The sequence below is a fragment of the Pseudomonas sp. S3(2024) genome (genome assembly GCF_036861315.1).
Classification (GTDB): Bacteria; Pseudomonadota; Gammaproteobacteria; order Pseudomonadales; family Pseudomonadaceae; genus Aquipseudomonas; species Aquipseudomonas putida_A.
This window is the reverse complement of sequence record NZ_JAZAQQ010000001.1, coordinates 113,817-171,487: the sequence shown is the minus strand read 5'-3', so window position 1 is coordinate 171,487 and position 57,671 is coordinate 113,817. Positions and strand designations below refer to the sequence as shown.

Genomic DNA, 57,671 nt, shown 5'->3' with positions numbered 1-57,671 from the left:
TACAGCCATTTCGACAGCTTCAGGGTGTCGCGAAACCAGGCATGGACCCGCGGCACCAGCGGTGAACGCAAGTCTTCAAGTTCGTGGCGCGGACGGGCGAACAAGGCCTGGCCGCTGTAGTGTTCGGCGAGTTCTTCGCGCTCGACCCATTGCTCGCCACCATCGGCTTCGCTGGGCAGGATCAGCGCCTTGCCGTCGTCGGCGAAACGCCGCAGGACGGCGGTGCGCCCATCCTTGAGCAGCAACAGAATCGGCAGATTCAGCGCGGAAATATCCTTCAGTTCGCGGCGCAACAAGCGCGCCTGCAAACCGGCCCGGGCCGCTGCGCGGGGCAGCAGGTCCAGGCTCAGACGTTGCTTGTTCAGGGGCAGCCCGGCACTCAGGCTGGCACGACTGACCGTCGCGCCGTGGAGTTTGCAGAGGATCAGCAGACCGTCGAGTAACGGGTCATCGAAGCTCAGCCGCGGATCAATCCCGGAGTGTCCGCCTTCGGCCATGCTGGTCATATTGATCGCCCCTGTAATGACTGATCCAACCTGTGGCGAGGGGATTTATCCCCGATGGCTGCGCAGCAGCCCCATGGAACTCATTGCTGCTCAAATCTTTGGGGTCACTGCGCAACCCAGCGGGAGCAAGCTCCCTCGCCACAAAGGGTCGTGGGACTTACTTCAGCTCAGGCAGGCGTGCTTCGTTTTTGACTTCGGTCGCCGCAATGGCATCCGCCGGCAGCACCACCCGTTGCTTGCTCAGCAACTGGCCCATGTTCGCCAGCACGCGGTACATCGAATATTCCTCGGTGTAGCGAATTTCGGTGTAGCGACGGTTGGCGTTGTAGAGCTCGTTTTCACTGTCGAGCAAGTCGAGCAGGGTGCGTTGGCCGAGGCCGAACTGATCCTGATACGCCGCGCGCACACGCTTGGTGGTCTCGGCGTATTCGCGGGCGGTCGGGGTCTGTTTGTTCGCGTTGACCATGGCGTTCCAGGCCAGGTGAATGTTCTCGTTCAACTGACGCAAGGCGTTGTTGCGGATGTCCATCGCCTGATTGATCTGGTGCGCATCGGAGGCCAGACGAGCCTTGTCGCTGCCGCCACGGAACAGGTTGTAATTCATGATCACGCCGACGCGCCATTCGTTGTCGTGGCCTTCATCACCTTGCACGTTGTTGTTCGCACCCACTGCGGCCTCGGCATCGAAACGTGGGTAGAACGGCGACTTGGCAACTTCATACTGGCTCTCGGCCGACTGCACGTCCGCCTGCGCGGATTTCAGGTACGGGTTGTTCTCGACCATGCTCTGCTGGGCTTCCGGCAGGCTGGTGGGGATTTCGCCGCGGGTCGACGGTGGCGCTTCCAGTTCATCGGGCATGCGCCCGACCACGGCGTAGAAGTTCGATTCGGCGTCGGCCAGATCGACTTCGGCGGTGTCGAGGTTGTTCTGCGCCAGCGCCTTACGGGCCACCGATTGATCGGAGTCGGCGGTGCTGCCGATGCCGCGCTGGGTGCGCAGGCCGATCTGATCGTTGACGCGCAAGTGCGCTTGCAGGTTGTTCCGGGCCAGGGTCACCAGTTCACGGCGCTTGAGCACTTCGAGGTAGACCTCGATGGTACGCAGCGCCAGATCCTGAGCGGTGCCTTGCGCGTAATAGGCGCGCGAGTTGGAAACGCCCTTGGTGCGCTCGACCTCGTTGGCGGTGTTGAAGCCGTCGAAGATCATCTGCCGCAGGCGCAGTTCCGACTGGGTGTAATTGAGGATTTCGGTGTGGTGATTACCGAAAGCCCGGGTATTGGTGTTGTCGCTGTAGCCGCGCCCGTAGGCGGCATTCAAATCGACGGACGGATAGAAGCCACCCTTGGCCACTTTCACCTGTTCATCGGCGGACAGTTTGGCGTCCACGCGCGAGGCGAGATCCGGGTGAGTGGCGATGGTGCTTTGAATCGCTTCGGTCAGATTCATGGCCTGGGCTTGGGAAGTGCAAGCCATGGCCAGCAAAACCGCGCTGCAGAGGGGGGTTAAAACGCGCATGGGGTGCATCTCCCTGATCCTGATGGTGCGTTACTGTCGCCAAATATTTGACGATAATTTGAGGTGTAAGCGTTTCACTCTTGTAACAACAGAGCTAAGAACATCCTGAAGCGTAGCTAAGAAAAAATTTTCATAAGGCTTATGCCGAAAAAAACTTATGCGCTTGGCGAAAACCAGCACATTGTTCAGATCGAAAGCCTTTGTTTCATGCGCTTTAGGGAGCACAAAAAGGCTTGAGGAAAGTTCCATTCACTTTGCGACATACGGCGAAGTACTGCTGAAGGGGAGGGACGCGTAGCGGCAGATGAGCGACAGATTTTTGTCACTCGGGTGATTCATCACCGTTACGTAGCGTTAGTGGGTTCGCTGCATTGATCAGGATTCTGAAGTGCTTGAAAGCACTGAAGTTTCCTCGTTTGCGCAACCTGCGAAACGAACTGTCGAGGTGCGAGCGTCGCCCCGACAACCCGATTGAGCCATGGGCTGCTTCGCGAACCAGTGCCGACGGTGGTCGGCAGCGGAGGAATTTCACATGGCAACGCTCATCGGGACAGTCACTAAAGTCATTGGTCAGGTTTTTGCGCAGGGCACCGACGGCACGCGCCGCGCCCTGGTCGAGGGCGACCGCTTGTTTGCCGGCGATCAAGTGATCACCGGCGCAGAAGGTGCCGTCGCCATTCATCTGCAAAATGGCCACGAGTTGACCCTGGGCCGCGACAGCAGCATGACCATGTCCGGGCAGCTGCTGGCCAATCAGGCGGTGCACATTGATTCCCCTGAAGCGCTGACGCCGAGCGAAGCGCAACTGACCGATGTCGAGCAGATTCAGAAAGCCATCGCCGCCGGCGAAGACCCGACCAAAGCGGCAGAGGCCACCGCCGCCGGCCCGAATGCACCGGGCGGCGCGCCAGGTGAGTTGGGTGGCGGCCACAGTTTTGTGCTGCTGACGGAAGTCGGTGGGCGCGTGGATCCGGTGATCGGCTTCCCGACCGCCGGGTTCAACGGTATTCCCGAGTTTCCCGAAGAGCGGCATAACGCAGTCATCGACAATGGCGACAACACGCCGATCGTGCCGCCACCGGTCAACAACCTGGTGACCCTCAGTGGCCTCGCCGTGCCTGGCGGTGAGCTGACCCTCAACGAAGCCAACCTGCCTGCCGGCTCCTCGGCCAACCCCGGCGCGCTGACCCAGAGCGGCAGCTTTACGGTGTCGGCGCCGGACGGTCTGAGCAGCCTGAACATCGGCGGTATCAACGTGATCAGCGGTGGTGTGGCGGCCGGTTTCCCGCAGTCGATCACCACACAACTGGGCAACACCCTGACGATCACCGGGTATAACGCCAGCACCGGCGTAGTCAGCTACAGCTACACCCTCAACGGCAACGACGCCCATCCGGCCGGTGAAGGCGCCAACAGCCTCAGTGAACATTTCACCGTGACCGCAAGCGACAGCAATGGCGACAGCGCCACCGGCTCGCTTGACGTCAACATCATCGACGACGTGCCCAAAGCGGCGAATGACAGCAACGCCAACACCGCCTCGGAAACCCAGTTGACCTTGACCGGCAACGTCCTGACCAACGACGTGCAAGGCGCTGACCGCGTGCCCACCGGCCCGGTCACTGCCGGTACCTTTACCGGCACTTTCGGCACCCTCGTATTGAATGCCAATGGCACATACACCTACACCCTGAACACCAGCGACGCAGACTTCAAAGCGCTGCACGGTGGCGGCAATGGCACCGAGACTTTCACCTACACCCTCACCGATTCGGACGGCGATACCAGCACTGCGAATCTGGTTCTGCAGATTCACAACAACGACGATCCGGTGGTGATCAACGGGTTGAACGTTGAAGGTGGCGAGCTGACGGTTTATGAAAAAAACCTCAGCAGCGGTAGCGAGCCGGATGCCAATGCGCTGACCCAGAGTGGCACGTTTACTATCACTGCGCTGGATGGCGTTACCACGCTGACGGTGGGCGGCATCGCCGTTGTCACTAACGGCGTGGCCGCGGGCTTCCCGCAATCGATGACTACACCGCTGGGCAGCACGCTGACCATCACCGGTTTCAATGCCACCACCGGCGTGGTGAGTTACACCTACACCCTCGATCACAATGACGCGCATCCGACGGGCAACGGCGCCAATACCTTGCCTGAGCAATTTGCCGTAACGGTGGTGGACGACAACGGCACCACTGCCAATGCGACCCTCGACGTTAATGTGGTCGACGACCTGCCAAAAGCGGTGAATGATTCCAACGCCAACACCGCGTCGGAAACCAACCTGACCCTCACCGGCAACGTGCTGACCAACGACGTGCAAGGTGCCGACCGCGTGCCCACCGGGCCCGTCACTGCCGGCACTTTCACCGGTACCTACGGCACCCTCGAACTGCACACCGACGGCACTTACACCTACACGCTGAACACCAACGACGCCGACTTCAAAAACCTGCACGGCGGCGGCAACGGCACCGAGAATTTCACCTACACCATCACCGATTCTGACGGCGATACCAGCACCGCGAATCTCGTTTTGCAGATCCACAACAACGACGATCCGGTGGTCATCAGTGGCCTGGATGTGAATGGTGGCGAACTCACCGTTTACGAAAAAAACCTCAGCACCGGCAGCGCGCCTGATACCAACGCGCTAACTCAAAGCGGCACCTTCACCATCACCGCTCTGGACGGCGTCACCACGCTGACCGTCGGCGGCATCGCCGTGGTCACCAACGGCGTGGCCGCAGGCTTCCCGCAATCGGTGACTACACCGCTGGGCAGCACGCTGACCATCACCGGTTTCAATGCCACCACCGGTGTTGTGAGTTACAGCTACACGTTGATCGACAACGAGGCACACCCAACCGCCAACGGCGCAAACAACCTGCCCGATCAGTTCGCCGTAACGGTAGTGGATGACAATGGCACCACCGCCAACGCGACCCTCGATGTGAACATCATCGATGACTTGCCAAAAGCCGCGAACGACAGCAACGCCAATACCGCGTCAGAGACCAATCTGACCCTCACCGGCAATGTCCTGACCAACGACGTGCAAGGCGCCGACCGCGTACCGACCGGCCCAGTGACTGCCGGTACGTTCACCGGCACCTACGGCACCCTGGAACTGCACACCGACGGCACCTACACCTACACGCTGAATACCAGCGACGCCGACTTCAAAAACCTGCACGGTGGCGGCAATGGCACCGAAACCTTCACCTACACCATCACCGATTCCGACGGCGATACCAGCACCGCCAACCTCGTCCTGCAGATCCACAACAACGACGATCCGGTGATCATCAACGGGCTCGACGTCAATGGCGGTGAACTCACCGTCTACGAGAAAAATCTCACTGACGGCAGCGCACCGGATTCCACTGCGTTGACCCAAAGCGGCACGTTCACCATCACCGCTCTGGACGGCGTGACGACCCTGACCGTTGGTGGCATTGCCGTGGTCACCAATGGCGTAGCCGCAGGCTTCCCGCAATCGGTCACCACACCGCTGGGCAGCACGTTGACCATCACCGGATTCAACGCGACCACCGGTGTCGTCAGCTACAGCTACACCCTGGTCGACAACGAGGCACACCCAACCGCCAACGGCGCCAACAATCTGCCTGAACAGTTCGCCGTCACCGTAGTGGACGACAACGGCACCACCGCTAACGCAACCCTCGATGTGAACATCATCGATGACCTGCCAAAAGCCGTGAACGACAGCAACGCCAACACCGCGTCGGAAAGTCAGTTGATCCTGACTGGCAATGTGCTGACCAACGACGTGCAAGGCGCCGACCGCGTGCCCACCGGCCCGGTCACTGCCGGTACGTTCACCGGCACCTACGGCACGCTGGAACTGCACACCGACGGCACCTACACCTACACGCTGAACACCAACGACGCCGACTTCAAAAACCTGCACGGCGGCGGCAACGGCACCGAGAATTTCACTTACACCATCACCGATTCCGACGGCGATACCAGCACCGCCAACCTCGTTCTGCAGATCCACAACAACGACGATCCGGTGATCCTTAACGGTCTCGATGTGAATGGCGGCGAACTCACCGTCTACGAAAAAAACCTCAGCGACGGCACCAGCCCCAATGCGTCGGCGCTGACTCAAAGCGGCACCTTCACCGTGACCGCGCTCGACGGTCTGCAAACCCTGACCGTGGGCGGCATCAACGTCGTCACCGGTGGTGTGGCCGCAGGCTTGCCGCAATCAACCGTCACGCCGTTGGGCAGCACGCTGACCATCACCGGCTACAACCCGGCGACCGGCGTGGTCAGCTACAGCTACACCCTGGTCGATAACGAAACCCATCCGAACGGCAATGGCGCCAACAGCATCACCGAGAACTTCAACGTGATGGCGACTGACACTGACGGCAGCACCGCCAGCGGCCAGATCAACGTCAACATCATCGATGACCTGCCGAGCGCGCACGCCGATTCCGCCTCGGTGGCGGAGGGCGGCACCGTCAGCGGCAACGTGCTCGACAATGACATCGGCGGCGCCGACGGCCCGGCGGTGACCGGCGCGGTGGTCGGTGTGCGCGCCGGCTCCGACACCTCGACCTCGGCCATCGGCGGCCTCAACAGCAACATCAATGGCACCTACGGTTACCTGACCCTCGATGCCAACGGCAACGCGGTCTATCACAGCAACCCCAATACCGTGAGCGGCCCCGGTGCGGTGGATGTATTCACCTACACCGTGCGCGATTCCGATGGCGATGAAAGCACCACCACCATCACCATCGATGTCGCCAACAGCAAGCTGTATGCGACCAGCGATACCGACGTCACCGTCTACGAAAAAGCCCTCGACCTGACCAAGGACGGCGCCGATCTGGCCCCCGGTACGGTCACCGGCAGCGACCCGACCAATACGGGTGAAACCGCGTCCGGCACGCTGGTCGGTTCGGTCACCGGTGCGGTCGGCGCCATCAGCTATGCGCTGGTCGGCAGTGCCACCGGCAACTACGGGCAGATCGTGCTCAACCCCAACGGCACTTACACCTACACCCTGACCTCGCCCGCGACCACCACACCGCATGCCGACGACGGGGCCAATACCCTGACTGAAACCTTCACCTATCAGGCCACCGATTCGCTGGGCAATGTGGTCACCAGCACCATCGTTGTCAGCATTGTCGATGACGTGCCCAAAGCCCTCAACGACAGCAACGCCACCAGTGCCTCGGAAACCCAGCTGACCCTGACCGGCAACGTGCTGAGCAACGACGTGCAGGGCGCGGACGTGGTCGCCACCGGACCGAATGCCGGGCCGATCACCGCCGGTACGTTCACCGGGACTTACGGCACGCTGGTGCTCAATGCCAACGGCACTTACACCTACACGCTTAACCCGGCTGACGCCGATTTCAAGGCGCTGCACGGCGGTGGAAACGGCACCGAGACATTCACCTACACGCTCACCGATGCTGACGGCGATACCAGCACCGCGAACCTGGTGCTGAACATCCACAACAACGACGATCCGGTGGTGCTCAACGGCCTCGACGTCAATGGCGGCGAACTCACCGTCTACGAGAAAAACCTCAGTGACGGCACCAGCCCTGACACCCCGGCACTGACCCAGAGCGGTACCTTCACCGTCACGGCCCTGGATGGCCTGCAAACCCTCACCGTCGGTGGCATTGCCGTCGTGACCAACGGGGTCGCCGCAGGCTTCCCGCAATCGGTGGTGTCGCCGCTGGGCAGCACGTTCACTATCACCGGTTACAACCCGGCGACCGGCGTGGTCAGCTACAGCTACACCCTGGTGGATAACGAAAACCACCCGACTGGTAACGGCGCCAACAGCCTCACCGAAAACTTCAACGTGGTCGCGACCGACACCGATGGCAGCACCGCCAGTGGCCAGATCAACGTCAACATCATCGATGACCTGCCGACCGCCAAGGCCGACACCGGCTCGGTGGCGGAGGGCGGCACGGTCAATATCAGCGTGCTCGGCAACGACGTCACTGGCGCCGATGGCGCAGCGGCGGGCGGGGCAGTGGTCGGCGTGCGTGCCGGCAGCAATACCGCGACCTCGGCGATCGGCGGCCTCAACAGCAACATCAACGGCACCTACGGCTACCTGACCCTCGACGCGGCAGGCAACGCCATCTACCACAGCAACCCGAACTCCGTCAGCCCGCCGGGCGCCACCGACACGTTCACCTACACCATCCGCGACGGTGACGGCGACGAAAGCACCACCACCATCACCATCAATGTCGCCGACAGCAAACTGATTGCTTCGGTCGATCAGGACGTGACGGTCTACGAAAAAGCCCTCGACCTGACCAAGGACGGCCAGGACCTGGCCCCCGGCACGGTCACCGGCAGCGATCCGAGCAACACCGGCGAAACCGCCACCGGCACCCTGGTCGGCGCGGTCACTGGCGGCAGCGGGGCGCTCACCTACACCCTGGTCGGCAGCGCCACCGGCACTTACGGGCAGATCCAGCTCAACGCCGACGGCACTTACACTTACACCCTGACCTCGGCACCGAAAACCACGCCGAACGCCAACGACGGCGCCAACACCCTGAGCGAAAGTTTTACCTACAAAGCCACCGATGCGCTGGGCAACAGCACCACCAGCACGATTGTGGTCAACATCATCGACGACGTGCCCAAAGCCGTGGCGTCGGATCGCTCGGTGGCGGCGGTGGAGATCGATTCCAACCTGCTGATCGTCCTCGACATCTCCGGCAGTATGGCCGACGCCTCCGGTGTACCGGGGCTGTCACGGCTGGCGCTGGCCAAGCAGGCCATCAGTGCCTTGCTCGACAAGTACGATGATCTTGGCGATGTGAAGGTACAGCTCGTCACCTTCAGCAGTAATGCCACTGACCGGACTTCGGTGTGGGTCGATGTGGCGACGGCCAAGTCCATACTCGCCGGCCTCACCGCCGGTGGCGGTACCAACTATGACGCTGCCGTGGCGGTGATGCAGACCGCGTTCAACACCTCGGGCAAACTCACCGGGGCGCAGAACGTCGGCTACTTCTTCTCCGACGGCAAGCCCAACGAAGGCGACATCAACGCTGCCGACGAAGCCGCGCTGAAAAACTTCCTCGATGCCAACAACATCAAGAACTACGCGATCGGTCTGGGCAGCGGCGTGAGCAACGCCAACCTCGATCCGCTGGCCTATGACGGCATCAGCCACACCAACACCAATGCGGTGGTGGTCACCGATCTCAATCAGCTCAATTCGGTGCTGTCGGGCACTGTGGAAGGTGCGCCGGTCACCGGTTCGCTGCTGGGTGAGGGCGGTACGTTCGGCGCCGATGGCGGCTTCATCAAATCCATCGTGATCGACGGCACCACCTACACCTATGACCCGCGCGCCAACAGCGGCCAGGGTTCCTTGACCGCATCCGGCGGCACCAACCACGGTACGTTCAACACCGTGAACAACACGATCAGCATCGCCACCAACAACAGCGGCACGCTGGTGATCAACCTGGACACCGGTGACTACAGCTACACCTCGCAAAAAACCACGACCACGGTGATCACCGAGAACATCGGTTTCACCCTCAGCGACAACGACGGCGACCTCGCCAGCTCGACGCTGACCGTGAAAGTGATCCCCAACTCGCCGCCAGTGGCGGTGGACGACCATGTCATCACCAACGTGCTGTCGAGCAACATCACCGTGCCGGGCGAACTGTTGCTGGCCAACGACACCGACCCCGACGGCGACACGCTCAACGCCTCGCCGACCAGCTTCAACACCGGTTGGATAGCCAAGGGCGCGGACTTCACCGGTACCGGCGCAATCAACTTCGCCGGCACCGGCAACACTGCCGCCAACCAAAACCTGGCCGACGTACGCGCTGCATTCGCCGCCAACACCGCCGCGATGACCGCAGTGCTGGTGGTCAGCGGTTACCTCGGTGCGGTGACCAGCGCCAATGCCAACGATGAAGACCTGATCACCGTCAAACTGAAACAGGGCGAAACGCTGAACCTGGATCACAACCTCGCGGCCGGCCACGTCACCATGGAGTACTCGGTCAACGGCGGCGCGTTCGTCAGCATCGCCGATGGCGGTACCATCACCGCCAGCGCCGATGGCACCTACCAGATTCACGTGACCAACATCAGCAACACCAGTGGCAGCAATCCGACGGCAGCGGAAAACTATCAATTGACCATGACGGTCAACTACGCCGGCGCCCATGACGTGACGCCGGACTTCAACGGCACCTACACCGCCAATGACAACCATGGCGGCAGCGACACCGCCAACGTCAGCATCACCTATCAGGATGGCCACACCCTCACCGGCACTGCCGGGGATGACATTCTGGTGGCGGGCACCGGCAACAACATCCTCAATGGCGGCGACGGCAACGATGTACTGACTGCCGGTTCCGGCAACAACGAGATGCACGGCGGCGCGGGCAACGACTTGCTCTACAGCGGCCCGGGCAACGACATTCTCGACGGCGGCACCGGCATCGACACGGTCAGCTATGCCCACGCCACCGCCGGGGTCACGGTCAACCTCGGCCTGCTCGGCGCGCAGAACACCATCGGCGCCGGCACCGATACGATCAGCAATATCGAAAACCTGGTCGGCTCGAACTTCAACGACACCCTGACCGGCGACAACAATAACAACGTGATCAACGGCGGGCTGGGTAACGACATCCTCAACGGTGGCGGCGGTGATGACCTGCTGATCGGCGGCATGGGCAACAACACCCTGACGGGCGGGGCCGGCGCGGACACCTTCCAGTACCTCAAGGGCAACAGTGGCCACGACACCATCACCGATTTCACCCCCGGCACCGACAAGCTCGACCTGTCGCAACTGCTGCAAGGTGAAAACGGCACCACCGCGTCGCTGGACGACTATCTGCACTTCACCGTCACCGGCAGCGGCGCCTCGGTGCTCACCAGCATCGACGTCAGCGCGCTGGCCGGCGCCACGCCGAACCAGACCATCGACTTGGCCGGCGTCAACCTCGCCAGCCACTACGGTGTGACCCCGGGAGCGGGAGGGGTGGTGGCCGGCGGGCACGACACGGCGACGATCATCAGCGGCATGCTCAATGATCATTCGCTGAAAGTGGACACGGTGTGATCAAGGCCTGAAACGACAAAACCCGCCGCTCCGATCAGTCGGGACGGCGGGTTTTGTCTGTCTGGAGAACTGTGTTGCCAGTGAGTCAGCCTTCGCGAGCAAGCTCGCTCCCACATTGGATTTAGGGTGCTCACCATTGTGTGAACAACAAGGCTCCCCTGTGGGAGCGGGCTTGCTCGCGAAAGCGGCCTCACAGTCGACCAATCCCCAACTGAATACACTCGGTCAAATGGTGGGAGCTGGCTTGCCAGCGATGGCGGCCTACCCGCCGACCAACCTCCCACCTGAATGCACGCATTCCAACTGTGGGAGCGAGCTTGCTCGCGAAAGCGGCCTCACAGTCGACCAATCCCCAACTGAATACACTCGGTCAAATGGTGGGAGCTGGCTTGCCAGCGATGGCGGCCTACCCGCCGACCAACCTCCCACCTGAATGCACGCATTCCAACTGTGGGAGCGAGCTTGCTCGCGAAAGCGGCCTCACAGTCGACCAATCCCCAACTGAATACACTCGGTCAAATGGTGGGAGCTGGCTTGCCAGCGATGGCGGCCTACCCGCCGACCAACCTCCCACCTGAATGCACGCATTCCAACTGTGGGAGCGAGCTTGCTCGCGAAAGCGGCCTCACAGTCGACCAATCCCCAACTGAATACACTCGGTCAAATGGTGGGAGCTGGCTTGCCAGCGATGGCGGCCTACCCGCCGACCAACCTCCCACCTGAATGCACGCATTCCAACTGTGGGAGCGAGCTTGCTCGCGAAAGCGGCCTCACAGTCGACCAATCCCCAACTGAATACACTCGGTCAAATGGTGGGAGCTGGCTTGCCAGCGATGGCGGCCTACCCGCCGACCAACCTCCCACCTGAATGCACGCATTCCAACTGTGGGAGCGAGCTTGCTCGCGAAAGCGGCCTCACAGTCGACCAATCCCCAACTGAATACACTCGGTCAAATGGTGGGAGCTGGCTTGCCAGCGATGGCGGCCTCCCAGCCGACCAACCTCCCACCTGAATGCACGCATTCCAACTGTGGGAGCGAGCCTGCTCGCGAAAGCGGCCTCACAATCGACCAATCCCCAAATGAATACACTCGGTCAAATGGTGGGAGCTGGCTTGCCAGCGATGGCGGCCTACCAGCCGACCAACCTCCCAACTGAATGCACTCATTCCAACTGTGGGAGCGGCGGTGCGACGATTCGACTTGCTCGCGAAAGCGGCCTCCCAGCCGACCAATCCCCAACTGAATACACTCGGTCAAATGGTGGGAGCTGGCTTGCCAGCGATGGCGGCCTCCCAACCGACCAACCTCCCACCTGAATGCACTCATTCCAACTGTGGGAGCGGCGGTGCGACGATTCGACTTGCTCGCGAAAGCGGCCTACCAGACAAAATCAAAACAACAGAGCAAACCCCGCACATAAACATAACCCCGCAACCACGTTTAAAGTACACGAACCGTTACGCCATACCGGCTACAACGCCTTGCGCCGTTACCTACGCGTACGCCAGAATCCGCCGGCTTACACGGCTATGGGGCGGGCTATATCGTATCCCTGTCACTGAAAATCAGTGATCGGGTTTGGTAGCCCGTCTTAAATTGTCGTTGTTGCGACACCTTCATTGCTGTTTCTTTTTTGAGATATGGCTTTGTATGGTGGGCATGCGTGGGGCTCATTCGTGAGCGCCGGGTTACCCAATTTGACCGGTCTACCAACCCGCGCATGGCCGCCACCCGCCGTTTGGTAGCGAGGGTGATGGCTCCTATTGTTCAAATTGGAGTTTCATTTATGTTCAAAGCCACACCCAACCCCCCGGACGTCGATCCAATCCCATACGACCCGGCCCTCGACCCGCAGAAGATAAAAGCGGCAACCGACCGCGCCATCAACTTCTACCTCAACCCCGGCGCCCTGAAGATCTCGATCCCTTCAACCTCGTCATGCAAGGCGAACAGAATCTTCCTCATCGACCCCACCGTGGACGAAGAAACCTTGCTCGTCGAAGCCTGCGAATCGTTAGCCGCCGCCAGCGACATGGCCCGCGATATCGGCGACGTCGTCGACCAGCCACAGCGCCGGGCCATGCTGATGCTGCATCAGGTGATCATGCTCAGTGAACTGATGGTCAACCGGGTACTGGACGTCCGCCGCGTGCCGAACTAACTGCTCGGTCCCCTGTAGGAGCTGCCGCAGGCTGCGATCTTTTGATTTTGCTTCTAAAAACAAGATCAAAAGATCGCAGCCTTCGGCAGCTCCTACACGAAGTCATTCTTCCAAAGTGCCTCGATCGGAGTTCCAGCTGATGTCCGAAACCCCACCCAATCCACCAATCACAGACCCGGTATCGCCGTACGAATCCCTCAACTCCAGAAAACTCCACGAAGCCGCCGAACGCGCCCTCGACCACTACCTCGCGCCCGCAAACATCATGGCCACACCCTACACCCCCAGCAGCATGTTCATGGTCAACCCGCAAACCGACACCGAATCCCTGCTGGCCAACGCCTGCGAATCCCTGGCCTCGGCCACGGTCATGCTCGGCGATTTCGCCGGCACGCTGGAGGGGCCGAGTCGTAATACGGTGTTGGGCATTGCGCAGGTGGTGATGCTGGGGGAGTTGGCGGTGAATCAGGCGCTGGATAATGTTGTGCCCAAGGAATAGGCGCTGACAGTTCTGGCCTCTTCGCGAGCAAGCCCGCTCCCACAGTGGATCTGCGTTGGTCACGGGTTAAGTGCCCGGCAAAGATGCCTTGTAGGAGTCGAGCGTTGGCTACTGTCAGAAATTACAGGTAAGGAGGTATTTGCGATGAACGGTCGGGGGGCGGGTTTTGCATGCCTGAAACTGCTTCCCAGTAGGCGCTGCCGCAGAGAAGTCGACTCTGCGATGAACCCCAACCCATGGCGAGGGAGTCTGCTCCCGCTGGGTCGCGCGGCGACTCCACCCCCCATTCAGCTCAACAAAAATGCAGCCTCACGCTGAGCTGACTGTTTGGGCATTTCCATCGAATTCCCGACAAACGGTAAGAAAACCTAGTATTTCTGACAGTAGTCAGCTTTTTCCGGCAGGCATCTAATTGGGTCACAAACGTTCCACGCCATCGTCAGTCAACGCCCGTTTTATCTTCACGACTGCCCTGCGCGAGAACACTGCCCGCTCAATTGCCGTGGAGTTTCGCAATGGTGCCCCCAGAAGAGTCGTCGATGGATCCGCAACACGCGCGCGGCGATGTCGAAACAAGTCTTGTGGTTATTCCAGAACCGATTGTTCCGGATATCCTGAAAGACGAAGAGGGTAATGAGAGCCCGGACGGGCTATTACCTCGCGATGTATTGAATCGCGATTTGAAAATCACGATTCCGGCGTGGGATTTCTCGACAGAGCCGGAATTCGTAAAAGACGTCGTGTTGGTGGGCTTCAGGCGACGGGGGCTTCCCTTTGATGACGACACGGCGGGGGTGTTCCCGTTCGATATTCCCATTGATCCGGGTGACAAGATTGTTTCGGTGCCTCAAGGGGACCTGGCAGCTGGCGTTTACGACCTGTCGTACAAGCTCGTGATTGGTGGCAACGACGCGGAATCGCTGAAAAAAACCATCACTGTCGATAGAGTGCCGCCGGATGACGGCCAGGAACCGGCGATGCTGGAGCTGCTGGATCTTGAGGGCGACATCACCGATGACTATTTGGACGAGCACGGTCAGGTTCGTTTCAAAGTACGCCTCTATCTGGACGTAAAGGCTCGTGACCGGGCGATTTATTACTGGACGGACACCAACACGCCACCGGACTTCGAAACCGAAATCCGCGAGCAGGCGTTCAGTCAGTTTGATATCGATAACGATCAACTCATCATCACCGTCTACGCAGACGAAATTCGCCTGCGCGGTCATGGACAGCGATACATCTATTATCGCTTGCGCGACTGGGCCGGAAACCGGGGGCCGCGCTCGCGGCCGCTGCCTGTGTTCGTCGATCTGAGCCCGGGGGTGCCCGTTCACAAACCTCCGCGCATCCCCCTGTCGGACAGAGGCTTGATCGATCGGCAGCACGCCCGGGAGGGAGCGGTCAACCAAGGGGCGGTGACGGTCGAAATCGATGCCTATGACAATCCGTTGAGCGGCGATCAGATACTGCTGGACTGGGATGGCACTGTTCTGCCGCCGCAGGATGTCGACCCGGCCAACTTTCCTTGCGTGATCCCTGTGCCGTGGAGTGCGCTCACAGCCAAGGGGCTGGGGCCGGTGAATGCTCGTGTCACTTACCGCGTGCGTTCAGGGGGCGTCGATAGCAAACCATCAATGGAAACCCTGGTATCGGTGAACCTGACGGTGGCAGGCCAGGATCACGCCAATGCGCCGGCGTTGTTGAACCCCAAGCTTGCCTTGCTGGAGATCTACGGCGCCAACTCCAAGGTGCTGAACACATTGCTTACCGAAGATTTCGGCGAGGACGCCGACGGCTTTCTGACCTTGTTCGACGCACCTGAACGAGGGCACACGATCGAAGTTTATTGGGGGAGCATCAGTACGCCCGTGGCGAGATACATCGTCCAGAGCGGTGACGTTGCCGGCAAGAGAGTGCCGTTCAATATTCCATGGTCGGTCATTGACCAGGACCGGCTGAACCCGGCGTTGCCGGTCCATTACACCACCAGCAATGGCGTCAACCAGCAGTTGGCGCCATTCACGCCCGTCAAGGTGTCGATCATCATTATCGAAGGTCTCGAAGAGCCTTCGTTCCCTGACGCTGGCATCAGAGGAACGCTTGACTGCTGTGCGAAACCGCGTCTCTGGGAGCGGGTGCGCGTGAGGATTGAAGGCAACCCGGCGTTTGACGAGAAGGACATCGTGACTTTGTTCTGGCAGGGATGCGCGGGACCGAATGGCACCATGCCCATTCCCGGGGCCGCGCAACCGTTCTTCACCACTTTGAGTGCGGATCAGGCAAGAAACGGTTTTGAAGTGCATGTGACCGATTACGAAAAATTGATAGCGCCGATGGAAAACCAGGGTTCGGCGTTATGTCATTACACCTTGAAAAAGTTTACGGGTGGGCAGGGTGTTTCAAAAAAAGAGTTCGTGATTATCAATAGAACCATGCCCAGTGGTGCAGTGTGCTCACCCACTAATGAAACCTGCACGGAACCGTAACGGGTGTTTGATTAATTAAAGTGCATTAGCCGTTTTTAGTCGGGACAGTCACGAGTATTTATTCGTGGCTGACAGAGAGTGTTGTGCCCGCTTTTTGGGCGTTAGTTGATTGACAAAATTCCGGGCAGATAAAGCCCGTTTCTGAAGGAGTTGAAAAATGGCAAGTCCGAAACCATTGACGCCCGCTGAACAAAGTCGGGTCGATTATATGAAAGTTCGCCATGCTGTTACAAAAGTTGATGCGCCCGTGATCAAAGTGCATCCAGACAACCCATTTCTAGACGATACGGCGGATGATGAAACCAACCAGATTCCGCTGAGCCAGCAGGGAATGCTTTTCAAGTGTCTGGTTCCGAGGCCTGCGGAGGCTGACGACCCGGAGATGGTACCGGGCTTCATTGATCTGACGTTTGACGGAAGTCGGATACCCTCTACTCGATACCCTTATACGACGCCGCTGGACCCCGATATCCTTGAAATCGACATGACGTTTCCTGCCGGATTCACCGATAGGCCGGGGACACATGAGTTGGGATACTTTATCGATCAAGGCGGTAATGAGAGCAACTCTGTTCCGTTGGAATGCAATGTTGACAGAACTCCTCCGCACCCGTTTTTTCCGGTTGGACTTCCGGATGAAATAATAAATGACGGTATTACCAAAAAATATCTGGACGATAATGTTTCTGTAGCCATTAAGATTTCTAATTATGCAGATATGAAGATTGGCGATTTTATAGAGTTGTTATATGGGGACTCGACAGTGTTGGCAGAGGTTGTCGATTCGGTCACCCGGACTGATACCACCACTGAGATCGTGCTTAGACTTACCGCTGAACAAGTATTAAAGCAAGATGAAGGGACTCACGCGCTTTTTTTCAGAGTCACCGACCGTAAGGGAAACCCAAGTGCTTTTTCTCCACCAGTCCACGTTACGGTCGTTCTGACGGACCCACCCGAGGGGCTGTTGCCCCTTAGTATTCCGCTGTATGACGGTGTCGGTGACGGTCTGGTCGATCTGGCGGATGCGCAAACGCCTTTGGGCGTGGGAATCCTTGACGAATACACCAACTACTTACAGGGAGATAAGTTGGTGGTGACCTACGACGACATTCTGCAGGTGGAGAAGACCATCAGCGGGTTCCCGTTTTACGTCGATATTTCGTTCAAAGACGTGTTCAACAACGACCCTGGTGTAAAAACTGTAGCGGCCCGCTACCAAATCAAACGCGGCAGCACCTATTACCCGCCAACTCCGATTTCCAAAGATGTTGACGTTGATTTGCGAAAGCCCGGTCTGCCGATTGATCCGGATAATCCAGACCCGACCAATCCAATTCTGGCGTTGGTGACGGTTCAGGGTGATTCCGGAGGCCCAGTCAATACGTTGCGAGAAGCCGACAAAGATCAGCTTGTTACTGTCACGGTCAATACCTATGCCGACGCCAAGGAAGATGACACCGTTCAACTTGAATATGCGGGCCAGCTTGTTTCTGAGGAGGATGGTGGCCTCATTACGATTCCAGACGTTATCCCCACATCGCTTGAGTGGAAAGTGAAGTGGGACGTTATTGCGGCGGCAGGTAACGGTGATCCAACGCACCCGATGGCTTACGTCATCGGTCATCCCCTGAACGACAACGTAGATATTTCAAAACCCAGGAACGTGGATGTGGAGATTCAAGTGGACACTGTACCTGATCCGGCATTTTTACACCTTGATCCTAACTATACTGACTGGCTGAACTGCAAAGCCTTGCGCCTGGATCCCATCGAGGGTGTGGTGGTCGAGGTGCACGTCCCGGGCGGGGAATTGGCACTGGCGAATCAAGAGCTGACATTCACCTATCAGGGTTATACCGACGACGGCGGTGCAAACCCCAAACCCGGGACAGACAAGGAGGTGTTCTACACACCGACAGATCAGGAGGCCGCGGCCGGCTTCATTGTGAAGATCCCATACGCGCCCTTGCTCGCGACTCTGAATGCGTGGGGTAGCGTCGGTTATACGGCTGTCATTAACGGGCGCGACGTTCCCTCCAAAGAGCATTTGGTCAGGGTTTACCTGGTCAATCCGGGTGATGGCGGAAGTTGCCCGTTGCCTACCTGATTCAATGCGTTTCAAAGGAAACACGGGAGGCCGCTACGCCTCCCGTGTCCTCGCTGAAACGGTTGCTGAAACAGGCGGATCATTCCTCGAGCGGGAAAGGACTTTTCCGTCCGGAGCTAGGACTTCTCCTACATTTTTGCTTGACCCGGATAGGTATTGTTCGCGCCTCTTACAGTCTTTTGGCGTTTCTTCTGAAAGATGTGAGGTGATGAACATTCAGGAAGCCACGTCATGAACAAAAACCATGTTTCGCTGCAAAAAAATGCTGCGGCAGGACTCTTTAAAATGCTGGTCGTGCTGCCAGCATTTTTTTTTACCGGCGGGCATTCTTTTGCCGCCGTTATCGTCGATAACGGCAATACGCTGGATATCGATGCAAGCACACCGCAGAGCGATTATCTGGTACGCAACGCAAGTGTGCTGAACATCGCGGGGGCCACCACCCAGAGTCTGTCTGTCACGTCCGGATCAACGTTGAATATCAACGGCGCAACGGTCAATGCCGACATTGGGCTGGAGGGTATCCGCATAACCGGCAGCACGGGTGATCTCACTCGCGCCATCGTGACCAGCGACTTTATGGGGCTAGCGGTCAATCGGTCTATCGGCTCGACCCTGGGCTCCACGGTCACTGCAACCGACAGTCAATTCAAGGGTGGGGAAATCGGTGCTCAGGTCACCGGCTTGAGCACGCTCACGCTCATCAACAGTCAGGTGACCGGAACTGGGGCTGACAGTACCGGCCTGAACATATTGGGGGGGGATGTACGCGCCTCCGCAAACACGGTTATCAGCGGCGACAAGACCGGGGTGACTATGGGCAGGGATCCCTCGGGCCTGGGCAACAATTCACTGCGGCTCGACAACGCCAGTGTGGAAGGCCGCACCGGTGATGCGATTCTTGTGGACAAGGGCATCAATGCCACCCTTGAGGTGTTGAACCAGTCCTCCCTGACGGGGGGCAACGGCAACGTGCTGACGGTGCAGGGCGCTTCCACCGCGGGCATGTTTGTCCGCGACAGCACGCTGCAAGGCAACGTCAACGTCGCCGGCAACAGTACCGCCAATCTCACCTTCGATCAGGGCAACATGAAGGGCGATGTGCTGGTCGAAAACGGTTCGACCGCCAACGTCACCCTGCAGAACAACTCGCAACTGACCGGCCGCCTCGACAAGGTCAACGGTGTGACCGTCAACAGCGGTTCGAGCTGGACCCTGACAGGCGCTGACACTGTAGGAACACTCGCCATGAATGGCGGGACGGTGCGCTTTGGTGCGCAGGATGTGCCAGATACCTTCTACCAGTTGAACGTCGGCACGCTGGCCGGCTCGCCGGATGGTTCCAGTACGGTCGAAATGAAGGGCAATTTCGCTACCGGTCTGCACGACTTCCTCAATGTCACGGGCGTTGCCAGCGGACAATTCGGATTGCTGGTGGCCGCTTCCGGTCTGGACGCGCTGAACCCGCAACAGTTGACCCTGGTGCACACCGCCGCCGGCGACGCGCAATTTGCCCTGAGAGGCGGGCATGTCGATCTGGGTACCTGGTCGTATGACCTCGCTCGGCGAGAAGTGGGGGAGGGCGGTACGGAATGGTTTCTCGACCCGACCACCAAGACCATCAGCCCCGGGGCGAAATCGGTACTGGCGCTGTTCAACGCTCCGGTGACGCTGTTGTATGCCGAGGCGGCAACTTTGCGCAGCCGCATGGGCGAGTTGCGTTTCAATGGGGGTGACACCGGCCTGTGGATGCGCACCTACGGCAACAAGTACAACATCAACGCCGCTTCCGGCGTGGGTTATCAGCAGACCCAGCAGGGGCTTTCGCTGGGGGCGGATACGCACCTGGGCGACAGTCTGTGGGTGGCCGGGATCATGGGTGGCTACAGCCATACCAATCTGGACGTCGCACAGGGGACTTCGGGTACGGTTGACAGCTACTATCTGGGCCCTTACGTAACCTGGATGAACAAGCAGAGCGGTTACTACTTTGATGCGCTGCTCAAGTTCAACCGCTTTCAGAGCGATACGAAAGTCGGCATGAGCGATGGCACCCGCGCCAAGGGCAGTTATGACAACTCCGGCATAAGCGCTTCGGCGGAGTTCGGGCGCCAGATCACCCTGGGCAACGGCTACTACATCGAGCCGTACGGCAAACTGTCGACTGCGCTGATTCGTGGGCGCAACTTTGATCTGGACAATGGCATGGAGGCCGACGGTGATCGCAGCCGCTCGGTGCTGGGTGAAGCGGGAACCACTGTGGGCCGCAACTTCAACATGGGCAATGGCATGGTCGCCCAGCCTTATGTGCGCGTTGCGGTGCAGCACGAGTTCATCAATAACAACCGCGTGACGGTCAACGCTGATAATCAGTTCAACAACGACTTGTCTGGCACCCGTGGTGTGCTGGGAGCAGGCGTTGCAGTGGCATTGACCAAGGACCTGCAAGTGTATGCCGGTTACGACTACAGCCATGGCAAGTCCATCGAGAAACCGTATGACTTGAGTTTCGGAGTGCGCTGGACCTGGTAAGCCGCGTCATGATGCGAATACCTGAAAAACGCCTCGCACCTGCCGGGCGTTTTTTTGTGCTGGCCTGCCGGTCAACCCGCTGTCCGGGCCGGCGGGTTGACCTGAGGCCTGCGACTCAGGTGAATCGCAACACGTTGATTTCCTGATGTCCGGACTCATGCGCGCCCCGCCAGTGCGGCCCGTCACGGGACACCCGGTAGAACAGATTCAGCGCACCGTTCTCCAGCACCCGCAGATGTTTTCCCGGCACGTACAAGGTCACGAGATGATTTTCCACGTCCTGCGGGCTGACGATGTGCCGAGCCTCATACAAGTGGGGAATGCCATTGGCCTTGGTGCCCAGCCAGGCCATGTCGACGATATCGTCCGCGGTCATGCCCGGGTACTGAAGGTTCACGGTGGCCGATGTGATATCGGCGCTCACCGTATTGCCCGCGGCTTCGCATAAGACCGGCGCGGGGATCCGGCCTTCCACCGTGGCGAGTTCGTGCCTGGAGGGGAGCGCAGAGCCATCGTCCTTTTTGTAGCGCACATACGATACGTCTGCGGTTCCCATGGCAATCGCCCGGACCTGCGCATTCGGAATCTGAAACATGAGGATGCTGGGGAAGCTTTCCACCCTCTGGGATTGTCGGTTGGGCAGCGGAGCACCGGTGGGTGGTGTGCCTACCCAGGTCATGGTGACGGTGTCACCCACCTCGAAATCGCTGGTGGAGGCGCGAACATGCACGTTGACATCGCGATTGTTCAATTTGTCGAGATCAATGATGCCGTTGACTGACTCCTGGATAATCGGCTCATCCAGCTGCCGGATTCCGGACATGACTTTGACTGTGGTTCTCAGCGACCACTTCTCGGAGTGGTTGAATACCTCGTCATGGATCCCGTAATGCACCACCTGCGCGTTGCCGTCGCCACCGGCCACAATATCGTCCTGGTGTGCGGTGATCTCGATAGGTGCCGTGCCGGCTGCCTCATCGGCGCTGACGGTATGAGGTGACAAGAAGGCGTTGCCCCATTGCACCTGGATAACGTCGCGCACGGCGATGTTCGGGTAGGGAGGAATAACCATCGGCACACCCTTGGCTGCCCAAACCGCATCCACACCGTTAACGATGACGTCGCGCGGCAGCTGCACGATGTGCAATTTTGCATGTCCGGGCAAATGGGGCTCATCGTCTTTGCCGCCCGGCAGATCCAGCTTCACCAGTATTCGCAAGGGTGTGGCGGGCTCGTCGGGGCTGGTGCTGCCTGCGCGGGTCAGTACGTAGTAGACCTCGTCGACCCAGCCGGGAAGGATGTTCGTCACAGGCAGGAAGAAAAACACCGGTTGGTTGCTGCCGTCTTCGTCGTCCTGCAGAACCCGGGTAAAGATCTTGTGATCCTTGCCCCAATAAATATCGAGCGTGTCACCTTTGCGCATGGGTTCGGCGTAGGCATCGACGGCGCAGAACAAACCGTCGGGAAACTGGTAGTAGGTTTTGCAGTTGATACCGCCGTCCCCATTGACGATCGGCTCTATCATGGCCGAAATCCTCAAGGGACGCAGTTTCAGCCCCGGAATTTCAGTCTGCAAGCGTGGAAACAGGAAGGAGTGAAAGTGCGTCATGACGAAAAACCTCGGCGAAGGACAGGTGGCTCTGCGAGGAAGGCGTTGATTGATTGGGCCTGATATGGCGAGTGCTGCCTACTGTCAGAAATAACAGGTAGGAGGTTTTGTCCGACGAGCGGTCAGTGCCAGGGCACTTGGATAACTGGCTCGAAACACACGAAATAGACGGCCTGAGGCGCTGGATCGGGGATAAATGCAGATGTAGCGGGGGCGGCGGAATTCAGGATTTATCCAAAGTCTTTTGCCGAAGGATGTACACCGTCACCAACACCGCGCTGGTCAACATGAACCCCCGTGCCCACGGCAGCGGCACCAGGTAGCACGAGAACAGAATGCTCGCCCACATCAGCCCGATCGCGTAGACCTTGCCCTTGAGCGGTATGCCGTTGCCGTCGAGGTAGTCACGGATCCATGGCCCGAGCTTCGGGTGTTCGACCAGCCATTGATAGAAACGCGGAGAGCTGCGCGCGAAGCAGGCGGCCGCCAGCAAAAGGAAAGGGGTGGTGGGCAGAACCGGCAGGAAAATCCCGATCACCCCCAATGCCACGCTGAGCCAGCCGACGGCCAGCAGGAAGTAGCGCAACATCAGGGAGCGGTTGCCTATGGGGTTGTCCATAGGCTGGGGCTTAGTGGTGACGTGGCTTGAGGATCGCCGGTTTTTCGTCTGGCGCCTGGCACAGCAGGTACAGCGCGGTCAGGGCTTCCGGGATCTGCACGATCATGTCGTCCATCAGGTTGGCGTCCTTGGCGATGTCTTCGAACTCTGGCTGCTCGTCGAACAAGCCCGAACCGACCATGATCGGCAGGAGCATTTCGCTGACTTCTTCTTCAGCGGTTTCGAACCAGGCCGCTTCACGCAGGAATACGCCTTCCATGAAGCCGATGCACCAGCCGCGCAGTTCAGAGTCGTCCGGCTCGTCGCCCAGGTCCAGGTCACACGGCAGTTCGAATTCTTCGTCGGACGCCAATTGGCGGGCGATGTGTGCCTTGAGACCAATCAGGGTGGCTTCGATTTCTTCGCGCTGGGCTTCGCTGCTGTAATGCGGCTCTTCGGCGAACAGGGCGTCGATCCACTCACGCTCCGGTACGTCTTCTGCACAGATTGACAGGGCGGTCAGGTAACCGTGGGCGGCCACGTAATCCAGCGCCTCTTCGTGCAGCTCGTCGGCGTCGAGAAAGACTTGCAGGCGGGTTAGTTGCTCAGCGAAGGACATTACGGGGCTACCTTGGGGGAATAAACAATGCGGGAATTCTAGGCCTTCTTGAGCGCTCAAGCCAGCCGCACGGCAGATTTGCCGCAATTACAGGCAACACGAATATCCCAGTGGGAGCGGGCTTGCTCGCGAATACGGCGTATCAGACACTTTTGCATCGACTGGCACGCCGCCTTCGCGAGCAAGCCCGCTCCCACAGGGTTTTCGTGTTGGCGGCTAGCGGAGTCTTATCAGCGGCACCCTGTGCCGGGGAACGCTCGGGTATACTGCCGCGTTTTGCGCTCCCTGCGCGTATTGCGGCTGTCATTGCAATGCGTTCTTACGTTTTGTTTAAGCAGCTGTGGCTGTCCTGAACCAGCCTGTGCAGGGATGTTTCGGTAGATTTTTGGAGTTTTTATGCTCGAACAGGCTCAACGCGTCCTCAAGGACATCTTCGGCTACGACAGTTTCCGTGGCCGTCAGGGTGCAATCATTGAGCGCGTGGCCAGCGGCGGTGATGCGCTGGTGCTGATGCCTACCGGTGGCGGCAAGTCCCTGTGCTTCCAGGTACCGGCGCTGCTGCGCGAAGGCCTGGCGGTGGTGGTGTCGCCGTTGATCGCGTTGATGGACGATCAGGTCGCCACCCTCGAAGAGCTGGGCGTGGCCGCCGCCGCGCTGAACTCCACGTTGAGCGCTGAACAACAACGTGACCTCGCCAACCGGATCAAGCGTGGCGAAGTGAAAATGCTCTATCTGGCGCCGGAGCGTCTGGTGCAGCCGCGCATGCTGTCGTTCCTGCAAGGCTTGAACATCGCCCTGTTCGCCATCGACGAAGCGCATTGCGTGTCGCAATGGGGCCATGATTTCCGCCCGGAATACCTGCAACTGGGCCAGTTGGCGGAAATGTTCCCCGACGTACCGCGCATCGCCCTGACTGCCACCGCCGACAAGCGTACCCGCGAAGAAATCGTCACCCGCCTGCACCTGCAGAACGCCGAGCGTTTCCTGTCGAGCTTCGACCGCCCGAACATCTTCTACCGCATCGTGCCCAAGGAACAGCCGCGCAAGCAGTTGCTCGCGTTCCTTGCCGAGCGGCGCAGCGATGCCGGCATCGTCTACTGCCTGTCGCGCAAGAAGGTCGAGGAAGTCGCCGCGTTTCTCAGCGAGCAGGGCTTCCCGGCGCTGCCGTATCACGCCGGCCTGCCCAACGATTTGCGCGCCTATCACCAGAAGCGCTTCCTCAACGAGGAAGGCCTGATCATGGTCGCCACCGTGGCGTTCGGTATGGGCATCGACAAGCCCAACGTGCGTTTCGTCGCGCACCTCGATCTGCCGAAATCCCTCGAGGCCTACTATCAGGAAACCGGGCGCGGCGGCCGTGATGGCCTGCCGGCGGATGCGTGGATGGCCTACGGTCTGCAAGACGTGGTGATGCTCAAGCAGATGCTGCAGAACTCCGAAGGCGATGAGCGCCACAAGCGTCTGGAGCAGCACAAACTCGATGCGATGCTCTCGCTCTGCGAAGAAACCCGCTGCCGCCGGCAGACGCTGTTGGCGTATTTCGACGAAGACATGCCCGAGCCGTGCGGCCACTGCGACAACTGCGTCGACGGCGTGCAGACCTGGGACGCCACCGAGCCGGCGCGCCAGGCACTGTCGGCGATCTATCGCACCGGCCAGCGCTATGGCGTCGGCCATCTGGTGGACGTGTTGCTGGGCAAGGACAACGAAAAGGTCCGCAGCTTTGGCCATCAGCACCTGTCGGTGTACGGCGTCGGCAAGGCGCTGAGCGAGAGCGAATGGCGCTCGTTGTTCCGGCAACTGGTGGCGCGTGGTCTGGCCGACGTCGATCATGAAGGCTACGGTGGCCTGCGCCTGAGCGATACCTGCCGGCCATTGCTCAAGGGCGAAGTGAGCCTGGAGCTGCGCCGCGACCTCAAGCCGCAAGTCACCGCCAAGACCGCCAGCAAGAGTCCGGCCAGTCAGTTGGTGCGTGGGGAAGAGCGCGAACAGTGGGAAGCCTTGCGTGCACTGCGGCGCAAACTCGCCGAAGAGCATGGCGTGCCACCGTACGTCATCTTCCCCGATTCGACCCTGCTGGAAATGCTCCGCAGCCAGCCGACCTCGCTGGCCGACATGGCGCGGGTCAGCGGTGTTGGTGCGCGCAAGCTGGAACGTTACGGCGAAGCCTTCCTCGAAGTGCTCGGCGGCGAGGCCGAGGCGCCGAAAGTGGTGGCCGATGTGCGTCACGAACTGATCACCCTGGCCCGCGCCGGCATGACCCCGATGCAGATTGCCGGGCAGTTGCAATGCTCGGAAAAGAACGTCTACACCATGCTCGCCGAGGCCATCGGTAAGCAACAGTTGTCGCTGGAGCAGGCGCTCGACTTGCCTGAAGAACTGATGGGCGAAGTGCAGGACGCGTTCCTCGACGGCGAGGGCGAGTTGCCGTCGGTCGCCGAAGTGGCCGAGCTGTTCGCCGGTCGGGTTCCGGAAGGCGTTCTTTACTGCGTAAGGGCTGCGCTGCAATCGGAATTCGAAATGTAAGAGGGCGATTGCGCCAACCGTCAGGCAGTTGTAACGATTCAGTACAGGTCGGCTCTTGCCTATAGCCAAATGTCATGCTTAGCTGACTAATAATTAGTTTTTCTCTATTTGTCAGTCTACTCATGAGAGTTTTATGCCGTTAACCGATCAACACCGCTTTGGCATGCAATTGGCCCAGATGTCTCGTGGCTGGCGTGCCGAACTGGATCGCCGGCTGGCCGGTCTGGGCTTGTCCCAGGCACGCTGGCTGGTGCTGCTGCACCTTGCACGTTTCGAAGATGCGCCGACCCAACGCGAGCTGGCGCAAAGCGTCGGTGTCGAAGGGCCGACCCTCGCGCGCTTGCTCGACAGCCTGGAAAGCCAGGGCCTGGTGCAACGTCAGTCGGTGATGGAAGACCGCCGGGCAAAAAAAATCGTGCTCTGCGCCCCGGCGTTGCCGCTGATCGAACAAATCGAAACCATTGCCACGCAGCTGCGTCACGAATTGTTCGAAGGCGTCGACGAGGCGGATCTTAAGGTGTGCATGCGCGTTCACGGGCACATTCTGGGCAATCTGGAAAAATCTTGAGGCACAAACCGCGCGCCGGTTTTTTGAGGGATCGCGCAGAGCAGACTATAAGAACTACTGGGCAATATCGTGTTCGTACCGGATGTGCGAACGCATAGAAACCGGTTTTGCTTATTTAAGGGATGCTCATGCTCGCAAGTCGGCACGTTGTACTGCGCGGTGGCGCCAGATGGCTGCTGGTCGCTGGTGTATTCAGCTATTCGACCTGGTCGATGGCGCTGGGGTTGGGGGACATTACCGTCCATTCGGCCCTCAATCAGCCGCTCAAGGCCGACATCGCGCTGGTGGATGCCGCTGGCCTCAGTGCCAGCGACCTCTCGGCCAGCCTGGCCACCGCGGATGAATTCGGCCGGGCCGGGGTCGAGCGGGTGTTCTTCCTCAATGACCTCAAGTTCACCCCGATCCTGCATGGCAATCGCCAGATGATCCGGGTGACCTCGCGCAAACCGGTCAATGAACCTTTTCTGAATTTTCTGGTGCAGCTCGATCAGCCCAATGGCCGCCTGCTGCGCGAGTACACGCTGCTGATCGATCCACCCGGATCGCCGAGTATCGTGCCGGCCACCGACGAGCCCGATCCACGTCCGCAATCTTCTGAATTTCCCACCGTCGAACCTGCCACGGCGGCGCCTCAGGCTGCTCAGGGCAAGCGCGACGCCGCCCCTTCAGCGCCACCCGCTCCGGCGGCGCCAGCCAACGATGCCGTGGCCGAGCAATTGGCGGCCAGCGTGTTGCTCAATCAGCAGTTGCAGAAGACCGTGGACGAACTCAACGCCAGACTGCAGGCGCAAGATGTGCAGATTGCCGACGGCAAAAAGCAGGTCAGTGATCTGCAAACGCGTTTGAGCGAGTTGCAAAAGCCAGCGGCACCGGCCGTTACGCCGCCAACACCCGCTCCGGTCACCACCGCGCCTGAAGCTGCCGACGATGGTCTCAACTGGCCGCTGCTCGGTGGCTTGCTGATGCTGCTGGGATTATTGGGTGCCGGGCTGTTCGTACGACGTCGGCGGCAACTGGTGGAGGGCGCGGCGCCACTGGCAGCTCTGCCGGCAGATCGGCAAACAGATCCTGAAGACCCGCCAACCACTCAATCGGCGAGCATCCGCGCAGCCACCGAACACCGTGAAGAACCGGCGGCCGGCGATGTGCTGGAGGCGGTGGGGATCTATCTGGCTTATGGGCGTTTGAGTGAGGCGGTCGGGTTGTTGCGCAATGCCATGGACAAGGAGCCCGAGCGCATCGAATTGGGTGTGCAATTGCTCGAAGTGCTGGGGCGGCAGGGCGACAGCGCTGCTTATGAACAACAGGAACACCGCCTGCGTGATGCCGGGGTGGATCCTCAGCAACTGGCCGCGATCCGTGAACGGCATCCAAAACTGACCGGCGCTGCGCCGATAACCCCGGCAGTGCCGATGGTCGCTGCCGCAGCGGTGGCGCAGGCGCCCGAGGATGATTTCGAATTGAATCTGGGTGAGCTGTCGATGGCGTCCAGTTGGGATCTTGAGGGCAGTCGCTCTGCACCTGAGCAGCACCCGGATCTGTCTGCATCGAACTCAGGACTTGAGATCCTGCCAGCAGACTTCGAGTTACCCGAAACCGGGGCCAGCGAAGAGGCGGAGCTGGAGTGGATCCCCGAACCGGACGCGCAGCCGCTGGACGATGACTTTCTCAATGCGTTCGGCGATCCTCCGTCCACTCTGGCGCTGGAGCCGCTGAGCTTGCAGGAGCCGGAACCTGCTGTCGGGTCAGTGAAGCTCGAACAGGCGCAGACCTGCATTGATGACGGGGATATCGACAGTGCGATTGCCTTGCTTAATGAGTTGCTCAAGGAAGGGGATGAACCCCTCAGGCAAACGGCGCGGACGTTATTGGCGGGGATTCGCTGAAGGTTGAGTCAGCGGAATTGTTCGCTGACTGAACTATCGCCTTCGCGAGCAAGCCCGCTCCCACAGTTGGAATGCGTTTCAGTGTGGGAGCGGGCTTGCTCGCGAAGGCGGCCTGGCAGGCAATATAGATCCATTTGAATGATCAGAACGTCTGCCCCAGATTCAAATAAACCGCCTGCTCATTCGCATCATTCAGGCCATAGGTGAAGTTCAGCGGTCCCAACGGCGTATCGAAGCCGATAAACACACTGGCGGCATTGATGTAGCCGCTGTCGAATTCATTGTCGTTGTTCCACGCCCGCCCACGCTCCAGCGAAGCCCCGGCATACAGCGGGAAGTCCAGCGGCAGATAGGAACGCGGCGTCAACCGGCGGTAATACACCGCGCGCATCAGGCTGACGTTCTGCCCGGAAATCGAATCCTCGCGAAAGCCCGACAACTGTCGCGCACCGCCGAGCAGGAAGCTCGACGTCACCACATTGGCATCGTCCAGCGTTCGGCCATAACGGCCGCCGAGAATCAGTGTATCCGGGCCATGGCTCATGGCTTTATCGAGCTTGAATTCCCACTGCCGGTAGCGCGTGTCCGAGCCGAGGCCCGGTTCGAATTGCATCAGGGTCAGGCTGACGTCCTTGCCCTCGTGGGGAAAGTAGACGTTGTCCAGCGAGTCGAACGAGTACTTCAGCGAGTAGAACCCTTCAGTGAAGTTTTCTCTCGGCAAGTCCTGATCGCCGATGCGCACATCCGCTTTGCCCCAGGCCTCGCCGACCCCGAAGCGGATTTCACCGTTATTGCCGATCTGCCGGCCGAAATTGAGGCCGAAACCGTAGCGTTCGACGCGGTATTGGGCGATCGGGTCGTTGTCGAGCACAGCATCGACGTTCTGCGCTTCAAACGCAGCATACGGGGCGACGAAGTAGCGCGAGCCAACGTCCAGCGGCTGATAGAACTCGGTGTAGAGCTCCTGTTTGTCGCCGATTTGTGCGCGGGTCAGCCATTCCGCGCCGAGGCGGTTGATGCCGTTGATGCGGTAGCTGGCGCCGAGGTTGAAGGCGCTATCACCGCGCATATCGTCTGACAGGTTCAGGCCGACCCGCAGGTAATCGGTGCCGCTGCGTTTGCCCCGGGCGCTGATCACCAGCGTGTGATCCTGGCCCTTGTGCACTACGCGGTACTGCACCTGTTCGAAGTAATCCAGGCCGTACAGCGTGCCCATGTCCGAGTGCAGTCGGCCCAGATCCAGCGGCTCGCCGATCGGCTGACGGATGTAATAGCGAATCACCTCATCGCCGACTTTCGAATCGTTCTCGACCCTGATCGCGGTGATGATCGGCGTGCGCTGGCCCGGGGCCCGGGCTGCATTCAGTTCGGCGTCTTGAGATTCGTGAGGTTTGAGCTGAGCGAGGCGGGCGTCGAGAATCCGCGTGGCGCGGTAACCGGCGTCAATCATCTCCTGGGCCTTGCCGAAATCGGTGACGCCGAATGCCGCCAGCGCCGGTTGGATCAGCACGTCGGTGGGTTTGAGGGCGGCCAGTTGCTCTTCGGAGTTACGCCGGGTCATCAGGGTGATCGACTGGTTCAGCACATCGACCACGGTCGTCAGTTGTTTGCGGTTGCGCAGCGGCGTACCGATGTCGACCACGATTGCCACGTCGACACCCATCTCCCGCGCGACGTCGAGCGGGATGTTGTCAGTCATGCCACCGTCCACCAGCAGCCGCCCGTCCAGTTCGACCGGGGCAAACACCGCCGGAATCGACATGCTGGCGCGGATCACCTGCGGCAGGTGGCCTTTGCGGAACACCACTTTTTCGCCGTTGGCGATGTCGGTGGCGACGGCGCGGAACGGGATCGGCAGTTTGTCGAAGTCGCGGGTGTCACTGGTGTGCGCCAGCAGGCTCTCCAGCATCAGCGCCAGGTTCTGGCCCTGAATCACCCCCAGCGGCAGGCCGAGGCTACCGTCATCGCGAAAACTCAGTTGCTGTTTCACCAGAAAATCGCGGTCGTCCTGCTTGCGGCGAAACGGCACGTCTTCCCGGGGCGGCGCGTCGGACAGCGCCTGCTGCCAGTCGATGTTCAGCGCGAGTTTTTCCAGTTCGTCGATCTTGTAGCCCGAGGCATACAGGCCACCGACCACTGCGCCCATGCTGGTGCCGGCAATCGCATCGATCTTGATGCCTTGCTCCTCAAGCGCCTTGAGCACGCCGATGTGCGCCAGGCCACGGGCGGCGCCACCGGACAGCACCAGGCCGACTTTCGGGCGGGGCGCTTCGGCGGCATGCACGGTGACATTAGCAAAGAGGGGCAGGAAGCCAAGCAGCAGGCAGAACAGCAAACGGCGCATGGTGAGTCTCGGGGCAAGCGATAAAGCCGGCTATTATAGCGGCGCCCTCTGTCTCAGGAGTTTCAGCGAACATGTCTGCTGCAAAACCGGAAATCGTCATCACTTATTGCACCCAATGCCAGTGGCTGCTGCGCGCCGCGTGGCTGGCGCAGGAGCTGCTCAGCACCTTCGGCGATGACCTCGGCAAGGTCTCACTGGTGCCCGGCACCGGCGGGGTGTTTCACATCAGCTGCGACGACGTGCAGATCTGGGAGCGCAAGGCCGACGGTGGTTTTCCCGAGGCCAAGGTGCTCAAGCAGCGGGTGCGCGATCAGATCGACCCTGAGCGCGACCTTGGCCATAACGATCGCACTCAGTGAGACGCGGCTTCGGCAGCCACGGTTTTCTTGTCGGCGCTGCCTGACATCCGCGCCGAGACCACGATGGCAACGATGATCAGCGCGCCACCGATCAGCATGCGCACGGTCGGGTTTTCATCGAACAGCAACCAGGCGACGGTGATTCCGTAGACCGGCTCCATGGCGAACACCACGGCGGCGGTGCGCGCCTTGATCACCGCGAGGCTGGCGACAAACAGGCTGTGGGCGACACCGGTGCAGAACACCCCGAGCAGACCGATCCACAGCCAGTCCAGCGCGCGCACTTCGCTCAGTTGCGGCGCAGCCACCGGCAGCAGACACAGCGCCACCACCACGTTCTGGCACAGCGCGGCCTGCACCGCCGGGATGCGTCCGGAGCTGGCGCGGTTGGTCAGCGACAGCAGGGCGAACAGCAAGCCCGACAGCACCGCCCAGAGCAACCCGGTAGTGGCGCCGCTGGCCAGATCGAACGCCGGGGTCACCAGCACCAGACCGACGCTGACCAGCACCACCAGCACGATTTCATTGGCGCGGATGCGTTCGCGGAAAATCAGCCCTTCGAGAATCACCGTGAACGCCGGGAAACTGGTAAAGCCCAGGGTCGCGATGGCCACGCCGGCGACCTTCACCGCGATGAAAAAACTCACCCAGTGCCCGGCCAGCAACACGCCGCTGAGCGCCAGGCGCCGCCAGTCGACCGCCTGCAGTGTCCGCCAGCCGTGCTGACTGGCGAAGCGGGCGAAAAAGGCCAGGGCGAGCACGGCAAACGCTGCACGTCCGAAGACGATCACCGCCGGCGAGGCGGCCGCGAGTTTGCCGAACACACCGGTCAGGCCGAACATCAGAGCGCCAATGTGCAGGGCGCCGAGGGCGGTACGCGGAGTCATTGCAATCCTTAATCCGAACACGGTTTCAATGTTGCCCATTGAAACGCGTTGCGGCGCAGAAGTCTGTCGGCGAACTAGCGTTTTTTGTCGCAGGAGTCGCGGCGCAACTGCCCCGGCGAAGCGCCGAACTCGCGCAACACCGCCGCCGCGAACGCGCTTTGCGAACTGTAGCCGACCCGACTGGCGATCTCGCCGATGGGTAGCGCCGTGTCGCGCAGCAGGCAGACTGCCTTGTGCAGGCGCCGGCTGCGAATGTAGTCCATCGGTGTCTGCCCGCATTCAGCCATGAAGCGCGCATGCAGGCGGGCGCTGGACAGCCCGGCGATCTGCGCCAGATCGGCCACCTGCAGCGGGTAGGCGGCGTATTGTTCGATGTGCGCATCCAGCGCTGCGTAGGGCAGGCGCCGCGCCGAATGTTCGGCAGGTCTGGCGTGATTCAGGCTGGCCAGCAGCAACACTGCGCCTTGCTGGGCGATCAGCGGATCCGTGACCGGGCTGTGCGCCAGCCAGTGGACCAATTGGCTTTGCCCGGCATCAAGCGACAATCGCGCAGGCTGGTCGAGCAAGCGCTGACTGGCGTCGGCGTGCTCGCCCAGCGAATCGTTCAGCCATGGCCCGTCCGGCACGTCCAGCACCAGACAACGACTGCCATCGGGGCTGCCGCAGGCGTGATGCGCGCCGCCGGGAACCACCACGAAACTCTGCTGACGCACCTGGCTGCCCTGACCCTCGACTTCGAAATCCAGCGCGCCGGACAGCCCGAAAACCAGTTGCGCGTGGTCGTGGCTGTGGACGATCAGGTCGTGGGTGTATTGGCGCAGGGTGAGGATCGGGCGCATGGAAGAAGTCTCCGAAGTGAGCGCCAGTCTACACCGGGGCGACGGGCTTGCGCGCTGTCACACGACTGACGCCTGTCTGTCATGGTCGATTCACCCGGCACGTGCACAGTGGCGAAAACATCGCAGAGGGTTGCCCATGACCAGCGCCGAGCTCGCCAGACCCAGCCGCAAACAACGGGTGCGTACCTTGTGGATTTCCGACGTGCACCTGGGCACGCGGGATTGCCAGGCCGAGCACTTGTCGCAATTTCTCAAGGGCTACCACGCCGACAAGATCTATCTGGTCGGTGACATCATCGACGGCTGGAAGCTGCGCGGTGGCATGTACTGGCCGCAGGCGCACACCAACGTGATCCGTCGCCTGCTGACCATGAGCAAGCGCGGCACCGAGGTGATCTACGTCACCGGCAACCACGATGAATTCCTGCGCCGTTATTCGAAGCTGATTCTCGGCAACATCCAGTTGGTCGACGAGGCGGTGCATGTCACGGCGGATGGCCGGCACCTGCTGGTGATCCATGGCGACCAGTTCGACGTGATCACCCGCTACCACCGCTGGCTGGCCTTCCTCGGCGACTCGGCCTACGAATTCACCTTGACCCTCAACCGCTGGCTCAATCACTGGCGAGCGCGTTATGGCTACGGCTACTGGTCGTTGTCGGCGTACCTGAAACACAAGGTGAAGACGGCAGTGAGCTTCATCAGCGACTTCGAAGAAGCCATCGCCCACGAATGCGTGAAACGCGAATTGCACGGCGTAGTGTGCGGGCATATTCACCATGCCGAGATTCGTAAAGTCGGCGAGGTGGATTACCTCAATTGCGGCGATTGGGTGGAGTCGTGCACGGCGTTGATCGAGCACTGGGACGGCACGATCGAGCTGTATCGCCTGGCGGATGCACAGGCGCGTGAGGCACAGCTCAAGGCCGCCAAGGTTACCGAGATTGCCTAGACCCCAGATATCTCCTGTGGGAGGGGGCTTGCTCCCGAATGCGGTGTATCAGTAAGTACATGTTTATCTGACACACCGCCTTCGGGAGCAAGCCCCCTCCCACATTGATCTGTGGTGTTCTCAGGCCGGGCTGTGTTCTTCCATCGCCGCCTTGTAGATCGAGTGCTTCGGCTGGGCAAACAGCCGCTCCATCATCGGCTCGAAGAAGCTCAGTGGCAGGGTTTCATAGGCCGGGTCGAACGCCGCCGCATCGTACCTGGCGCAAAATTCCGCCGTGGCCTGATACTGCGGATGCGCGGCGAATTGCTCGCGCAGATGCCGATCCATGCCCAGGTGATGGAAGAAGTAATAACCCTGAAAGATCCCGTGCTTCTCGACCATCCACAGATTCTCGGCACTGACGAACGGTTTGAGAATCGCCGCCGCGATGTCCGGGTGGTTGTAGGAGCCGAGGGTGTCGCCAATGTCATGCAGCAGTGCACAGACCACGTATTCCTCGTCACGCCCGTCGCGATAGGCGCGGGTTGCGGTTTGCAGCGAATGGGTCAGGCGATCCACCGGGAAGCCGCCGAAATCGCCTTCGAGCAACTTCAGGTGCGCGATGATCCGCGACGGCAACTGCCGAGCGTAGGCGCTGAAGTCCGCGGCGATGATCGCCCAGTCTTCCTGCGTGCCGTCCTGCATGTGAGTGAAGCGGGCATTGGCGTTCATCGGCAAGCCTCCTGATGGGTCGGGGTTCAGAACGCCACGCGGCCGAGGATCATGTCGCGGTACATGACGAAATCGCCGAGCAGACTGTACAGCGGATGCTGGAAAGTCGCCGGACGGTTCTTTTCAAAGAAGAAATGGCCGACCCAGGCGAAGCTGTAACCGGCCAGCGGCAGGGCCAGCAACAGCAGCCAGGCGCCTTTGGCGATGGTCATGGCCAGAATGAAAATCACCAGCGTGGTGCCGATGAAATGCAATCGTCGGCAGGTACTGTTGGCGTGTTCGCTGAGGTAATACGGGTAGAACTCGGCGAAAGTGTTGAATTGCTTGATGTTTTCCACGACTGCGATCTCTGTGGTTATTGTTCTGACGGCAAGTTGTTCGGCGGGTAGCTTATTTGAGTCTAGAGTGAACACTGGCATCAGCCAGTGACAATGGGCGCCACTTTAGTATCCTTCGCAAATCGGGTCGTAACATGCGATCCATCATGTAAAAGAATAACGCCATGAGCGAACGAACGACTTCTGCAAGCTGGGCGATGGGGATTGTCAAAGCATTGGAGATGGACGGCCTGGATTGCCGGGTACTGTTCAAGCAACTGGGGCTCGATTACGCGGCCCTGGATGATCCGGATGCGCGCTTCCCGCAAGATTCCATGACCCGCCTCTGGCAACGGGCGGTCGAGCTGTCCGGCAACCCGGCGATCGGCCTGAACATGGGCAAGGTGGTACGCCCGGCGTCGTTCCACGTTGCCGGCTATGCCTTGATGTCGAGCAACACGCTGGCCGAAGGCTTTCAACGCCTGGTGCGTTATCAGCGGATTATCGCCGAGAGCGCCGACCTGAGTTTTCGTCTGCTCGAAGAAGGCTATGCGCTGATTCTGACGGTGCATGGCGATCACCTGCCGCCAACCCGGCAGAGCGCCGAAGCCTCGCTGGCCTGTGCGCTTGGCCTGTGCGGCTGGTTGACCGGGCGCACCCTGCACCCGGTCAAAGTGCTGTTTCAGGGTGACGAACCCGCAGACCTGCAACCCTACCGACAAGCCTTCCACGCGCCGCTGATGTTCAACGCGCCGTACGATGCGCTGATTTTCGAACGCGCCGACATGGAAGCACCGCTGCCCACCGCCAACGAAGCCATGGCGCTGCTGCACGACCGGTTTGCCGGGGAATACCTGGCGCGATTCTCTGAAAGCCGCGTGACCCACAAGGCGCGCCAGGTGTTGTGCCGATTACTGCCACAGGGCGAACCCAAGCGCGATACCGTGGCGCAGACCCTGCACCTGTCGCAGCGCACCTTGCAGCGCCGGTTGCAGGAGGAGGGCACCAGTTTTCAGCAGTTGCTCGACGACACCCGCCGCGAACTGGCCGAGCAGTATCTGGCGCAGCCGAACATGACCTTGCTGGAGATTGCCTATCTGCTGGGATTTGCCGATCCGAGCAACTTCTTCCGTGCGTTCCGCCGCTGGTTCGACACCACGCCCGGCGATTACCGGGCGCGGCTGTTGCAGGCGCCGGTCAGTGACGCCAAAAGGCCGGAATACACAGCACAAACACCGTAATGATCTCCAGTCGGCCGAGCAGCATGCCGAACGACAGAATCCACTTCGCGGCATCCGGCAAGGTGGCAAAGTTGCCCGCCGGGCCGATGGTCTCGCCCAAGCCCGGGCCGACGCCGGACACGGTGCTGGCAGCGCCGGTCAACGCGGTCATCCAGTCGACGCCGAGCAGCGACAGCAGCAGGGCGATCACGCAGATGGTGATGGCGAAGAAGAACGAAAAGGTCAGGATCGAACGCACGATCTCTTCGTCGAGACGGTGGCCGTTGTACTTTTGCTTGATCACCGCGCGCGGGTGAATCAGCTGGTTAAGGTTGGCCTTGAGCAGGATGTAGGCGACCTGGAAACGGAAGATCTTGATCCCGCCCGCCGTCGAGCCGGAGCAGCCACCGACAAAGCCCAGATAGAAAAACAGCATCAGCGAAAAGTTGCCCCACAGGCTGTAGTCGCCGAGGGCAAAACCGGTGGTGGTGACCACCGACGTTACGTTCAGCGCCACGTGCCGCAGCGCTTCCAGCCAGTGCAGCTTGGTGGTCCACCAATACCAGGTGCCGAGCACCAGCCAGGTCACCAGCAACATGCCGAGCAAACCCTGCACTTGCTGATCCTTGATCAGTGCACGACGGTTGCCGCGCATGGTCGCCACGTACAGCGTGAACGGCAGGCTGCCGAGAATCATCACGACCACCGCGACCCAGTGCACCGCCGGTTGCGTCCACTTCGCCAGGGACTGGTCGGAGGTCGAGAAACCGCCGGTGGAAATCGCCGACATCGCGTGGTTGATCGCATCGAACGGGCTCATCCCGGCCCACCAGAACGCCAGGCTGCCGAGGATGGTGATACCGACGTAGGCCGCCACAATCAGGCGCGCCACCATGTGCGAGCGCGGCATGACCTTTTCCGAGCGGTCGGACGATTCGGTCTGGAACAGGCGCATGCCACCGATGCGCAGCAACGGCAGAATCGCCACCGCCATGCCGATGAAGCCGATGCCGCCGAGCCAGTGCAGCAGCGAGCGCCACATCAGAATCCCCGGGGACATGGTGTCGAGCCCGCTGAGCACGGTCGAGCCGGTGGCGGTGATGCCGGACATGCTTTCGAAGAACGAATCGGTGTAGCTGATGTGCTGGGTCAGCAAAAACGGCAGCGCGGCGAAAATGCACACCACCAGCCAGCTGCTGACGGTCAGCAGGTACATGTCGCGCGGGCGCAGGTGAATGTGCTCGGGGCGGCCGGGGATCACCAGTGCGAGGCCGGCGAGGAAAGTGATCATGCTCGCCCAGAGGAACGACGGCAGATCGCTGGTGCGCTCGAAAATCACCAGGGTGGCCATGGGCACAACCATGGCGATGGCCAGGGTGATCAGGAAGATGCCGATGATGAAACCAATGATCCGTAAGGTCGGCAACGCCATGAATTCCGCTCGGGCTGATGTAGGAAGGGCGCCATTCTACCCGTGGGGCAGGGCATGTAAACCGGCACCCTGTTGCCGGATACCGCTAGAATAGCCGCACATTTTTCTCAGGAGGTGGCCGATGCAGGCTCTCGACGCTTTGCTCAACCGTGTTTCCGTTCCACGCCTGGTCGAACCGGCCCCTACCGCCGAGCAGCGCGAAGCCCTGTTTGGCGCAGCCCTGCGCGCACCGGATCACGGCCACTTGCAGCCGTACCGTTTCCTCACCGTCGAAGGCGCGGCACGTGAGCAAATGGGCGAGTTGCTGGCCGAAGCGGCGCAGATGCAGGAAGGCGAAGTCACTGAAGCGATGATCGACAAGGCGCGCAACGGCCCGCTGCGGGCGCCGCTGGTGGTCGTGGTGATCGCGAAACTGCAGGAACACGTCAAGTATCCGAAGGCCGAGCAGTTGCTGGCGGCGGGGTGTGCGGCGCACGGGATTCTGCTGGCGGCGTATGCTCAGGGGATCGGGGCGGTGTGGCGTACTGGTGATCTGGCGTATTCGAAACATGTGGCCCAAGGGTTGGGGCTGGCAGAGGGCGAAGAGGTGATCGCGTTCCTGTATCTCGGCACGCCGCAGAAGGAGCCGCGTGTGGCCGAGAAGGTTGATCTGGCCGAATTCGTCAGCGCCTGGCCGGGCAAGGCCTGACACCACCGATCAAATGTAGGAGTGAGCCTGCTCGCGATAGCGGTGGATCAGTCAATGAATTTTTGTCTGATCCACCGCTATCGCGAGCAGGCTCACTCCTACAGGTTTGATCAGGGTTGCACGACGGCGCCCGGCACCAACGGCAATTCCAGGCTGGCGACAAACCCGCCTTCAGGATGATTGGCCAGCAGCAGACTCCCGCCATGCCGCTCCGCCGCGCGCTTGGCAATCGCCAGGCCCAGACCATGCCCGGCCGCCGTCTGCCCCGGCGCCCGGTAGAACGGCTCGCCCAACTGGCTCAGATGCTCGGCCTGCACCCCCGGCCCGTGGTCGCGCACGCTCACCACAATCCGCTCGCCCTGACGTGTGGCCTGCATTTCGATTGCCTGTCCCACCGGGTTGAAGCGTTGGGCGTTGCGCAGCAGGTTGTCGACGGCGCGCTCGATCATGGTCGGCCAACCGGTCAGCGTCAGGTGTGGTTCGGCATCCAGGCGCACGGTCTGCTCCGGCGAGCCAAGTTGCGCGTCTTTCTGCAAGGTGCCGAGTAGGGCGTTCAGGTCTACCGCTTCGGCACTGGCGTTGTCGGCATCGACTCGCGCCAGCACCAGAATCTCGCTGATCAGCGCTTCCAGCCGATCACATTCGCGGGTCAGGCGTGGCCAGAGCTTTTCCCGTTCTTCCGGGTTGGCCCGTTCCGCCAGTGCCAGCGCAATCCGCAGTCGCGCCAAAGGTGAGCGCAGTTCGTGGGACACATCGCGCAGCAACTGGCGCTGACTGCCGATCAGGCTTTGCAGGCGCGCGCCCATGCGGTTGAAGTCGTTGGCCAGCACGCCAAACTCATCGCGGCGGTTGGCCAGTTTCGCCAGGCTGTTCTGCTGATAGGTGGTCTGCCCCAGATCATGCACCGCACCGCGTAAACGACTGAGCGGGCGGGTGATGGAGAAGGTCACCAGCAGGCTGAACAGGGTCAGCACCACCAGTGCAATGCCCAGCGCACTGAGCGGCCAGAGCAGGCTTTCGCGGTGCCAGGCGTCGAGCTCCGGGTGCGGGATGCGGAAGATGAACAGGTAGGTGTCGCCGGTTTTTTCGCTGGTGAATTCGTCGGTCAGGCGCCGCCAGGGCAGGCGTCGGTCATCGTTGTTCTGCCGGGCTTCGAAGGCGGCGGCGCGACGCGGGAAGGTGCCACGCACCACCGGGTCGCCGCTTTCGTTCAGCACCTGGACATCGATGTGATATTGGCGCTTGCGTTGTTCGAGGATGTCCTGCGCGGCATCCTCGCCCTGGGCTTCGTAGGTTTGCGTCCATTCGGCGGCCAGGGTGTTGAGGCCGGGATGGCGGCTGAGGATCCACGCGTCCTGGTTGAGCATGTGCCCGAGCAGAATCGACAGCCCCGCCACCAGAGCAATGGCCAGCCAGAAGCTTGCGAGAATACGCCAGAACAATGAACGCACAGAAAATCCTCAATCAAACAAAAAACTCAACAATGTGGGAACGGGCTTGCTCGCGAATGCGGTGTGTCAGTCAACATTACTTTGTCTGATACACCGTATTCGCGAGCAAGCCCGCTCCCACATTTGGATTGAGTGGCAACAGAACCGACGGCGTTTAGCCGTCGGATCCGAGGTTATCGCATTATTGCGCTTTTTGCGGTTGTTGCGCTTTCCACGCTTTGAACTCGGCCCATTCGGCGCGGCGTTCAGCCTGTTTCTTCTGGATCTCGTCGAATTTCTTCTGTTGATCCGGTTTCAGCAGGTTGCGTACGTCAGCTTCGGCTTTCTTGTGGTTGGCGGCCATCTCGTCTTTCATGGCTTTCTGGTCAGCCGGCGAGAGTTTTTCCAGGTACTTCTCGACTACCTGGCGACGCTCATGCATCTGCTCGCCCATGATCTTGCGGATCTGATCGCGTTGTTCACGGGACAGGTCGAGTTGGCTGTACGGGCCTTTGCCGTGCTCGCCGTGCATCTGACCGCCGTGGCGTGGGCCGTCGAGCGGGCCACCCATCGGGCCGCCATCCTGTGGCATGGCCATGGCGACGGTTGGCAGAGCGGCAGCGAACATCAGAGCGATAAGAGTCTTGCGCATGGTGTATCTCCTTGTCTCGTTCCCGGTACGTTCCGGATGAGTTCAGATTACGGAGATCAAGGTCAGCGGCGGTCAGCGCTGCGTAAAGCTTGGGTAAAGACGCTTCGATCCCGACCTGACAAATATCTCTGGCAATCCGCCTGTGGCGAGGGAGCTTGCTCCCGCTGGGCAGCGAAGCGGCCCCTCGCTTTTCAAATCAAAAACGAGGGACTGCTGCGCAGTCCAGCGGGAGCAAGCTCCCTCGCCACAGAGAAGCAAACGGTTTACAGGCTGTAGTAGTAACCGCGGCTGCGCAGGGCGACGATTCGCGGGCGACCGTCGGGGTGGGGGCCGATCTTCTTGCGCAGGTTGCTGACGTGCATGTCGAGGCTGCGGTCGTACAGGGTCAGTTTACGGCCGAGGGCCAGTTGCGCCAGTTCCTGTTTGTCCAGCGGCTCGCCGGGCTGCTTGAGCAGGGCTTCGAGCAAACGACTTTCGGAAACGGTGAGAGTCAGTTCTTTCTCGTCGATGCTGACCACCCCACGCACCGGGCTGAAGCTCAGGTCGCCGAGTTCGAGCTGGGTCGACACGGCAGCCGGGTGACTGCGGCGCAGCACGGCGCGCAGGCGCGCGGTGAGTTCACGCGGATCGCAGGGTTTGGCCAGGTAATCGTCGGCGCCCAGCTCCAGACCGAGGATGCGATCCAGCGGTTCGCCACGGGCCGAGAGCATCAGCACTGGCAAGTCGGCGTGTTCACTGCGCAATTGCTTGAGCAGCTCCAGACCGCTGCCGTCGGGCAGCATCACGTCCAGCACCACAGCGGCAGGCGCCGATTCGGCCAGCGCCTTGCGCGCGCTCTGGCCATCGTGGCAGGCGCGTACCTGGAAGCCTTCCTGGCTCAGCCAGCTACTCAGGAGTTCGCACAACTCCTGGTCATCATCAATCAGTAACAGCTCGCTCATGACTCACTCAATTTAGCCATTGCCGACGTTTTCGGCTTGCTCCACTGGCAAAGATACCGCACAGCAGCGCCAATAGCGCTACCCCGGCGCCGGTGACGAACCATTGTTGCTGTTCGGTCAACAGACGCGGCAATGGACTGGCCTGGGCTTCCTTGAGTTGCAGCTTCAGGCGCTGATTCTCCTGGCGCAACCGGGCAAGCAGGGCGCTTTCGCGGGTGTTGTCGGCATTTTGCAGTTGTTTGCTCAGTTCTTCCCGCTGCTGCTCGCTGGCCTTCAGGCGCTGCTGCAGTTCGGTAATCTGACTGCCGGCACTTAACGACAATGGCGTGGAGCTGCCGCTTTCGGTGGTTTCCTCACCATGGGCGGGCGCCATGATCGACAACGTGACCCACATCAGACACAACGGACCTTTGCGCATTGCGATTCCTGCTTGCAAATGGATATTGGGCAGGTTGTCGGCAGGCAAACGAGAATAATGAGCGATTGAGAGCGGTGAGAAGCGTGAAGGTTCAGTGCTTGGAGTGGGTTGAGTGTGGCGAGAGAGCTGTTGTGGTGAGGGGATTCAGCGAAACGTCGCACCGCCCCGATGGGCTGCGAAGCAGACCTGAAATGGGAGCATGCGGTGTGTCAGGCACACCGCATTGGATGGCTTTGGGTTGCTGCGCAACTATCGGGGATAAATCCCCTCGCCACAGAGCCCCTCCACATTCCTTGGTTACGGCAAAACTTGCTTGAACGGCTTGACGATCACATTGGCGTACACGCCGGCGGCGATGTACGGATCGGCGTCGGCCCAGGCCTGGGCGGTGCTCAGGGAGTCGAATTCGGCGACGATCAGGCTGCCGGTGAAACCCGCAGCGCCCGGATCATTGCTGTCGACCGCCGGGTGCGGGCCGGCCAGTACGATGCGGCCTTCGCCCTTGAGCACTTGCAGGCGTTCGAGGTGGGCCGGGCGCGCGGCGAGGCGGGCTTCGAGCGAGTTGGCGACGTCGGTGGCAATGATTGCGTAAAGCATGTCAGTCCTCGGTTTTTGGCGTTGTGGTATCGGCGTCATGCAGATGGCGGGACAGGTAGATGCCCTGACCGACCAGGAACAGCACGGTCATGCCCAGGCTGCCGAACACCTTGAAGTCGACCCAGATGCTCTGGAAGGTGAACGCCACGAACAGGTTGGCAGCCCCGCAGAACAGGAAAAAGGCGATCCAGGCGATGTTCAGGCGGGTCCAGACCGGATCCGGCAGGGTCAGCGCGTGGCCCATGATGCGTTTGATCAGCAGGCGGTCACCGATGAAGTGGCTGCCGATGAAGGCCAGGGCGAACAGCCAGTTGACCACCGGGGCTTTCCATTTGAGGAAGGTCTCGCTATGGAACGCGAGGGTCAGGCTGCCGAACACCAGGCAGGCGATCAGGGTCAGCCATTGGCTCTTTTCCAGCTTGCGCTGTTTGATGAACAACGCGCCGTAGACCACCAGGGAGCTGATGATCAGCATCGCCGTGGCGCTGTAAATACCGCCTACAGTGACTTCGTGACCGGCGATATCGACAACCCGTGGATCAAGTTTGTAAACGATGAAAAACAGCAGAAGCGGGATGAAATCGATGAATTGTTTCACAGTGAGAGCCAGAAGCTGGATGTGGCGGCATAATAACAAACATATGGGCGCGCGATAGCGCCAGCTGATTTGAGGTTACAACTCCCCGTGAATGTTGATTTGCACTGCCACAGCACGGCCTCCGATGGCGCCCTGGCGCCGGCGGTTCTGGTTGCGCGTGCGTTCGAAAACGGCGTGCGAGTCCTGGCGTTGACCGATCATGACACCCTCGAAGGCCTCGCCGAAGCGCGCAGCGCCGCCGAAGAACTGGGCATGCAACTGGTCAATGGCGTCGAACTTTCCTGCACCTGGGGCGGCGCGACCATCCACGTGCTGGGCTATGGTTTCGACGTCAACGCCGCGCCACTGGTCGAGGCGATCGCCCGATTGCACGATGGCCGCTGGCTGCGGTCGGAAGAAATAAGCCGCAAGCTCGGCCTCAAAGGTATGCCTGGTGCCCTCGACGGCGCCCGGCAGATCCAGCAGGAGCTGGGCGACAGCGGCAACGCCCCGGCCCGCCCGCATTTTGCCGACTGGATGGTGCGTGAAGGTTTTGTAAAGGATCGCGCCGAGGCGTTCCGTAAATGGCTCGGCGCCGGCAAGCTGGGTGACGTCAAGCAACACTGGCCGACGCTGGAAGACACCGTCGGCACCCTGCGCGCCGCCGGAGCGTGGGTCAGCCTGGCGCATCCATGGCACTACGATTTCACCCGCAGCAAGCGCCGAAAGCTGATTGCCGACTATATTCAAGCGGGCGGGCATGCAATCGAAGTGGTCAATGGCCATCAGCCCGCGGAACAGGTCGGCAGCCTGGCAATCCTTGCCCGCGAGTTCGGTCTGCTGGTCAGCGCCGGCAGTGATTTCCATGGCCCTGGAGGCTGGTCCGAGATTGGCCAGTACCGGCCGGTTCCCGAGGACCTTCCACCCCTGTGGTGTCGGTTCAAACATGACACAGATATTGCCGCCGTCTGAACAGGTAGAAAACGTGAGTCAATTTTTCCAGATCCATCCGGAAAACCCGCAAGCGCGCCTGATCAAACAGGCAGTCGAAATCATCCGCAAGGGCGGGGTGGTGATTTATCCCACGGACTCTTCCTACGCCATCGGTTGCCAGATCGGCGACAAGACCGCGATCGAGCGCGTGCGCCGTCTGCGCCAGCTCGACGAGAAGCACAACTTCGCGCTGATCTGCAGCGACCTGTCGCAACTGGGCAACTACGCCAAGATCGACACCGGTACTTTCCGCATTCTCAAGGCGCATCTGCCGGGGCCTTACACCTTTATCCTCAACGCCACCCGTGAAGTGCCGCGCCTGTTGCTGCATCCGAAGAAACGCACCATTGGCCTGCGGGTGCCGAGCCATCCGATTGCCCTGGCGTTGCTGGCCGAACTTGGCGAGCCGCTGATGAGCGTGACCCTGATCATGCCCGGCGATGAAGATCCGCTGAGCGACCCGTACGAAATGCGTCAATTGCTTGAACATCAGGTGGACCTGATCATCGACGGCGGTTTCGGCGGGATCAAGGCGTCCACCGTGATTGACCTGACCGGCGACGACCCGGAAGTGATCCGCGTCGGTTGCGGCGACCCCGCGCCGTTCATGGTCGAGGCCTGAATGTCCGCAGTGGAAACCGTTGTCGATCCCCAGGCCGGCGCCCAGCAGGAACTGCCGTTTGCCATGGTCTATGGCCAGGCAGTCACGGAAATGCCGCTGGACCTGTACATCCCGCCGGATGCACTGGAAGTGTTTCTCGAAGCCTTTGAAGGCCCGCTCGACCTGCTGCTGTACCTGATCCGCAAACAGAACATCAACATCCTCGACATCCCGGTGGCGGAAATCACCCGCCAGTACATGGGCTATGTCGAATTGATGCAGTCGGTGCGTCTGGAGCTGGCCGCCGAGTATCTGGTGATGGCGGCGATGCTGGCCGAGATCAAATCACGGATGCTCTTGCCGCGCGCCGAAACCGTCGAAGACGAAGAGGATGATCCGCGCGCCGAACTGATCCGTCGCCTGCAGGAATACGAGCGCTTCAAGGCTGCCGCCGAAGGCATCGACGGCCTGAGCCGGGTCGGTCGCGACGTGGTCGTGCCCAAGCTCGACGCGCCCGAAGCCCGGGCGCGCAAGCTGTTGCCGGACGTCGCGCTGGAAGAGATTCTGATGTCCATGGCCGAAGTGCTGCGCCGGGGCGACATGTTCGAAAGCCACCAGGTCAGCCGCGAGGCATTGTCGACCCGCGAGCGCATGAGCGATGTGCTGGAACGGCTCAAGGGCGGCGGCTTTGTGCCGTTCGTCGAGCTGTTCACCGCCGAGGAAGGTCGCCTCGGTGTGGTGGTGACCTTTATGGCAATCCTTGAGCTGGTCAAGGAATCCTTGGTCGAGCTGGTGCAGAATGAGCCGTTCGCCGCGATCCACGTGCGAGCCCGAGCCGAATAACGAGTCGAAACATGAACCTGACTGAACCCCGCGAGCTGGCGCCCCTGCTTGAAGCCTTTCTGTTGGCCTCGGGAAAACCGCAATCGCTTGAACGCCTCTACGAACTGTTCGAAGAAGGCGAGCGCCCCGAACCGCCGGTCTTCAAGAAAGCCCTGAGCCTGCTGGCCAAGTCCTGCGAGGGCCGCGCGTTCGAGCTCAAGGAAGTCGCCTCCGGCTACCGCTTGCAGATCCGCGAGAAGTTTTCGCCGTGGGTCGGGCGTTTGTGGGAAGAACGCCCGCAGCGCTATTCCCGGGCGCTGCTGGAAACCATGGCGCTGATCGCCTATCGCCAGCCGATCACCCGCGGCGAAATCGAAGACGTGCGGGGCGTGGCGGTCAACACCAACATCGTCAAGACGCTGATCGAGCGCGAGTGGATCCGCATCGTCGGGTACCGCGACGTGCCGGGCAAGCCGGCGATGTTCGCCACTACCAAGGCGTTTCTCGATCACTTCAACCTGAAGAACCTCGAAGACTTGCCACCCTTGGCCGAACTGCGCGAGATGGAAACCGAGCCAGTCCTCGATTTCGATGACGCACCGGTACCGCAGGGCCTGCAGGAACAGGCCGACGCCAGCGCCGAGCCGGAAGAGCCGAAGGAAGAAACCAGCTTCCACACCTTGCTGCTGGAGCTGGACAGCATGGAGGAGGGGATCAAGACCGACTTCGATGATCTGTTGCGCGATGCGGCTGATGGTGAAGCGTCGACGACTGAGCCGGGAGTCGAGACCGTCGAGCCGGCGATTGAAGTTGAACTCGAGACCGAGCCAGAAGCCGAACCGGAAGAGGACGTGCTGGGCGTTGCCGAAGCCCGGGAAAAGCTTCTGGCCGCCGTCGCCGCCCTCGAACAACCGGTGCCAGAACCTGAACCCGAGCTGAGCGAAGAAGAAGCTGAAGCCCGTGCGCTGGCGGAAGCCATCGAGGCCGAACGCCGCGAGTTCGAGGACTGACACGGTTTTCAAGATCACTGGTCAACCCCTGTGGGAGCGGGCTTGCTCGCGAATGCGGTGTGTCAGATATGCATGTATTGCCTGATACACCGCATTCGCGAGCAAGCCCGCTCCTACAGGGGCAAGTGTCGTTCTGGAGTATTCGATGAGTTCCACCAAAGACCCGTGCATCAGCCTGTGCAAGTTTAGCGACGACATCTGCCTCGGCTGTGGCCGCAGCAAGCGCGAGATCCGTGCCTGGAAGAAACTCGACAAGGACGACAAGCGCACGGTGCTGGCCGAAGCCGCGCTGCGTCTGATCAAGCTCGGTGGCGCCGGTCGGCGGAAAAAGAAATAACTGGCGATCGATCAGCTAGTCTCTGATGCGCGATGGCGCACATCCGCGTATGATTCGCGACCCTTCGGCGATCCCTTCGCCCGAAAACCAGATTTCAATGCTTCAGGCGTCGCCTGAACAGACCACACCGGGAGGTGCCCAGATGAGTGACATCAATCAGCAAGACGACCAGGAAATCGGCCCAGCAGGCGAAAAACTGCAGAAAGTCCTCGCCCGTATCGGCGTTGGCTCGCGCCGTGACGTCGAAGCCTGGATCAGCCAGGGCCGGATCAAGGTCAATGGCAAAGACGCCACCCTCGGCCTGCGCGTCGACATGCACGACGCGATCACCATCGATGGCAAGGTGATCAAGCGCGAAGAGGCTGCCGAGTCGGTCCGCCGCGTGATCATGTACAACAAGCCCGATGGCGAAATCTGCACCCGTGACGACCCTGAAGGCCGCCCGACCGTGTTCGACAAGCTGCCGCGTCCGAAAGAAGGCCGCTGGATCAACATCGGTCGTCTCGACATCAACACCACCGGTCTGCTGATGTTCACCACTGACGGTGAGCTGGCCAACCGTCTGATGCACCCGTCCTACGAGATGGACCGTGAGTACGCCGTGCGTGTACGCGGTGAAGTCGATGACGAGATGATCGAGCGCCTGAAAGCGGGCGTGGTGCTGGAAGACGGCCCGGCACGTTTCACCGACATTCAACAGGCACCGGGCGGCGAAGGCTTCAACCACTGGTATCACTGCGTGGTGATGGAAGGCCGTAACCGTGAGGTTCGTCGTCTGTGGGAATCCCAAGGGCTGGTGGTCAGCCGTCTGAAGCGCGTGCGTTTCGGTCCGGTGTTCCTCAACTCCGACCTGCCGATGGGCCGCTGGCGCGAAATGAGCCAGTACGAAGTCGACGTGCTCAGCGCCGAAGTCGGTCTGACCCCGGTGGCGATGCCGCAACTCAACGCCAAGAGCAAGGACAAGCTGGAGCGTATGCAGCGCAAATCGTCGCGGCCGATGGCCAAGACCGAGCGCGTGCGTACCCTGCGTCCAGCCGCTGGCGCGCCGACCGGTCCGCGTCCGAGCCGTGAGCCGCAGATCGAAGGCGAGCGTCCGGGTCGCAAGCCGGCTGCACGTCCGGATGGCGAGCGCGCTCCGCGTGGTCGTACCGAGCGTGGCGAAGGTCGTGCGCCGGCTGGTCGCGGTACGCCGGTGGCGGATCGTCCTGCCGACACCACCAACAAGCGTCCGGCCAAGCCTGCACCGAAGCGTCCGGGGATCAAACTGGTCGACGGCGACAAGCCGTCGGGCAAGCGTCGTGGTGCTCCGGCCGGTTCCGGTCAGCGTCCGGGTTTCGGTCGCAAGAAGCCGGAATAAAGCAGTTGTGAGCTTTGAGCGGCAAGCTTCGAGCTAAAGCAAAAAACGCCACCGCAGGGTTGGCGTTTTTTTTCGTCTGGCGAAAGTATTGTGTTGCCTGAGCCGGCCTCTTCGCGAGCAAGCCCGCTCCCACATTGGATCGGCATCGAACACAAATCCCATTGTGGGAGCGGGCTTGCTCGCGAAGGCGTCAGTCGCTTAAAACACAAACCGCCCATCAAACACTGGCTTGTCATCCAGCGCCAACACCCCGCCAGAGAAGATCAGGTCCAGGTGATGACTGCCCTTGGCCCCACCACCCAGCCCCAGATGCAACCCACAATGCCGCTCTTCGAACCCGGCATTGCGCGCATACAGATCTTTCACCCCTTCATTGGTACCAATCCCCAATTCCTCGATGCGTCGGTTTGACGGGTTGGCGTCCAGGTATTTGTTGAAGTCGTGTTCCAGCCCCGGCACATCGGTGGCGATGCGGCTGATGGTCGAGTTCTCGATCCACAGTTCCAGTGGCGACTCCAGCACGCCGTACTTGCGCGCAAACGGGATGGTGCTGAGGAACGTGCCCTTGAATTTCACATGGCCGTTGATGGCTTCGCTGTGGGTGGCGATTTCGCCGGGGGCCAGGTCGAAGTTGCCGACACCGTTGATGTCGGTCCACTTCTTGATGCTGCTCAGCGGCGTTTCAAACCAGGAGCCGTGGTCGTCCTTGAAGCTCAGCGTCGTCGCTTGGGACATGCGCTGGATCAAGTGGCTGTTGAGCCCGGCGATGCGCTGCGGGGTGACGCTGAAAGTGTCGTAGAAATAGTCGCCGTAATCCTTGAACAGCAGCGACTTCTTCCAGTTTTCCGCCATCACGCCCTGCAGGGCGCGGACGAACTCCGGGCCGTCGGGGCGCGGGTTGGGCAGGGTGGAAGAGTCGTAGAAGAAAATGTACAGATCGCTGTCGGCAATCGCCGCGGTCAGCGTTGCGGTGCTTTCCAGATCCAGGCGACGGGCACTGAACGTGAAGCGGGGATGATCGCCGGCCTGTTCGGCGATGGCGCCGGTCAGGGCTTCGTAATCGGCGGTGTGGCCGAGCAGTACCTTCGCCGAATCGAGACCGGCAAGGGCAGGGTGATGTTCGAGGTAGTAAAGGAAATGCGAGATCGCGCGGGGCTTATCCATGAGTCCTCCCTGACTGACCGTGAAGAAAGCGGCAGGCACGACCGGCCGGATCGTGCCTGCCCGGGGATGTCTTACAGAGGCCACATCGCCGTGCCGAACGGAACCACCGCGTCGGCTTGCATCATTTCCACAGCCGCCTCATGGGTCGGTGCTTCGAACCATTCGTCCAGTTGCAGTTCGGTGTCCAGGTCTTTTTCCAGTGCTTGCATGGTCGATCTCCTAGATGACTTTCACGGTTATGACTGGCCGGTCGAGTTGGCCGGCAAGACGTGAAGAACCTAGTTCAGGGTGTTTTGTAATGCAAAAAATTATTTATTTAAAATTTAAATAAACTTTTTATTCTGTTTTTAAGCGGCGGATTTCTTATTTGAAAACAAAAAACTAAGCGGCAACTTTCATTAGCAAGCTTGCTACCGTCAATTTGCAGACGTCCTACAGAATTTTCCGAAATGGAAAATCTGCGTTACGCGTCGTAAAGAAAAGTTTACGAAAACCCCGATGAAGCCCTGTGGATATACCCCCCTTCCCGACGCTGTAAGGAAAACCTGCCGAAGCCCGGCTGCAAAGGCGTCGCGCAGGGCTCTGGCGCGCTTGTTTCAGCGCTGTTTGCAGGGTGAGATGCGCCTCATGCCTGTCGTGCAGGTGCATAACAAGAAGGAGGCGCAATGAACGCCGTGATCGATCTCCACTTCTTTCCGTGGGGCGGTTTTTCGCTCGTCCCCGTCGATGGCCTGCAAAGGCCTGACTCAATTTTTGCAGCCGCCCGATTGTCTCGAGGCGGACCCACGCAATCCCGGCAAGCGCCACGCTGATCCAGCGGGGTCTGGCAGCAGGGGGTTAGCGGTGTACAATGCGCCGCGTTTTAACTGTGACCCTCTGCGTAATCGCGCAAACCTCAAGGTTATCCGCCTTGTTCACTCCGCCACGTCACAAGCGTGTCGGGTTCGATTTCGTCACAGATAAAAACAAACAGGTGACGCATGACCGTTGTAAAAACGCTGAATTCCTGGTGCTTGCGCTGGGGTTTGATCGGGGTTGTCTGAAATCGCAACCTTGCAGCAACGTCTACTGAACATCATCAAACCTTGCGTGGGACCTTTTTCATGAGTGGACAAAACTCGCAATCAGGCGAGCTGAAACGCGGCCTGAAAAATCGCCATATTCAACTGATCGCCCTCGGTGGCGCGATCGGTACCGGATTGTTCCTCGGCTCGGCCGGGGTGCTGAAATCCGCCGGCCCGTCGATGATCCTCGGCTACGCGATCTGCGGCTTCATCGCCTTCATGATCATGCGCCAGCTCGGCGAGATGATCGTCGAAGAGCCGGTGGCCGGTTCCTTCAGCCATTTCGCGCACAAGTACTGGGGCGGTTTTGCCGGTTTCCTGTCGGGCTGGAACTGCTGGATTCTGTACATTCTGGTGGGCATGTCGGAGCTGACCGCGGTCGGCAAGTACATCCACTACTGGGCGCCGGACATCCCGACCTGGGTCACCGCCGCCGCCTTCTTCGTGCTGATCAACGCGATCAACCTGGCCAACGTCAAAGTCTTCGGGGAGGCCGAATTCTGGTTCGCGATCATCAAGGTCGTGGCGATCGTCGGCATGATTGCGCTGGGCAGCTACCTGCTGGTCAGCGGCCATGGCGGCCCGCAGGCCTCGGTCAGCAACCTGTGGTCGCACGGCGGGTTCTTCCCCAACGGCGTCAGCGGTCTGGTGATGGCGATGGCGATCATCATGTTCTCTTTCGGCGGTCTGGAAATGCTCGGTTTCACCGCCGCCGAAGCGGACAAGCCGAAAACCGTGATCCCGAAAGCGATCAACCAGGTGATCTACCGCATCCTGATTTTCTACATCGGCGCGCTGGTGATCCTGCTGTCGTTGACTCCTTGGGACAGCCTGCTGGCAACCCTCAACGCGTCCGGCGATTCGTACAGCGGCAGCCCGTTCGTGCAGGTGTTCTCGATGCTCGGCAGCAACACCGCTGCGCACATCCTCAACTTCGTGGTGCTGACCGCGGCATTGTCGGTGTACAACAGCGGCACCTACTGCAACAGCCGCATGCTGCTGGGCATGGCCGAGCAGGGCGATGCACCGAAAGGTCTGGCGAAGATCGACAAGCGCGGCGTGCCGGTGCGTTCGATCCTGGCGTCCGCGGCTGTCACGCTGGTGGCGGTGCTGCTCAACTATCTGATCCCGCAGCAAGCGCTGGAACTGCTGATGTCGCTGGTGGTTGCAACGCTGGTGATCAACTGGGCGATGATCAGCTTCTCGCACTTCAAGTTCCGTCAGCACATGAACAAGACGCAGCAGACACCACTGTTCAAGGCGCTGTGGTACCCGTACGGCAACTATGTCTGCCTGGCGTTCGTGGTGTTCATCCTTGGCGTGATGCTGCTGATCCCGGGCATCCAGATCTCGGTGTACGCGATTCCGGTGTGGGTCGTGTTCATGTGGGTCTGCTACGTGATCAAGAACAAGCGTGGGGCGCAGCAGGTGCTGCACGCGGCGGGTTCTGCCGCGAAGTAAGCCAGACGCAGAAAGTGAGAAACCCGGCCAATGTGCCGGGTTTTTTATTGGTCGTCAGACGTATTCGGCGATGGGATGGGCTGTGCAGAACGCTTCGGTCTGCAACCGGAATTGCTCGCGCAAGGCCGGTTCCAGCAGGTAATCCTGCTCGCTGATCGGTCTCACACTGTCGAGGATCCGGCAGATCAGATCGACGATCTGGCGACATCCCTGCGGATCGATTCTGCGCTGCGCGATGGAGCCCGTGCCGATGCGCAGACCGCTGGTAATGAGTGAAGGGCGTGTCTCGCCCGGTACACGATATTTGTCCACGATAATTGCGCAACGCTCCAGCGCCGACTCGGCAATGGCGCCGGTGATGCCGCCACGCAACCGAATCAATACCGTATGGTTTTCGCTGCCCCCGCCGACGACTTCGTAGTCGTGAGCCTGAAAGGCGCTGGCGAACTCGTCAGCCGTGCTGCGAACCCGCCCCATGCTTCTGTCGAACTCCGTGGACTTTGCGTAAGCCAGAGCCGCCGCCTTCGCGGCGATCATGTTGACGGCAGGCGCGCCCTGCATTCGCGGATAAACTGCCTGGTCGAGGGCGCGGCTGAATGTCGTCCTCAAGCCGGGCACCTTGGTGTTCGCCGCTTGACCCGAAAGGATCAGACCGCCGCGCGGGCCCATGAGTTGTTTGTGGGTGCAGGTGGTGGTGACGTGTGCGACGTCGATCGGACTGGGATGCCGCCCTGTGGCAACCAGTCCGGCGATATGCGAAATATCGGCGAGCAGGATGGCGCCGGCTTCATCGGCAATCTCGCGAAATCGTTGGAAATCGATGACCCGTGAGTACGCCGTCGCGCCGCACATGATGATGCGTGGGCGATGGGCGAGCGCCAGTTTGCGCACCTGGTCGTAATCGATGACCCCCGCTGAAGTCGTGCCGTACCGAATCGCCTTGTAGTAAATGCCGGCGAATGAGGTGGAACTGCCATGGGTATGATGGCCGCCGTATTTGACGCCCATTCCCAGCAAGGTATCGCCTGGTTCGAGCAGGGCGGTCAGCACGTGGTAATTGGCGTTTGATGCCGAATGCGATTGCACGCTTGCGTACTGGGCATCGAACAGTTCCCGCGCTCTGCGGATGGCAAGCGCTTCGACCAGATCGACGTTTTCGCACCCGCCGCCGTAACGTCTGCCGGGCAGCCCCTCGGCCGTCACATTGACCAGTGCCGAAGCGGAGGCGGCCAGGGTCATGGGCCTGACGGCGCAAGAGGAGGAGACCAGCGACAGCACCTGGTGCTGACGGGCAACTTCCGCGTCGAGGATCCCTGCCAGTTCGGCGTCTTGCGCCCACAGATCCGCCAGGCCCCGTTGCAGCAGATCAGCCTGGTTCATGAGCGGTTCGGTATGGACTGCCATTGTCTGTATTCCTTCCCTGTGTGCAGCGCGCTGCGAACGAGCGCGACTTCCTTGGTTTTACCGGAGGGTGCGTGCGTTTCTGCCCTTGCCCGACCGGATACAGCGGATTCCTTGTTTTCGCGGCACTGCGCGCAAACTAATCTCTGTATCGCCGGCCCGTTTTCTGTTGACTGCGGTCGCTGCCGACAGTCCGGTCTGCCCGACGCATCATAGGTTTTTCACGGCGGAACACCAGAAAATTAATCAGAAAAATGAACATTGTTCAAATAAAATGATTCTTTTTTCCGGGCCTCAGGGTGTAAAACTGCAGGCGGGAAGGATCGCTATTCACGAGATTTTGCTGGCCGATGAGCAGAACTGACGAGTCAGTACAGATTTCGAATTGTTCTTTTTGATTCATACCAGCGGCGTTATTCACACTATGTTTATGCCGAAATCAGGGAGGGGGAATGCTATGATCTGCCGCGGCTCTAATACCCGTACAACTATTTTCTAGTGGGTCTGTTGAGTCCCTGAATGATGATTCGAGGGGTATTTCCAAATTGCCTTTATAAAAGACGGTAAGCATTCCATGCACAGAAGAGAACGATCGGAGAATCTGAAGAACAATATCAAGTACCTGATAAAGAGTCGTGGGGAAACGCAGCTGTCGTTATGCAACTCCAGTGGACTGACCCGAACCACGATCTACAACATTCTTGAAGGTAAAGTGGTCAACGTACAGCAGTCCACTGTGCGCAAGATTTCCGACTTTTTCGGAGTGTCCTACGAAGAGATAGAGACAATCTCGTTTGAAGAAAAGGAAATCATCGACAGCAGCATCTCGCCGCAGGGCAACATGAACCCGGCGGCAGTGCCTGTCATCAAGGAAAGTCTGCTTCTGCAGAATCTGGATAAGCGAATCGGCGAGTTGGCGACGATTTTTCCACTGACTTACTATTTTGGAACGTCCTTCAATTTGATAGGCGTCCTGCTGGAAAATGAAGTCAGTGGCATGAATGAACCGGGCGACCTGCTGATCGTGCAGAAAGGCACGGCAAGTATCGACAAGGAAAAACTGGTGTATGACAAGGTCAGTAAAAGGTTATTCATAACAACTGAGGTTGATCTTGCGCTGGAGAGTATTTGTGTTGTCGGGGATATAATCGAGGAACGATTTAATGGATTGCAGCGTTGAAAGGGAAAACACCAAATATAAGCTGTTGGGGTTCGAAAACGGAAAAAGCCTGGCGGTGATCATGGTCATTGCGACAGGCAAGATAATTAAAATAAAGCTGAGTGAAGTGTTGAATAGTGAGATTATGGATAATCTGAACAAGATAGAAGTAAAGAATCTGTACAAGAAATTCTACTCCCAGGGAGGGTCGCTTACCGCTTATGAAATAAATGATCGCCACGAGAGTTCCTGGATGATTTATATCATTCTGAACCTGATGCTGTTCACGCTTTATATTTTTACCAGCATTGCGGCGACCAAGCCTATCTATCTGGAATATTTTGATATTGTCGTAACGCCGGGTACTTTCCTGTATCCGCTGACGTTTTTGATCGTCGACTTGCTGAATGAAACCTTCGGCCTCCGGTTGGCGCGCAAGGCGATACTCTTCGCGTTCATCAGTAATGCGGCCATTATCATTTTGCTGGCCATGACTACGTACCTTCCCGGCCTACCCGGGTGGAAGCTCGACGGGCCTTACAATGATGTGATCAGTCAGTTGTCGTCGGTGCTGGTAGCTTCGTCTATATCGTTTCTGGTGTCGGAAAATATAAACTCTTATCTGTTGTGCAAAATCAAAGAACTGACCAACTCCCGATTTCTCTTCTTGCGGGTGTTTCTGAGTACTTTGTTTGCGGTGATAATCGACAGTTTTCTTTTCTGCTACATCGCCTTTTACGGGACGATGGAGAATAGCGCGATACTCAGCATGATTTACGTCCAGATCGCGATAAAGGTCGGTTTTGCGTTCTTCAATATCATGCCGGCATACGGTGCCAGGTCATTGTTCAAGAGGTATCTGACGGGTAGTCAGGCTTGATGGATTAAATAATGCGCTCACTCGAAATTTTCAGGTGAGCGCATTTTTATATGCTGGGTGCTTTATTGCAGATTCAGCTTCCTTTTCAAGCTGTTCATCACCTCATCCTTGTTTTCCAGAAACTCATTGAGGCCTTTTGCGCGAAGATTGCAAGCGTCGCAATTTGCACATCCGCTACCGGTTATGCCGTTGTAGCAGGTCAGTGTCTGGTGGCGAACCAAATCAAGCTGATGGTGATGATCGGCCAACGCCCAGGTTTCCGCCTTGTTCAGCCACATCAGCGGAGTATCAAGTTTCAATGGGTAATCCATGCCCAGCTCAAGGGCTTTGTTCAGTCCCTTGACGAACTCGTCCCGGCAATCCGGATAGCCCGAGAAGTCCGTTTCGCAAACCCCGGTGATGACCGTTCTGGCTTGTACCTGATAGGCGTAAATAGAGGCGAGGGTCAAAAACAGGATGTTTCTTCCCGGCACAAAGGTGCTTGGCAGACTTTCGCCAGAACTATTAACCGTCGGAACCGGGATGTTGTCGCGAGTCAGGCTGCTGATGGCCAGCTCATTCAGCAAAGATACATCCATCACTTTATGCACGGTCACGCCGAGCTGTTTGGCCAGTTGCTGCGCGACTTCGATTTCCGCGCGATGACGCTGACCATAGTCAAACGTGATGCAATGAATTTCGTCATAGTGGCTCAGTGCATGGATCAAACAGGTCGTCGAGTCCTGTCCGCCACTAAAAACGATAACTGCTTTATTGCTCATGCTTATGCTTCCTGCATTGAACTGGTAAATTTTCGCTGGGGATCATAACGCGAAACGATTGATGCAAGAAGTTGCGCATGGCCGCAGGAGACCTGCTTTGTGGCTAATCGCGGTATCCTGCACGCTCTGAATTCGGACTTTTTTCCATGCTGGTGATTTCCAACAACGTGCATTTGCCGGATGCCGAGATCGAACTGACGTACATCCGCGCGCAAGGCGCCGGTGGGCAGAACGTCAACAAGGTCTCCAGCGCCGTGCACCTGCGCTTCGACATTCCGGCCTCGTCCTTGCCCGAGTTCTACAAGGAACGGCTGCTGGCGCTGCGTGACAGTCGCATCACCAGCGATGGCGTGCTGATCATCAAGGCTCAGCAGTACCGCACGCAGGAAGCCAACCGGACCGATGCGCTGGAGCGCCTGACCGAGTTGATCCTCAGCGCCACCAAGGTCGAAAAGAAGCGCCGCCCGACCAAGCCGACCCTCGGCTCGAAGAAGCGCCGGCTCGAATCCAAGACCAAGCGCGGCAGCATCAAGGCCGGGCGCGGCAAGGTGGATTTTTAAGGGTTGGTGTCATGGAGTTGTTCCATTTCATCCGGAGCGGGCATTGTCTCCATTACGCACCTCTCAACTTAATCAATTTCCGGACATTGAACGACTCTTTTATAACTAATTGGTCTACATGACTGTCATATCTGACAGGTGTGCCGGATTGCTGTTACACGTTTACTGAGCTCTCTTTTCATTGATTGAGCAAAAGTAAATGAATAACTTAAATGTTGTGCGTGGTACTCCTGATACTGATTTTGGTGTGCGCAGTGAGGTCGTTTTATACGGAGAACAAGGTCAGAGGCTTCAACCTCGGGTCGTCACTTTTCTCTCAGAACCGAACAGGATTCTTTGCGCAGCAACTGACGAGGAGCGGCAAGAGATTTACCTGTGCATGCTTGATGAGGAAGGAGGTATCGACGAGAGTTTCGGAAAAGCGGGTAGTGTTTTTTTTAAACTCTCGGAGTTTTTTCCTGGGTGGGATTTGCCGCAGCCCTATAGCGTGAAGTTTGATAGTGTTCATGGCAAGTATGTGTTGGGGTTCTTCGCTCGTAAAGACGGCTTTAATCGTGCTACCGGCCTGGCTCGATTCGATTTGAATGGGAAACTTGATGAAGGGTTTGGCAGCAAAGGCGTCATGTTGTGGAGTCTGGATCTGAAAGAGGTTGCTCCTGCAAGTTCAGATGTTCCAAAGGTTAAGCAACCTCTGGCGGATAAGGGGCGCGACTACCACGGAACTATGGAATTATTGGACGATGGCGGCGTTTTGCTTCTGACCACGCTTGACGACAGAGGATTTTTCGATAGGGCGTTTGTGGTCAAGTTAAAAAATAACGGTGGGTTGGACGAAACGTTCGGTAATGGCGGGTACCGATTGGTTTCTCGAGGTTCATCTATTTTAGTCATAGGACAGGATATGTTTCGCCAAGGCGATGGTTATATTGTCGCCGCTTCAGAGGGGCTGCGTGATAAAAGTTGGTTTGTTGGCCGGT

The 57,671-nt window shown here is 59.6% G+C and carries 46 protein-coding genes (2 of these 46 cut by a window edge); 25 read left to right on the top strand and 21 right to left on the bottom strand.

Annotated elements, in window-relative coordinates; translation table 11 throughout:
• Window positions 1-506 carry the 5' portion of a type I secretion system permease/ATPase gene (locus VLA07_RS00775; RefSeq protein WP_247267749.1) on the bottom strand. It extends 1,657 nt beyond the left edge of the window, so 506 of the gene's 2,163 nt are visible here — the first part of the coding sequence; its start codon is at window positions 504-506; the stop codon falls past the left edge of the window.
• Window positions 507-663: 157 nt separating this feature from the next.
• The gene (locus VLA07_RS00770; RefSeq protein ID WP_007962570.1) at window positions 664-2,022 is read right to left on the bottom strand and encodes a TolC family outer membrane protein; all 1,359 of its coding nucleotides are present in this window, start codon (window positions 2,020-2,022) and stop codon (window positions 664-666) included.
• A gap of 532 nt (window positions 2,023-2,554) precedes the next feature.
• Here VLA07_RS00770 and VLA07_RS00765 point away from each other — a divergent pair.
• The 6 genes from VLA07_RS00765 (at window position 2,555) to VLA07_RS00740 (ending at window position 20,954) form a co-directional block, all read left to right on the top strand.
• On the top strand, window positions 2,555-11,161 hold the full coding sequence (locus VLA07_RS00765) for a retention module-containing protein (protein WP_333988247.1): 8,607 nt from the start codon (window positions 2,555-2,557) through the stop codon (window positions 11,159-11,161).
• 1,788 nt (window positions 11,162-12,949) lie between these two features.
• Window positions 12,950-13,324, top strand: a complete 375-nt coding sequence (locus VLA07_RS00760; RefSeq protein ID WP_333988246.1) for a DUF6124 family protein — start codon at window positions 12,950-12,952, stop codon at window positions 13,322-13,324.
• Between the two features lie 139 nt (window positions 13,325-13,463).
• Window positions 13,464-13,823, top strand: a complete 360-nt coding sequence (locus VLA07_RS00755) for a DUF6124 family protein (protein WP_333988245.1) — start codon at window positions 13,464-13,466, stop codon at window positions 13,821-13,823.
• Window positions 13,824-14,362: 539 nt separating this feature from the next.
• Entirely contained in the window at window positions 14,363-16,312 is a 1,950-nt protein-coding gene (locus tag VLA07_RS00750) for a hypothetical protein (RefSeq protein WP_333988244.1), read from the top strand.
• A 157-nt stretch (window positions 16,313-16,469) separates the two neighbouring features.
• A complete protein-coding gene (locus tag VLA07_RS00745; RefSeq protein WP_333988243.1) occupies window positions 16,470-18,422 on the top strand; it encodes a hypothetical protein in 1,953 nt (650 codons plus the stop codon).
• Window positions 18,423-18,707: 285 nt separating this feature from the next.
• Window positions 18,708-20,954: an autotransporter outer membrane beta-barrel domain-containing protein gene (locus VLA07_RS00740; protein WP_333988242.1), complete on the top strand. Its 2,247-nt coding sequence runs from the start codon at window positions 18,708-18,710 to the stop codon at window positions 20,952-20,954.
• 115 nt (window positions 20,955-21,069) lie between these two features.
• Here the strand turns inward: VLA07_RS00740 and VLA07_RS00735 are convergent, their stop codons facing one another.
• From VLA07_RS00735 to VLA07_RS00725, 3 genes are all read right to left on the bottom strand, one after another.
• Window positions 21,070-22,563: a hypothetical protein gene (locus VLA07_RS00735; RefSeq protein ID WP_333988241.1), complete on the bottom strand. Its 1,494-nt coding sequence runs from the start codon at window positions 22,561-22,563 to the stop codon at window positions 21,070-21,072.
• Between the two features lie 223 nt (window positions 22,564-22,786).
• A complete protein-coding gene (locus tag VLA07_RS00730) occupies window positions 22,787-23,182 on the bottom strand; it encodes a YbaN family protein (protein WP_098967773.1) in 396 nt (131 codons plus the stop codon).
• A 10-nt stretch (window positions 23,183-23,192) separates the two neighbouring features.
• Complete coding sequence (locus VLA07_RS00725) at window positions 23,193-23,780, bottom strand: UPF0149 family protein (RefSeq protein WP_007962155.1); 588 nt, start codon at window positions 23,778-23,780, stop codon at window positions 23,193-23,195.
• Between the two features lie 396 nt (window positions 23,781-24,176).
• Here VLA07_RS00725 and recQ point away from each other — a divergent pair, with 396 nt between their 5' ends.
• The 3 genes from recQ to VLA07_RS00710 all read left to right on the top strand — a co-directional run bounded on the left by recQ (window position 24,177) and on the right by VLA07_RS00710 (window position 28,760).
• The gene (recQ, locus tag VLA07_RS00720) at window positions 24,177-26,306 is read left to right on the top strand and encodes a DNA helicase RecQ (RefSeq protein ID WP_247267739.1); all 2,130 of its coding nucleotides are present in this window, start codon (window positions 24,177-24,179) and stop codon (window positions 26,304-26,306) included.
• Window positions 26,307-26,439: 133 nt separating this feature from the next.
• The gene (locus tag VLA07_RS00715; RefSeq protein ID WP_027613988.1) at window positions 26,440-26,874 is read left to right on the top strand and encodes a MarR family transcriptional regulator; all 435 of its coding nucleotides are present in this window, start codon (window positions 26,440-26,442) and stop codon (window positions 26,872-26,874) included.
• A gap of 128 nt (window positions 26,875-27,002) precedes the next feature.
• Window positions 27,003-28,760, top strand: coding sequence for a FimV/HubP family polar landmark protein (locus VLA07_RS00710; protein ID WP_333988240.1), 1,758 nt, complete (start codon window positions 27,003-27,005; stop codon window positions 28,758-28,760).
• Window positions 28,761-28,902: 142 nt separating this feature from the next.
• Here the strand turns inward: VLA07_RS00710 and VLA07_RS00705 are convergent, their stop codons facing one another.
• A complete protein-coding gene (locus VLA07_RS00705) occupies window positions 28,903-31,104 on the bottom strand; it encodes a patatin-like phospholipase family protein (RefSeq protein WP_225137927.1) in 2,202 nt (733 codons plus the stop codon).
• A gap of 71 nt (window positions 31,105-31,175) precedes the next feature.
• Here VLA07_RS00705 and VLA07_RS00700 point away from each other — a divergent pair, with 71 nt between their 5' ends.
• Complete coding sequence (locus VLA07_RS00700) at window positions 31,176-31,463, top strand: SelT/SelW/SelH family protein (RefSeq protein WP_027613985.1); 288 nt, start codon at window positions 31,176-31,178, stop codon at window positions 31,461-31,463.
• Here the strand turns inward: VLA07_RS00700 and VLA07_RS00695 are convergent.
• Both VLA07_RS00695 and VLA07_RS00690 read right to left on the bottom strand, forming a co-directional pair.
• Window positions 31,457-32,350 (bottom strand): DMT family transporter, encoded by an 894-nt coding sequence (locus VLA07_RS00695; RefSeq protein WP_183781791.1) that lies wholly within the window; start codon window positions 32,348-32,350, stop codon window positions 31,457-31,459. The two genes, VLA07_RS00700 and VLA07_RS00695, sit on opposite strands and share 7 nt — an antisense overlap.
• A 74-nt stretch (window positions 32,351-32,424) precedes the next feature.
• Window positions 32,425-33,189 carry an AraC family transcriptional regulator gene (locus tag VLA07_RS00690; RefSeq protein WP_333988239.1) on the bottom strand — a complete coding sequence of 255 codons (765 nt, stop codon included), beginning with the start codon at window positions 33,187-33,189 and terminating at the stop codon, window positions 32,425-32,427.
• Window positions 33,190-33,325: 136 nt separating this feature from the next.
• Here VLA07_RS00690 and VLA07_RS00685 point away from each other — a divergent pair, with 136 nt between their 5' ends.
• Window positions 33,326-34,141, top strand: coding sequence for a UDP-2,3-diacylglucosamine diphosphatase (locus VLA07_RS00685; protein WP_333988238.1), 816 nt, complete (start codon window positions 33,326-33,328; stop codon window positions 34,139-34,141).
• Window positions 34,142-34,261: 120 nt separating this feature from the next.
• On the opposite strand, the gene VLA07_RS00680 is transcribed toward VLA07_RS00685, so the two are convergent.
• Entirely contained in the window at window positions 34,262-34,852 is a 591-nt protein-coding gene (locus tag VLA07_RS00680) for an HD domain-containing protein (protein ID WP_097090176.1), read from the bottom strand.
• Between the two features lie 26 nt (window positions 34,853-34,878).
• The gene (locus VLA07_RS00675; protein ID WP_003222750.1) at window positions 34,879-35,190 is read right to left on the bottom strand and encodes a DUF962 domain-containing protein; all 312 of its coding nucleotides are present in this window, start codon (window positions 35,188-35,190) and stop codon (window positions 34,879-34,881) included.
• A 164-nt stretch (window positions 35,191-35,354) separates the two neighbouring features.
• Between VLA07_RS00675 and VLA07_RS00670 the strand changes: the two genes are divergently transcribed.
• Window positions 35,355-36,410 carry an AraC family transcriptional regulator gene (locus VLA07_RS00670; protein ID WP_218568261.1) on the top strand — a complete coding sequence of 352 codons (1,056 nt, stop codon included), beginning with the start codon at window positions 35,355-35,357 and terminating at the stop codon, window positions 36,408-36,410.
• On the opposite strand, the gene VLA07_RS00665 is transcribed toward VLA07_RS00670, so the two are convergent.
• On the bottom strand, window positions 36,367-37,821 hold the full coding sequence (locus VLA07_RS00665; RefSeq protein ID WP_103368141.1) for a TrkH family potassium uptake protein: 1,455 nt from the start codon (window positions 37,819-37,821) through the stop codon (window positions 36,367-36,369). The genes VLA07_RS00670 and VLA07_RS00665 overlap by 44 nt on opposite strands.
• A 121-nt stretch (window positions 37,822-37,942) precedes the next feature.
• Between VLA07_RS00665 and VLA07_RS00660 the strand changes: the two genes are divergently transcribed.
• The gene (locus VLA07_RS00660; RefSeq protein ID WP_333988236.1) at window positions 37,943-38,509 is read left to right on the top strand and encodes a nitroreductase family protein; all 567 of its coding nucleotides are present in this window, start codon (window positions 37,943-37,945) and stop codon (window positions 38,507-38,509) included.
• A gap of 110 nt (window positions 38,510-38,619) precedes the next feature.
• Here the strand turns inward: VLA07_RS00660 and VLA07_RS00655 are convergent, their stop codons facing one another.
• The 6 genes from VLA07_RS00655 to VLA07_RS00630 form a co-directional block, all read right to left on the bottom strand.
• On the bottom strand, window positions 38,620-39,960 hold the full coding sequence (locus VLA07_RS00655; RefSeq protein WP_115987976.1) for a sensor histidine kinase: 1,341 nt from the start codon (window positions 39,958-39,960) through the stop codon (window positions 38,620-38,622).
• 181 nt (window positions 39,961-40,141) lie between these two features.
• On the bottom strand, window positions 40,142-40,591 hold the full coding sequence (locus VLA07_RS00650) for a Spy/CpxP family protein refolding chaperone (RefSeq protein WP_047600020.1): 450 nt from the start codon (window positions 40,589-40,591) through the stop codon (window positions 40,142-40,144).
• Between the two features lie 263 nt (window positions 40,592-40,854).
• Window positions 40,855-41,532 (bottom strand): response regulator transcription factor, encoded by a 678-nt coding sequence (locus VLA07_RS00645; protein ID WP_007966021.1) that lies wholly within the window; start codon window positions 41,530-41,532, stop codon window positions 40,855-40,857.
• A 7-nt stretch (window positions 41,533-41,539) separates the two neighbouring features.
• The gene (locus tag VLA07_RS00640; RefSeq protein ID WP_247267734.1) at window positions 41,540-41,950 is read right to left on the bottom strand and encodes a translation initiation factor 2; all 411 of its coding nucleotides are present in this window, start codon (window positions 41,948-41,950) and stop codon (window positions 41,540-41,542) included.
• A 297-nt stretch (window positions 41,951-42,247) separates the two neighbouring features.
• A complete protein-coding gene (locus tag VLA07_RS00635; RefSeq protein WP_247267733.1) occupies window positions 42,248-42,547 on the bottom strand; it encodes a YciI family protein in 300 nt (99 codons plus the stop codon).
• A 1-nt stretch (window position 42,548) separates the two neighbouring features.
• Window positions 42,549-43,145, bottom strand: coding sequence for a septation protein A (locus VLA07_RS00630; protein WP_027613975.1), 597 nt, complete (start codon window positions 43,143-43,145; stop codon window positions 42,549-42,551).
• A gap of 87 nt (window positions 43,146-43,232) precedes the next feature.
• On the opposite strand from VLA07_RS00630, the gene VLA07_RS00625 reads away from it, so the two are divergent.
• From VLA07_RS00625 to rluB, 6 genes are all read left to right on the top strand, one after another.
• Complete coding sequence (locus VLA07_RS00625; RefSeq protein WP_027613974.1) at window positions 43,233-44,096, top strand: PHP domain-containing protein; 864 nt, start codon at window positions 43,233-43,235, stop codon at window positions 44,094-44,096.
• 13 nt (window positions 44,097-44,109) lie between these two features.
• On the top strand, window positions 44,110-44,739 hold the full coding sequence (locus tag VLA07_RS00620; RefSeq protein WP_007966016.1) for an L-threonylcarbamoyladenylate synthase: 630 nt from the start codon (window positions 44,110-44,112) through the stop codon (window positions 44,737-44,739).
• A 123-nt stretch (window positions 44,740-44,862) separates the two neighbouring features.
• Window positions 44,863-45,561: a segregation and condensation protein A gene (locus VLA07_RS00615; protein ID WP_171061841.1), complete on the top strand. Its 699-nt coding sequence runs from the start codon at window positions 44,863-44,865 to the stop codon at window positions 45,559-45,561.
• 11 nt (window positions 45,562-45,572) lie between these two features.
• Entirely contained in the window at window positions 45,573-46,550 is a 978-nt protein-coding gene (gene scpB / locus VLA07_RS00610) for an SMC-Scp complex subunit ScpB (protein WP_333988235.1), read from the top strand.
• Window positions 46,551-46,695: 145 nt separating this feature from the next.
• Window positions 46,696-46,887 carry a DUF1289 domain-containing protein gene (locus tag VLA07_RS00605; RefSeq protein WP_047292462.1) on the top strand — a complete coding sequence of 64 codons (192 nt, stop codon included), beginning with the start codon at window positions 46,696-46,698 and terminating at the stop codon, window positions 46,885-46,887.
• A gap of 142 nt (window positions 46,888-47,029) precedes the next feature.
• Window positions 47,030-48,244: a 23S rRNA pseudouridine(2605) synthase RluB gene (gene rluB / locus VLA07_RS00600; RefSeq protein WP_027613970.1), complete on the top strand. Its 1,215-nt coding sequence runs from the start codon at window positions 47,030-47,032 to the stop codon at window positions 48,242-48,244.
• Between the two features lie 198 nt (window positions 48,245-48,442).
• Here the strand turns inward: rluB and VLA07_RS00595 are convergent, their stop codons facing one another.
• Both VLA07_RS00595 and VLA07_RS00590 read right to left on the bottom strand, forming a co-directional pair.
• A complete protein-coding gene (locus tag VLA07_RS00595; RefSeq protein ID WP_041073062.1) occupies window positions 48,443-49,408 on the bottom strand; it encodes a hypothetical protein in 966 nt (321 codons plus the stop codon).
• Window positions 49,409-49,479: 71 nt separating this feature from the next.
• Entirely contained in the window at window positions 49,480-49,617 is a 138-nt protein-coding gene (locus tag VLA07_RS00590) for a hypothetical protein (RefSeq protein ID WP_003222780.1), read from the bottom strand.
• An 894-nt stretch (window positions 49,618-50,511) separates the two neighbouring features.
• Here VLA07_RS00590 and VLA07_RS00585 point away from each other — a divergent pair.
• A complete protein-coding gene (locus VLA07_RS00585; RefSeq protein ID WP_183781817.1) occupies window positions 50,512-51,933 on the top strand; it encodes an amino acid permease in 1,422 nt (473 codons plus the stop codon).
• Between the two features lie 54 nt (window positions 51,934-51,987).
• Here VLA07_RS00585 and glyA read toward each other — a convergent pair whose 3' ends face one another.
• Window positions 51,988-53,337, bottom strand: a complete 1,350-nt coding sequence (glyA, locus tag VLA07_RS00580; protein WP_150367969.1) for a serine hydroxymethyltransferase — start codon at window positions 53,335-53,337, stop codon at window positions 51,988-51,990.
• Here glyA and VLA07_RS00575 point away from each other — a divergent pair.
• From VLA07_RS00575 to VLA07_RS00565, 3 genes are all read left to right on the top strand, one after another.
• Window positions 53,312-53,698, top strand: a complete 387-nt coding sequence (locus VLA07_RS00575; RefSeq protein ID WP_330207383.1) for a hypothetical protein — start codon at window positions 53,312-53,314, stop codon at window positions 53,696-53,698. The genes glyA and VLA07_RS00575 overlap by 26 nt on opposite strands.
• A 210-nt stretch (window positions 53,699-53,908) precedes the next feature.
• Entirely contained in the window at window positions 53,909-54,514 is a 606-nt protein-coding gene (locus VLA07_RS00570) for a helix-turn-helix transcriptional regulator (RefSeq protein WP_247267730.1), read from the top strand.
• Window positions 54,498-55,373: a queuosine precursor transporter gene (locus VLA07_RS00565; RefSeq protein ID WP_150367971.1), complete on the top strand. Its 876-nt coding sequence runs from the start codon at window positions 54,498-54,500 to the stop codon at window positions 55,371-55,373. The genes VLA07_RS00570 and VLA07_RS00565 overlap by 17 nt, the downstream gene beginning before the upstream one ends.
• Window positions 55,374-55,435: 62 nt before the next feature.
• On the opposite strand, the gene queC is transcribed toward VLA07_RS00565, so the two are convergent.
• Window positions 55,436-56,134 carry a 7-cyano-7-deazaguanine synthase QueC gene (queC, locus tag VLA07_RS00560; protein ID WP_247267729.1) on the bottom strand — a complete coding sequence of 233 codons (699 nt, stop codon included), beginning with the start codon at window positions 56,132-56,134 and terminating at the stop codon, window positions 55,436-55,438.
• Between the two features lie 146 nt (window positions 56,135-56,280).
• Here queC and arfB point away from each other — a divergent pair, with 146 nt between their 5' ends.
• Together arfB and VLA07_RS00550 are read left to right on the top strand one after the other, a co-directional pair.
• Entirely contained in the window at window positions 56,281-56,694 is a 414-nt protein-coding gene (gene arfB, locus VLA07_RS00555; protein ID WP_103368136.1) for an alternative ribosome rescue aminoacyl-tRNA hydrolase ArfB, read from the top strand.
• A gap of 199 nt (window positions 56,695-56,893) precedes the next feature.
• Window positions 56,894-57,671, top strand: the 5' portion of a protein-coding gene (locus VLA07_RS00550) for a hypothetical protein (RefSeq protein WP_247267728.1). It continues 521 nt past the right edge of the window; the window shows 778 of its 1,299 coding nt (coding positions 1-778); the start codon lies at window positions 56,894-56,896; its stop codon lies off the right edge, out of view.

Coding starts and splice junctions, on each gene's coding strand:
- VLA07_RS00770 (WP_007962570.1), bottom strand. CDS start 2,022: ATGCGCGTTTTAACCCCCCTCTGCAGCGCGGTTTTGCTGGCCATGGCT.
- VLA07_RS00765 (WP_333988247.1), top strand. CDS start 2,555: ATGGCAACGCTCATCGGGACAGTCACTAAAGTCATTGGTCAGGTTTTT.
- VLA07_RS00760 (WP_333988246.1), top strand. CDS start 12,950: ATGTTCAAAGCCACACCCAACCCCCCGGACGTCGATCCAATCCCATAC.
- VLA07_RS00755 (WP_333988245.1), top strand. CDS start 13,464: ATGTCCGAAACCCCACCCAATCCACCAATCACAGACCCGGTATCGCCG.
- VLA07_RS00750 (WP_333988244.1), top strand. CDS start 14,363: ATGGATCCGCAACACGCGCGCGGCGATGTCGAAACAAGTCTTGTGGTT.
- VLA07_RS00745 (WP_333988243.1), top strand. CDS start 16,470: ATGGCAAGTCCGAAACCATTGACGCCCGCTGAACAAAGTCGGGTCGAT.
- VLA07_RS00740 (WP_333988242.1), top strand. CDS start 18,708: ATGCTGGTCGTGCTGCCAGCATTTTTTTTTACCGGCGGGCATTCTTTT.
- VLA07_RS00735 (WP_333988241.1), bottom strand. CDS start 22,563: ATGACGCACTTTCACTCCTTCCTGTTTCCACGCTTGCAGACTGAAATT.
- VLA07_RS00730 (WP_098967773.1), bottom strand. CDS start 23,182: ATGGACAACCCCATAGGCAACCGCTCCCTGATGTTGCGCTACTTCCTG.
- VLA07_RS00725 (WP_007962155.1), bottom strand. CDS start 23,780: ATGTCCTTCGCTGAGCAACTAACCCGCCTGCAAGTCTTTCTCGACGCC.
- recQ (WP_247267739.1), top strand. CDS start 24,177: ATGCTCGAACAGGCTCAACGCGTCCTCAAGGACATCTTCGGCTACGAC.
- VLA07_RS00715 (WP_027613988.1), top strand. CDS start 26,440: ATGCCGTTAACCGATCAACACCGCTTTGGCATGCAATTGGCCCAGATG.
- VLA07_RS00710 (WP_333988240.1), top strand. CDS start 27,003: ATGCTCGCAAGTCGGCACGTTGTACTGCGCGGTGGCGCCAGATGGCTG.
- VLA07_RS00705 (WP_225137927.1), bottom strand. CDS start 31,104: ATGCGCCGTTTGCTGTTCTGCCTGCTGCTTGGCTTCCTGCCCCTCTTT.
- VLA07_RS00700 (WP_027613985.1), top strand. CDS start 31,176: ATGTCTGCTGCAAAACCGGAAATCGTCATCACTTATTGCACCCAATGC.
- VLA07_RS00695 (WP_183781791.1), bottom strand. CDS start 32,350: ATGACTCCGCGTACCGCCCTCGGCGCCCTGCACATTGGCGCTCTGATG.
- VLA07_RS00690 (WP_333988239.1), bottom strand. CDS start 33,189: ATGCGCCCGATCCTCACCCTGCGCCAATACACCCACGACCTGATCGTC.
- VLA07_RS00685 (WP_333988238.1), top strand. CDS start 33,326: ATGACCAGCGCCGAGCTCGCCAGACCCAGCCGCAAACAACGGGTGCGT.
- VLA07_RS00680 (WP_097090176.1), bottom strand. CDS start 34,852: ATGAACGCCAATGCCCGCTTCACTCACATGCAGGACGGCACGCAGGAA.
- VLA07_RS00670 (WP_218568261.1), top strand. CDS start 35,355: ATGAGCGAACGAACGACTTCTGCAAGCTGGGCGATGGGGATTGTCAAA.
- VLA07_RS00665 (WP_103368141.1), bottom strand. CDS start 37,821: ATGGCGTTGCCGACCTTACGGATCATTGGTTTCATCATCGGCATCTTC.
- VLA07_RS00660 (WP_333988236.1), top strand. CDS start 37,943: ATGCAGGCTCTCGACGCTTTGCTCAACCGTGTTTCCGTTCCACGCCTG.
- VLA07_RS00650 (WP_047600020.1), bottom strand. CDS start 40,591: ATGCGCAAGACTCTTATCGCTCTGATGTTCGCTGCCGCTCTGCCAACC.
- VLA07_RS00645 (WP_007966021.1), bottom strand. CDS start 41,532: ATGAGCGAGCTGTTACTGATTGATGATGACCAGGAGTTGTGCGAACTC.
- VLA07_RS00640 (WP_247267734.1), bottom strand. CDS start 41,950: ATGCGCAAAGGTCCGTTGTGTCTGATGTGGGTCACGTTGTCGATCATG.
- VLA07_RS00635 (WP_247267733.1), bottom strand. CDS start 42,547: ATGCTTTACGCAATCATTGCCACCGACGTCGCCAACTCGCTCGAAGCC.
- scpB (WP_333988235.1), top strand. CDS start 45,573: ATGAACCTGACTGAACCCCGCGAGCTGGCGCCCCTGCTTGAAGCCTTT.
- VLA07_RS00605 (WP_047292462.1), top strand. CDS start 46,696: ATGAGTTCCACCAAAGACCCGTGCATCAGCCTGTGCAAGTTTAGCGAC.
- rluB (WP_027613970.1), top strand. CDS start 47,030: ATGAGTGACATCAATCAGCAAGACGACCAGGAAATCGGCCCAGCAGGC.
- VLA07_RS00595 (WP_041073062.1), bottom strand. CDS start 49,408: ATGGATAAGCCCCGCGCGATCTCGCATTTCCTTTACTACCTCGAACAT.
- VLA07_RS00590 (WP_003222780.1), bottom strand. CDS start 49,617: ATGCAAGCACTGGAAAAAGACCTGGACACCGAACTGCAACTGGACGAA.
- VLA07_RS00585 (WP_183781817.1), top strand. CDS start 50,512: ATGAGTGGACAAAACTCGCAATCAGGCGAGCTGAAACGCGGCCTGAAA.
- VLA07_RS00575 (WP_330207383.1), top strand. CDS start 53,312: ATGAGCGGTTCGGTATGGACTGCCATTGTCTGTATTCCTTCCCTGTGT.
- glyA (WP_150367969.1), bottom strand. CDS start 53,337: ATGGCAGTCCATACCGAACCGCTCATGAACCAGGCTGATCTGCTGCAA.
- VLA07_RS00570 (WP_247267730.1), top strand. CDS start 53,909: ATGCACAGAAGAGAACGATCGGAGAATCTGAAGAACAATATCAAGTAC.
- VLA07_RS00565 (WP_150367971.1), top strand. CDS start 54,498: ATGGATTGCAGCGTTGAAAGGGAAAACACCAAATATAAGCTGTTGGGG.
- queC (WP_247267729.1), bottom strand. CDS start 56,134: ATGAGCAATAAAGCAGTTATCGTTTTTAGTGGCGGACAGGACTCGACG.
- arfB (WP_103368136.1), top strand. CDS start 56,281: ATGCTGGTGATTTCCAACAACGTGCATTTGCCGGATGCCGAGATCGAA.